This window comes from Alkalihalobacterium sp. TH-98, assembly GCF_057473385.1.
In genome coordinates this window covers 230,686-288,356 of the sequence record NZ_JBYCKM010000045.1, presented here as the reverse complement: position 1 = coordinate 288,356, position 57,671 = coordinate 230,686, and the positions used below count along the sequence as shown (strand labels likewise).

Below are 57,671 nucleotides of genomic sequence, written 5' to 3'. Positions count from 1 at the left end.
GGTGATAATATTCAATCTAGTATCCTTTGTACACTCATTCTTAAAGAGTTGGGAGTGTCTAATGTTTGGGTGAAGGCTCAGAATTATTATCACCACCGTGTATTGGAGAAAATTGGAGCAGACCGGATCGTTCATCCTGAGCAAGATATGGGCATTCGGATTGCCCAACATCTCGTTTCGGAAAAAATAGTCGACTATATCGAATTATCAGACGAATACAGTATCATCGAAGTAATTGCTACAGAGAAAGTTTCGAATAAGTCACTAGATCAATTAAATGTCCGAGCAAAGTATGGCTGTACTATTCTTGCCATCAAGCGAGGTAATGATATAAATATTTCACCTTTTCCTTCAGAAATAATCGAATTAAATGATATATTAATTGTCATCGGTCATAAAAATGACTTGAAACGATTTGAAGAAGAAGGAATGTAATCTTTTCAAGAAAGTTGTTCACAATGTATGTATTTCGTATATACGAATGAAAATTAACAAACTTTACGACCAATGTTTTACCAGTCGAATAATCATTTTCGGCAAATAGGATAGAGCTTCTAGAAATATTTCAAATAAGTAATACGACCATCCACTTTTCTTTTTGTCTTTTGCCATTACCTTCACTCCTTAACTACTACTTACTCATTATATACGGACAAAGAAATGTTTGGTTTCATCGAATTAGGTGGTTTTTGGGGGATGTACGTAACGTAGGCATTATCTTTGTTTTTCTTTTCATTTTGTTTGTATACTACATACATAAAAGGTTTCTTTGAAGGAGGTATCATTTTGGTAAATAATACATTCGAAGTCGCAACATTTGCAGGTGGTTGTTTCTGGTGCATGGTTACACCATTTGACGAATTACCTGGTATAGAAAAGGTTGTCTCGGGATATACAGGAGGGCATAAAGAAAACCCTACGTATGAAGAAGTTTGTAGTGAAACAACGGGACATTATGAAGCCGTACAAATCACATATGACCCAGCGATTTTTCCATACGAAAAATTAGTTAATATCTTTTGGCAACAAATTGATCCTACTGATCCAGGCGGCCAATTTCATGATCGAGGTCACTCCTATAAGACGGTGATTTTTTATCACACTGAAGAGCAAAAGAAGATTGCGGAAAAATCAAAAAAGACTCTTGAAGAAAGCGATCGTTTTTCAAAGCCAATTGTTACTGAAATTCAAGCCGCTCTACCATTTTATCCAGCAGAAGATTATCACCAAGACTTTTATAAGAAAAATCCGTTTAGATACATGACGTACAGAAAAGGCTCTGGTCGTGACCACTTTATTAAAGAGTATTGGTCGGTTAAAAAAGACACAGAAACACTTAAGAAAACATTAACGCCGATGCAATACGAGGTAACCCAAAATAACGGCACAGAACCTCCTTTTCATAACGAATACTGGAATAATGAAGAAGAAGGTATTTATATAGACATCATTTCAGGTGAACCATTATTTAGTTCATTTGATAAATTTGATGCAGGCTGTGGCTGGCCTAGCTTTTCAAAACCTCTTCATCAAAACAAACTAGCTGAAGAGATGGATACTAGTCATGGAATGAGACGTATCGAAGTAAGAAGTAAAAATTCTGATTCCCACCTCGGTCATGTTTTCGATGACGGACCAAAACCGACTGGATTACGCTATTGCATAAATTCTGCAGCATTAAGATTTATTCATAAAAACGACCTAGAAAAAGAAGGTTACGGGGAATATAAAAGTCTATTTAAATAATGTACAATAACGAAGCTGACAAGAAACTTGTCAGCTTTTGACCTTTTCTACTCCTTATTAACAAAAACGCATTTCCCAACGAGAGGAAATACATACGATTAAGTATAAAAACCTACCATCTTAAGATGGTAGGTTCATATTTTCAATATATACGAAACAAAAAGCTAGGAAAAAAAGCAACACAATATACAACCAAAAAACTCTCTTCATCTTTTCTCACCTTTTTATTTATTCTTAACTGTAACGTTCATTGAAAATAACCTTGTCGTTAATCTATAAGACAGGTAAGCAAATACGAGAAACCCAATCCAATAGAACACGATAGTCAGTATATTACCATTCGTGTATGGCGTCAAGCTAGAAATTAACATTCCGCCCAGTAAAGAAAAACAAACGATAATTCCCACCTTAAAAATCGGCTGTAACCCCTTAAAAATAAGGAATTCACCATTATGTTCGGCTTTATTTACCATATATAACCGTGTTGCAATAATTGTGAAGATGATTGTTGCGACAACAGGAAAAAGTAATGGCTTGTGAGAATAGGTGTCGATACTATAAATCGGCCATACAAGGTAAGTTAGTGTTTCTGGCTCTAGTAAATACCCATTCGTATGAACCATCCAAAATCCTTGTAGTAAGAAGTAGAAACCAAACGGAAAGAACGTAAAGATGAAAGTCAATGCCATTTGTGAAATCATTTCTCCAGCAATTGTTCCAATTAACATAGCAAAGCTAAACAACGTAATAAAACCTAACAGTGGTGTAATAAAAAGTTGAACATGAGAAAACTGCTCTAAAAAGTGACTATAATTTGAAGTTGCTACTAAGAAATAAGCCGCAAAATAATTGATTGTATAAAAAGTTGTGATCGTCACAAATCCAATTAACCATTTAGTTAAAAACATGTCACTTCGTTTATATGGAAGAGCAAATGAAAAGTCGTTCTTGCGCGTATTTCGTTCGGATCCAATCATAATTCCAGCTAGTAATACAATTAATATTAATCCTAAAAACGTTGCAAATCCTCCAAAAAACAATGAACGAACCATATAATCATTTACAATCGCATGCCCATACATGTCTGGATTGAGTGCAGCCTGTTCCTCTAAGGTTTTCCAACTTTCTAAGCTAAGTGAAACTCGAATAGGAAAATCAAAAAAGAAGAGTAACAGTAAACCGAAAATCAATGCCTTTGTTTGTTTAAATTCTTTCATCCATAACGCTTTATTCAGCAAAATCCTCACCTCCGAGCTTCACTACGAAAATATCTTCTAAAACAACAGACAATTCTTCGTATAACAACGGTTCATACTTTTTGATTTCCGCTTCTTTTTCCACCAGATCTCCGTCAATTAATAACGTGTAAACTCTTCCCGTTTGACTGAGTACATTCACGTAATTTTTCAATTCATCTGGTAAGTATTCTTTAAACACGACTTGAACTTTTCGATAAGCTTGTTTCATTGCATCAAGATCATAGTTGGATTCAATTGTACCGTCTTTAATAACGATAATTTGATCGGCCATAAACTCCAGTTCATCTAAGCGATGTGATGAAATGATGACGGAAACTTGTTGTTCGGCCACTTCTTCAATTATATAGCGCAGGATTTTCTTTTTAATAATGACATCAAGACCATCGGTAGGTTCATCTAATAAGATATATTTTGCTCGCGTAGAAAAAGCTAAGACCAGTGCGAAAAGTGCCTTCATTCCTTTGGAGTAATTACCAACTCTTCTCGACTTCGGTAAAGAAAAGCGGTCTAGTAACTCATAAAAATATGTTTCATCAAAATTGGGATATATTTGTTTATACAACTTTACAATTTCCTGAGTCGAATAACTCTTTAACGCTTCAGGAGAATCTGGAACGAATACAATTTCCTTTTTAACTTCCGGAAACTGATAAATACTTTTCCCTTCTAGTAGTACATCCCCTCTCGAAGGTAAAAGGATCCCAACTAAAAGGCGTAAAAGAGTTGTTTTTCCAGCACCATTTCGACCAATCAATCCAATAATATTTCCAGGCTTTAATTCAAAGTTAATATCCGATAAAACTTGATGATTATGAATGGATTTTGATAACTGTTTAATTTCTATCATCTAAGTCACCACCTAAATCTTCAAATAATTCATCTATCCACTGCTGCAGTTCTTCTTTCTTTATCCCTAAATACACACTATCTATAACTAGCTGTTCTAGAGATTTCTTCATTTTTTCTCTCTCCTTTTCAGACGCTTCAATTACTTCTCCTTCTGCTATAAACGTTCCTTTTCCCCGGATCGTTACAATAATCCCTTGTCTCTCAAGTTCTTTATAGGCTTTGCTGACAGTGTTCGGGTTAATAACGATCTGTGAACTTAATTCTCGTACCGACGGAAGCTTTTCATTCGCATGAATGATTCCCTTTGCCCGTAGTTCCTTAATTTGCATAATGATTTGTTCATACAATGGAACATTACTTTTTGGATCAATTCGTAAAAGCATGCATTCACCACCTTATAGGTTGCATTAATTGTCTTATGTGTACTACTTAGTGTATTACACTTAATACAATATAAAAAATTCCAGCATGTGTCAATAGATTTATTGAAAGTGATTTAGTTTTTATACAATGTTAAGACTTGCAATTAAAAAAGTCCTCTTCATCTGTTGAAGAGGACCTTACCTTATCCAATTAAAATAACATTCCAGCTACTGCACCGCTTAATAACGAGGCCAACATACCCGCAGCTACTGCACGTAAACCTAATTTTGCAATATCACTTCGCCTGTCAGGAGCTAAGTTACCGAGCCCGCCTAATAAAATCGCTAATGAGGAAAAGTTTGCAAAACCACAAAGCGCAAAGCTGACAACTGCCACTGTTTTTTCCGATAAGTTCTCAATTTGCGGTGCGAATGAAAGGTACGCCACAAATTCATTGACTACTAGCTTTTGACCAATAAAGCCTCCAGCTGTAACGGCTTCATGCCACGGTACACCAATCGCAAATGCTAAAGGTGCAAAAAGAAATCCTAAAATTCCTTCCAAGGTAAGCGCTGTTACTCCGAAAAGCCCACCAATCGCACCAAGAATTCCATTAATTAGAGCAATTAAGGCAACAAAGGCTAGTAACATTGCTGCGATATTTAGAGCTAAAGTTAACCCAACACTTGCACCTCTAGCAGCAGCATCAATCACATTTGCAGACTCTTTATCTTTTTCCATCGTAAATTCACCTGTTATATCTTCTGGGTGCGTCTCCGGCACAATCATTTTAGCCATCACTAGACCAGCAGGAGCTGCCATAAAACTGGCGGCTAACAAATATTCCAGTGGAACACCGAGCAACGCATAACCGACGAGTACAGATCCAGCAACAGAAGCCAAACCACCTGTCATAACAGCAAATAACTCAGACTGAGTCATTTTGGATATGTAAGGTCGAATAACAAGTGGTGCTTCGGTTTGTCCAACAAAAATATTAGCTGCAGCACTCATCGATTCAGACTTACTAGTACCTAACAGTTTCGATAAAGCACCACCAATTATTTTAATGACCCACTGCATAATATTTAAATAATACAGAACCGATATTAGGGATGAAAAGAAAATAATAACGGAAAGAACATTAATCGCAAACATAAAAATGCCGTTTTCTTCAACAAACATTTCACCAAACACAAAGCCAATGCCCGCATTAGCATAATCAATAATACTTCCGACTCCTTGCGTCAGCCAATTTAATACTTCTCTTCCTACAGGAACTTTAAGTACGAGAATGGCAAATAAAAGCTGGATAGCAAATCCACCTAGAACTGTCCTTAAGTTGATTGCTTTTCTTTTTGCTGAGAGTAAAAACGCGATAGCAAATATTACAATCACTCCAAAAATTCCCCAAAGTATATTCATTACCTACACACCTCATTAATTAGATCCCAGAATAAACAGCTTTTTTACAATGAAGTTATTATTTGCATAGCTAGAAATATCATTCAATACTAGGTGGGGAAATTTAAAACGATATTCGTTATGCGCTGTCTGTCTATATTTCTTCCTCTTATGGTCTCCTGATTTTAAGGTCCAACTTCTCCTATTTTCTTCCTCTTTTGGGCGCGTATTTCTTTTTACGATCTATCCCTAAACATCCTCCTCTAGTAGTAGGATCATGCCTTCTTCACGTTCCCGTGGACATATATTAGATACACTATCTGTATACAAGTCCCGTCGTGTTGTCAGACCTTTTATTGTTTTAAAGAAGTAGAAAGATACATATTATAGCGAGTATTAGGTATTTATTAACAGGAAATATATAAAGCTAAGAAGATAAAGATGTTTGGAGGAATGAACAATGTCGTTTCGAATTGAAAAAGATACGTTAGGAGAAGTACCAGTACCGAATGATAAATCATGGGGAGCACAAACACAAAGAAGTTTAGAGAACTTCAAAATCGGTAACGAAAAAATGCCACTTCAAGTAATGCATGCTTTTGCCATTCTAAAAAAATCTGCTGCAATCGTTAACCATGAAATCAATAATCTTGAGGCAGAAAAAAAAGATGCAATTGTTGCTGTAGCTGATCAAATCATTGAAGGTAAATTTGATACACATTTTCCATTAGCCGTTTGGCAAACAGGAAGCGGAACACAATCTAATATGAACATAAACGAAGTGATTGCTCATGAAGCCAATCAATTACTAGCCCAAAAAGGCAGTAAAGAACGAGTTCATCCCAATGATGATGTGAACAGGTCCCAAAGTTCCAATGATACTTTTCCAACAGCTATGCATATTGCAGCAGTTGATGAAGTAAATAAATTGCTACTCCCAGCAGTTGAGAAAATGAAAATAACAACAGAAAGAAAAATGAAAGAATTCGATAATATTATCAAGATTGGACGGACGCATTTACAGGATGCAACTCCTTTAACATTAGGTCAAGAAGTGAGCGGATGGCTGCGAATGCTTGAGAAGTCAGAGCGAATGATCATCGAAAGTTTAGAACATATGAAAGAATTAGCCATTGGCGGAACTGCTGTTGGTACGGGAATTAACGCTCACCCTGATTTTGGAGATAAAGTAGCAAACGAAATCAGTAAGATAACCAACATTTCATTTACTTCTGCTAAGAATAAATTCCACTCCTTAACGAGTCATGACGAACTCGTTTATGCCCATGGTGCATTAAAGGCACTTGCAGCGGATTTGATGAAAATTGCAAATGATATCCGCTGGTTGGCAAGCGGCCCTCGGTCTGGAATTGGGGAGATTACCATTCCTGCGAATGAACCAGGGAGTTCTATTATGCCTGGGAAAGTAAATCCAACTCAAAGTGAAGCTTTAACAATGGTTGTTGCACAAGTGATGGGAAATGACGCAACAATTGGCTTTGCTGCTAGTCAAGGTAATTTTGAATTGAATGTTTTTAAGCCTGTCATTATTTATAACTATTTACAATCTGTTAAACTGCTAGCCGATGCTATACTTTCGTTTAACGATAAATGTCTTGTTGGAATTGAAGCGAATACTGACGTAATTGAAAACCTGCTTACTAGGTCACTCATGCTCGTCACTGCTTTGAACCCACATATCGGCTATGAAAACGCGGCTAAGATTGCGAAAAAAGCACATGAAGAAGGATCTACTCTTCGTGAAGCTGCTATCGCAAGCGGGTTATTATCAGGGGAAAAGTTTGATGAGATTGTTCGTCCTGAAAAAATGATTGGGAATAAGTAAGTTATATGCTGACCTATTGGTACATTGCTAACGGAATATACGCTAGAAATCATAAGATGAAAAATAGTTGCTATCATGTAACTATATTTTCTAACTAAATATTTTGTTTTGGTATTTTTCCAACATGTTTTTATCGAAATTAAAATACAAAAGAGATGTCAGGATCCTTCTGACATCTCATCATAAGTGTATCGAACAACATACTTATTTGTTTTCAACTTTTTTATTTCCACACATGGTCCAATTTCATAGCCATTGTGCCAGTTATCTTCAAGCTTTGCTTTTAAACATCCTGCTTGAAATTTAGATTGAAATGTTTGTTTCCAATAAATCCACCGTGGACTTTTTCCCATACCATTCCCTTGCCTTTCAATGATTTACTTTTATTCTATCCAAAATTCATACGAAAGTTTACCCTTTCATAAAAAAATGGGATTTTCTTTAACAGCTTTTTCCTGCGGCAAGGTCCAACTATTCTATATACACTCTACCCACTTACCCTATTTTATCTTCCATATCTAGTTTTTCCAATTCCTGTCGGCTTCGATTTTCATCTCGGTCACGCAGCCTGTGAGCCAATCTCGCAGCAGCACTAGCTGCGATACTTGCAACGAGGTCATCTAGAAAAGTATGGGTCTGTGCTTTAATTTCATCTAAGTCTTTAATAATACCCATTTTTGCTTTATCTAAATAACCGAATGTTGTCACAGCAATACTGCCAAAACCGAAGACAGATCCGAGTGCAATTGTTTCATCTACGCCAAAAAGTCCTTCATCTGACTGAATGATGGACAGCAAAGGTTCCGATAACTGACCTCTTTCTGCTAATTCGTCTAATTCGATCCCCACAAGGATTGCATGTTGTATTTCACGCTTATATAATACAGCATCAACACTTTCTAAACAGTCTTCCATTGTTAAACCGCTATAAAATTTAACTTGGAGATCGTACACGATTTGAGCAATATCCTCTATCGACACGCCTCGTTCTGTTAATTTTGTTCTTGCAGCTTGTTCAACAACATTTGATGGAACTGGTACTTTCATTTTAGCTTCCCCCTCAGTTACTAATGATCTAGCTATACTAAACATATCAAGTACATATGCTTTTCACGCAAAAGATCTTTTTTTCTAACTACTGTAAATATTTTAACACATGTTATGAAAGGGAGCACTTGGGGTTAACAATTACGTCACTAAACGAGGGCTTGCGCGTTTCATATAAAAATCTACACGTTTCGTAAAATAGTTCGTTTTGAAACCGAATTTTCTGCATATATGTTAGAATAATAACATCATCACGATGAAAATCTGGACAATGTGAAAGGTTGAAAAAGTAATGAGTAAACAATTATTCGGAACAATTAAAGAAGATCAAATTTACAGTAAATATTTAAAAAAAGAACTTCCCATTATAATCTATTTACCTCCTAACTACTCACCTTTATACAGCTATCATTTGCTCATAGCTCAGGACGGTAAAGATTACTTTCAACTCGGTCGAATCGCTCGCCAAGCCGAGGAGCTTATTTCTAATAATGAAATTGAAGACGTTATCATTATTGGGGTCCCTTATGAAAGTTTACAGGAACGAAGAGAGATGTATCATCCAGACGGAGTGCAAGCGGATGCCTATATTCGTTTCTTAGCCGAGGAGCTTGTTCCATATGCAGAAGATCATTTTCAAACGTTTTCACTTGCAGCAGGGCGAACACTTATCGGTGACTCATTAGCCGCAACGATTTCTTTAATGACTGCCCTGCATTACCCAAATACATTTGGTCAGGTTATATTACAATCTCCTTATATCAACCAAACCGTTTTGAAAGAACTGTCTTCATTAAAAGCACCCCATTTAAAAATTTATCACGTGATAGGCAGTGAAGAAACTAACGTAGAAACAACCAACGGAAAGCAAAAAGATTTTCTTACACCTAACCGCGAAATGAATAAATTACTAGTTAATTTGGGAATTACTTATCATTATCACGAATTTGAAGGCAACCATCGTTGGACGTTTTGGCAGCCCAATATTAAATCTGCGCTACTCTATATGTTTCATAAATAAACTTTGAAATAGGAGGACGATTTTATGAAATATGGAATTGCGGTGTTTCCATCAAAAGATTTACAGGACCAGGCCAATTCTTACCGAAAAAGGTATGATTCACATTATTCATTAATCCCTCCCCATATCACGATAAAAAATTCGTTTGAAATTGTGGATGAAAAATTGGATAGCTGTATTCAATATATAAGAAGTGTTACATCAACGATTTCACCATTTACTATTCATGTTTATAAAATTGACTCGTTTTTTCCTAAAACGAACAAAATCTTTTATAAAATTCGTTCTAATCCTTCATTAGAGCAGTTACATCGGTTATTACATCAAGGTATTATTAAAGAAGAGTTCACTCAAAAGTTCATACCACATGTAACGATTGCGCAAAACTTAACGAATCAAGAGCATTTTGATGTTCTTGGACAACTAAAAATGTATTCAATTAACCATGAAGAAACAGTTGATCGCGTCCAGCTGCTTTATCAGTTAGAAAACGGATCTTGGACCGTACATGAAACATTTCACTTAGGAAAGGATTGTTGAATTTGAAAGTAATCGTCGTAAACAATGAAGCCCAATTACAGGATGCCTATTCTGTACGAACTACTGTATTTGTTGAAGAACAAAAAGTACCTGAAGAAGAAGAAATCGATCAATTTGAAAAAGAAGCTACACATTTTGTCGTTTATGACGAAAATAAACCGGTCGGTGCCGGAAGATTAAGAATCGTTGATGGGTATGGAAAAGTAGAAAGAATTTGCATTCTGAAAAGTTATCGTAGTAAAGGAGTTGGTAAGTTTTTAATGGAAGAGATTGAAGCCCTCGGACGTAAAGATGGACTGACAAAGTTTAAGCTAAATGCACAAACACAAGCAGAAAAATTTTATAAATCCCTTGGTTATGAAACGGTTTCTGGTGAATTTCTCGATGCTGGAATCCCCCATGTAACGATGACAAAATCTTAAACACTTTTAAAATAAAAACAACTATCAAAAGCAGCTGATATAAGGAAACGTCAGTTGCTTTTTTCATATCTCTATTACGCGATAAGCTAACCACAAGCGTAGAATAATTTTTATTCTATAAACAATTGTCTATATCGTCATTCTTACAAAATTCATTGCATAACATTCTCATAAAGACAACCTTCTGAGGTGGGAGCGTAAATGAAAATCTTTACTGAATTTAAAGAGTTTGCAATGAGAGGAAATGTAATTGATATGAGTGTTGGTGTCATTATTGGTACAACATTCGCGAAGATTGTTCAATCGTTTGTGGATGATGTTTTAATGCCGCCTTTTGGATTATTAATCGGAAAAGTGGATTTCTCAAACCTATATATTAATCTTACATCTAACCATTACAATAATCTTTCAGAAGCTAGGGAAGCCGGTGTTCCGACGATTAATTACGGGGTGTTCTTGAATCATGCAATACATTTTATGATTGTTGCTTTCGTATTATTTTTGTTCGTCAGGCAAGTCAATCGTATTCGACGTCCATCTGGTGATCCACTAGATCATATGAAACAGAAAATGTGCCCTTTTTGTTTTTCAAATATTCCATTTAAAGCAACGAAGTGTCCGAATTGTACATCAGAATTAACAATTGATGAAAATAGTGAACCGCGAAAGCCGACCAAAATTACAATAAAAAAACGAACAGGTTAACGTCTTTTTCTCGTTTTGCGTACAGGTACGGATTTAGAGGCTGGTTGTTTCTTTATGTATTTTAAATATTTCTTAATTTCCTCATCATCCTTTAGCTTTTCAATCGTATTTAATCTAATCGCCATCTCTCGATTAGAATACAGGACATGAATTTGTCGATGGCATGGAAGACAAAGAAGCGCCGTTGGCAAATTCACTCCACCTTCCTCTCTTGGCGTTAAGTGATGCACAGTTCGTTCCAGCGCTTCTCGTTCACATAATTCACACGTTCCTACAGTAGCTTTACCCATGTCTTCTCCTCATTTTCTTTTATAAGAAAGATAGTTATTATTTAATATCATTTGCACTTGTCCTTCTTCAACTACTTTTTTTAAATAAGCACAGATAGCTGTTCGAAACAACGCCCACGACGTCATATTATTTATCTTCACTCCACGGAATTGACACAATTCAGCAATGACCGTCTCTAATGTTGTCGACTTTTCTCGGGAAATAATCTTTAACAAGTCCGCTTCAACCTTTTGATGATACAAAATGTTTTTTTGAACTGTATCTTTAAAACTCTCTTCATATTCACCGTGTCCCGGAACAGCACCTTTAACGTCCATACTTAATAATTTTTGCAGTGAACGAATGGTTTCTGTACCATCGACAATATATGGGATATTGTGTTTAAGTAGCGTCTCCTCCTCAAAATAGCTGTCTGCTGCATATAGAACATCATCCACTTGTAAAGCTAACATATGATAACTATGTCCAGATACATTATGTAAAGTTACGTTAAGTGATCCAATCGCAATAGTACCTTCCGAACACGTTTCATCAATTTTGACCGGTTTTCCTTCAACAAATTTATTTCTCAATTCTTTAAAGGGATAATTCCCATTTTGTAAATAAATCGGTTCCAAAACCGGAAAGTTGAGAATTGCTGACTCTAATTCAGGCGCATAAGTCAGGACGTCTTTTTTCTTTTTTAAGTAAGCCGCCCCTCCAAAATGATCAGCATGAGCATGTGTAATAAACAAATGAGTTAAGGGCCACCCTTTTTCATCTATTTGCTTAATTACTTTTTTTACAGCTGAGTCATCGAGTCCAGCATCAATTAAAATACCGTCTTCTCCATTTTTTATATAACCGATATTAACTGCTCCTTTAAAATAGAAGCATCGTTCATTAATTTGTTCTAGTTCCATCTTCTTGTCTCCTCTTTATTTGGTACATTCGTACAATCGCCATAAAAATAAAATTTATCCCAACAATTAAACTAATAAAAGGGCCGAATAGAAATTGATTTTCAACTGATAAACCTATGTAAAAAATAACACCTGATCCTATTGTAACAAGTATTCCAAGAATTAGAAAAGACACCATATTAATGCCTCCTGTTCTGTTTTTCAATGTAGTGTTTGCAAAATCGCCTTCTTCAACCCCAAAAAACAGGTCTTTCTTTAGACCTGTTGATCGAATAATAAACCTTTTTGGAATAATTGGTTTTCAATACGTCTTGAATTCGTATAGAGAGTAAGATGACCGCTCTCAAAATCCTTCTCTTTCTTATAATGCTCCATTAAGTCTAGCAGCTTTACCTTATGTACTTTTTCTTTCCTTCTAATTAATGCTAGTCTTACTGTCATTCGATTTCCATAATGAACAGCTACAATATTATGATGTGGAGGTACATATCCCAAAGCGTCTCCTCCTTACTTTTATGCAGAATATTCTAAATATTATATGTAACTGCTACTGAAAATATTCCAATTTTTTTATATAGTTGTTGTGAAAATTTCCTTTTGATTTTATTGAAACTTCATTGTGAAACTTCATTGATTTTGAATTTATCAGTTCCTATTATGTTGTTTTCCTTTATTATGTTTTGTGCTACAATGCTATTTTAGTTATTGTCCGTTCATTTTAAGGAGGAACCTGGAGTGGAAGTCGCATTTTGGAATGAACGCCTTGTTCAGTTAGCAAATATAGATGCCAGTCAATATCAACAACTTTATCGGGATAGTAAACATGGAAGACTAACATGTCCTCACTGTGGTAAGAAAATGTCTTTTTCAGTAAGCATTCAACACCCACCTCACTTTGTTCATGAAACTGATGACACAGAATGTGAAAAAGCAGTTTCGACCCTATTAGATAAACAACAAGAAGAACAAAACTCTAGTAGCCCTAATAAAACAAAAGTTGGATTCCGGTTACCAGAACGACGAACCATTACAAGTCATTCTTCAACTAAACCAGACGAAATCAATTGGAAAAAGCCTGAAATTGTCTGCCGTAACTCAAATTTTCAGGAGCAGAATGATACCACTAATGAAATTAGTCACACATATTATAAGGAGTTGTCACAAGAAGGATTCAAATTAGATCCCTATCAATGGGAAGCTGTGACGACAACTGAAGGACCACTACTTATTTTAGCTGGTGCAGGAAGTGGAAAAACAAGAGTACTAACCGCAAGAGCGGCTTATATGATGACCGAAAAACAAATTCCTTCTAATCGAATGTTGCTCGTTACATTTACTGCAAAAGCTGCGCGAGAAATGAAGGAAAGGATGCTCCAATACCCAAACCTTAAACCATCAGAGATTAGACAACTTCTTGTCGGAACTTTTCACAGTATTTTCTATAAAATGCTCATGCACCATGATCCTAACCGCTGGCATCAAGACCGTTTATTAAAATGGGAATGGCAGAAAGAAAGAATTGCAAAACAAGTCGGTCGTGAATTAGGTCTTGAAGAAAAAGAATTTGCTTACGATCAAGCTCTCACACAAATTGGGTGGTGGAAAAACAACTTAATTGTTCCTGATCACGTTGAACCGAAAGACCTCTTTGAAGAGCGAACGTTACATATTTACAAACAGTACGAAGACATAAAAGGAAAAGAACAATTATTTGATTTTGATGATATGCTCATTGGCTGTTATTATTTTTTATCAGAAAATCGTAATCTCCTAGAAAAATATCAAGAACGATTTTCCTATATTTCAGTCGATGAATTTCAGGATATTAATAAAGTGCAATACAAAATCGTTCAGATGTTAGCAGAGCCACAAAATAATTTATGTGTAGTCGGTGATGATGACCAATCGATTTACTCCTTTCGTGGAAGTAACCCTGCCTACATTTTAAATTTCAAAAAAGAGTATCCCGGAACCAAGACGGTGATTCTTGCTAAAAATTATCGCTCAGTTCATTCAATCGTAAGTACAGCTAGTTATGTCATTTCAAAAAATAAACATCGCTATGATAAACAACTTTCAGCGTTGACTAACAGTGATTTCACGCCGCTCGTCTTCTTTCCATTTGACGAAGAACTAGAGGCGACAATCATTGTAGAGGATTTAAAAAAACGCATAGCTCAAGGTGCAAGTCCATCCGATTTTGCTATTCTTTATCGAACCAACGTATCGACTCGTGCCTTATTCGAGCGCCTGGTTCATACAAGTTTACCTTTTATCGTTGAACAAGAAGGAGATTCTTTCTATCAACGTAAAACCGTTAGAAAAATTTTAGCATATATGCAATTATCGATTAATCCAAATCATACCGATGCGATGAGTGACTTGATCGGCGCTTTATTTTTAAAGCAAGATGTACTGCGGGAATTAAAAGCTTTAAGTATAATCGAGGATTGTTCTTTAGTTGAAGCTCTTACGAAATTAACACAGCTGCCGGCATTTCAATCAAAGAAACTAAAAACGATTGTTCCTCTATTTTCAAAAATTTCTTCGTTAAAACCTGTTGATGCTATTGATTTTATTGAAAAAGAAATGGGGTTAACCGATTACTTGAAAAAGCAAGGTAATGAGGGAAATACAATGGATAAAGGATCAGATGACGTAAGAGACTTACGAGTCGCAGCTCAATCCCATCAGTCTGTATCTGAATTTCTTGAGTACGTTGACCATATCATTCATAAGCATAAAGAAATGGTTTCTAATAAAAATACGATGACCGGTGAAGCGATTCAGTTAATGACCGTTCATCGTTCCAAAGGTTTGGAATTTAAGCAAGTATATGTTATTGGTGCTGTGGATGGCGGACTCCCCCACGACTATGCACTTGATGCTTGGCGTGACGGCAACGATGAACCGATGGAAGAAGAACGAAGGCTGATGTATGTAGCCATGACACGTGCTAAAGAAGCACTTTATATTTCAGCCCCTTCCATGCGCCGCGGTAAAAAAGCCATCCGATCAAGGTTTTTACGATAAAATAAATAAGTGCAATAAGAAATGGTAGCAGTTTACCTTTAATTAACTAAAGGTAACTGCTACCACAATGTTTCTTAGTCTTCACTTTCTATTTTAATTTCTACTTCTGTTCCGTCTATAAATGTTACTTCGATATCTAATTCAACGAATGACTTTTTCGATAATCCAGCGAGAATCTGTTGTGTTATATCACCCTTAGACATGCCGGATGTAATGGAAAGCTCATCCATGAAGTTTTTGTTGAAAACTTTTCCGTCGTTACTTACAACCTCTTCACTTCCGCCCTTTTTCTTATGAATGGTTAATTCACCTGCTTCACCGTCGTATTCTAACTCATAAAACAGATCACCTTTTAATTCCATTTCGATTGTAAGTTCATGAATTTCCTTTTTCATATTAATTAGTTCCTCCCTGATATAAATATTTTTAGTGCTTATATAAAATATGGATTTGCTTCTGTTGTGGTATAGGTGTTTTGCTATAAATTTTCATTTCGTAAGAATCAAAAGAACACCTAAATTAGGTGTTCTTTAAAGTACTTTATTTCTTTTTAGCTTTATTTCCACAATTACATCCTGAAATCGGTTTTGCTGTGTTAGCTTTATTCGTTGGAATAGGCCGAGCTACGAGTGGCTTCTTAGCTTTTGGCTTAGTTCCAAACGATGTATATGGCTTTGCTTGTGAAGAAATTTTCCTTTTGATCATGTCTCATTCCTCCAGTGCCTGTTTCTACTTGTATCATATGTTAAAAAACAAATAGAAGTGTCCTGAAGGAACGAATTTAGTCATTAACCCTTATCTTTATGCTCCGCATAAAGTATTAGTGACCACTTAAACTTATTCATTATCCTTTTGCTTCTTTTTTAACATATTGCTTCTAAGAAAAACTGATTCTGCGTCTACCTTTTGGGTCTCATGGTTAGAGATCTCAAAACGACGTTCAAAATTTGTACTCTGCGAAATGTTCATTCCTCTTTCACTTTGCCCACTATTCATGAGTTTGTTAAGTGTAAGATAACTTGGATTAGTTGATGGTGTTGATGCTGTCGTTGTTTGTTGTTCTTCAAGTACACTTTCTAATTGCTTTATTTTTTCTAGAGACTGTAAAATATCATTATCCTTTTCCACTAATTTTGCTTCTAATTCATTAATAACTGTATTCAACTTTTTTGTTTCTTCTATATAACTGTTTAACTTATCACCCTGAGCCTTTTCTTCATCAATAAACCGTTGTATCTTTTTATGAAGTGAAGAGTTCTCTTCTAATTTATAAGCGATCTCTCGTTCCAAATCATTACTCTTTGTACTAAGTTTATTAATGGTCCTGCTTAACGTTTCCTTCTCTTCAATAAAGTTTTGTTTTTCCTTATTATAATATTTTGATTTATCATCTAGCTCAATCTTTAGTTGTTCCAAATGATTTTTTAAGAGTTCATTCTCCTTCTTCAGTTCTTCAAGTTGCTGGTAATGGTAATTTTCTTGATAATCTTTTACCTTTTGTTTATAAATAGAAAGTTCCGATTGAACGTAGATTAATTTTTGTTTAATGACTTCTGGGTCATTGCGGTCATATCTTCTCTTAGAAATTGTCATCGTTAACTTCCCTCCTTCTTATAATAGCTGTGTTAATTTTTTATGATTTGATTTTATAAAGAATTCAACTAACAAAGCCTTTAAATCAGTACAATAAAAAGAGGTCTTCTTTTCACATTTCTTCCTATATAAACGTCACTCCATTTTATGCTAGCTAACGCTATTTCATAACATAAATTACTAACAGTTAAACCGCCCAATTAAAATTTTTACTCGCACACATCTAGACGAAATACATAATATACATTAGTCCTAATACCCAATTGGTTTTTTCAAAAAACAAAGAATCAAGGGGTAAATATTAAGAGGAGGGTAAACCATGAGTAAAACAGTGAGTGAAGAAGTTTGTATTAAAGTTCCTAAAGTCTTTGACTGGGTTACTCGTCAAGTTGAAATTCCACTAATGAGTTTTAATGGTGATGAGTTAGATGATTTGTTCGAATGTAAAGATAATGGGTTTAAACCTGAACAGGATTTGTGTGAATTCTTAAAGGACTTCCCAGGTTATACAGTTGAATGTAACTTAAGACCAAAGTCTATCCTTTGTCAGGAAATCCCCCAACATCCAGTTCGTCAAGCTGTTGAAGTGACTTTACCTAGCGGAGATACAGTAACATTACAAAAAGTTAAAGTATTAGTAAAAGGGTTAGTTGACGTAGCCATTTTAGATGCAACAGGCGACGTAGTCTGCAGAACAGTGGAGCCTATTCCATTCGCAACAGCACAAACTTTCTTCCTTTGTGCACCAGAAGGAACACAGTTACATTGTAAAGTTACGTATTTCCAATGTGATGCTGACGTAATCTGCAATGATGACTTCCAGCAACTTGATATCTCAATCTTAATCTGCTTAGATGTTCAAATGGAAGCAATCGTTAAGCTAGAAGTTAAAGCTAAACATTGCCAGCCTCGTGAGGAGTTACCAATTGCTGATATCGTATGTCCAATTGATCGCTTCCCACCACAATGCCCTGAGATTTTCCCAGGTCATTAATTGAAAAATAAAAAGAGGGGTCTCCCCTCTTTTTATTTTTTTTAAACTTTAACTAATTCTCTATAAAAACTGAACATACATATTTTTATATAGTGTTTTTTTAGGAGGGGAATAACTCATGAGTGGAAAAAGTAACCGTTCCTTTAACAAAGAGAACAATATTCAGCTCCAACAGAAGTTAATTCATTATCGATCAGAGGCATCTAAGTATAAACAACAATTAAATGATACAGAGAAAAAATTGGAAAGCGAGAAACAGAAGTTTGAAGACTTTGTTAGGAGAGTTAATGAAGATAAAAATACAACCAATGCGCAAGCTGTAGTAGATGACCGCACGGAAACAACGACCTATTTTTCATATTCAACCATACTTCCTGATCTTAAACAAGATGAAAAGGAAATTATGATTAATGGAAACTTTATCATCAAAAATACAGGGACAACTTTTCTTTCGACTCCGATTGTATGTATTAAAGTACGACCTGCTGGCTCAGCAACCCTTTCTGGAAAGATCAAGTTAACCGAAGCAGATGTAACCGAAAAGATTTTTGACATCTCTCCAGACAAAGAGTGGGAGTTTGTACACAAAGATTGGCGTACAAAAGTTAGAGAAACAGGAGAATATTGGATACGTCCGACACAACAAGAACTTGCTCCAAATGATGTACTAGTTTTTCCGAATTTTGAAATTGTCTTACATCAACCAGAAGACCAGAATCATGTAATCATTGATGGTTTTGTTTACTTTAAAGAACTTCCAACCGGAATTCCATCTTTAAACAAAATCATCATGAACTTTTAACACTTGATAATTGAGGACCTAGAGGCTGAAATCACTGGTTTCAGCCTCTTCTTTCTTTATTTCTAATCACAATATCCATATTTCCATTATCTAAATGAATGGCCCCTATAAGAAGTACATTTCAACCAAATTCCTACACCTTCTTCCATTCTTAAAAATACTATAACTATAAGTATCTATCACCAAATGTAGGAGGTTGCACTAGATGAACATATGCGTCATGGGGGCCGGTTATGTTGGACTAACAACAGCTGCAATCTTTGCCGAACAGGGACACAACGTTTCTTGCATTGATATTGATGAACAAAAGGTGGATCAATTAAAAAGAGGTAAAATTCCTATCTATGAGCCTGGGTTAGAGGAATTAGTGATAAAAAATCAAAACAATGGAACCCTTTCTTTCTCAACTGCATCAAAACAAGCTATTACTCATAGTGATGTAATTATGATTGCTGTTGGAACTCCTTCCTTACCAGACGGTAGTACTAATATGTCCTATATCAAAAGTGTAATTGAGACGATTTCTACACAGATTAATTCATATAAGATTATTATGACCAAAAGTACGGTTCCACCTGGTACGAATGAATGGATTAACCAGAAACTATTAAAAAAGGGTATTAACAGCGATTTATTTGATGTCGTTTCTAATCCTGAATTTTTAAAAGAAGGTTCTGCTATTCATGACTTTTTACATCCTGATAAGACAGTGATTGGCGTGAAACGAGAAAAACCTCTCGATAAAGTAAAGCAGCTTTATGAAGGAATACATGGAGAATTTATTATTACTAGTTTAACAGGTGCAGAGCTAATTAAATACGCCTCCAATGCCTTTCTAGCAACGAAAATCTCTTTTATTAATGAGATGTCAAGGATATGTGATGTATTTGGAGTGAATGTAGAAGATATTGCTAAAGGAATTGGAACAGATCCACGCATTGGCCCACTCTTTTTAAAACCTGGACTCGGATATGGAGGGTCTTGTTTTCCTAAAGATGTAACATCTTTAATTCATACAGCTAAAGTTCAAAAGATTGATGTGCCATTACTTGAGGCTACTAAGAAAGTAAACCAAACACAAATAGATATATATATTAATAAACTAAAAGCAGTTTTACAGAGCTTTCATAACAAAAAGATTACCGTTTGGGGACTATCGTTTAAACCGAATACTGATGATACTCGAGAATCACCAGCTGTAACAATGATTAATAGGTTGACTTCACTTGGTAGTTACATCCATGTTTTTGATCCGCTCGTTAACTCAGTAGGAGAAAAGGTCATTTTTCACGATAACATGTATGAAGCTCTTCGTAATTCCGATGCATTAATTGTTGCGACGGATTGGGATGTTTTTAAATCTCCAGAATGGAAAATGATGAAACAATTCATGAACCGTCCTATCATTTTAGATGGAAGAAACTTGTATGATCCAATTAAGTTACAAAAACTTGGCTTTGACTATATTGGAGTAGGTCGTGGTTAATCTATTTTTTCTTAGACAGCCATCCATTCCTAATCCTACTAGTTAACAAGGAGGTAAAATGTATGAAAGAAGTAAAACGAAATGTATTGCTTAACCCTGGTCCTGCAACTACTACAGATACCGTTAAATATGCTCAAGTCGTACCCGATATCTGCCCACGTGAGAAGGAATTTTGCGATGTAATGCGCTATATTTGTAAAGAATTAACTAGTTTAGTTGCTAATACTAGCGATTATTCTACTGTATTGTTTGGTGGTTCTGGTACAGCTGCGGTCGAGTCTATATTAAATTCTATTATTTCAGAAGATAATACACTTCTCATTATCAATAACGGTGCTTACGGACAACGAATGTGTGAGATTGCTAGTGCCTATCAGTTAAATTGGCTAGAATATAAAAGTGAACTAGATCAACCGATTGATATAAAGAACTTACAATCTTTTATTGAAGGATCTTCAAAAAAGATTACTCATCTAGCAGTCGTTCATAACGAAACAACGACAGGTCTATTAAATGATATTCAATTAATAGGAGAAATTTGCAAAAACCTTAAGATTTGTTTAATTGTAGATGCGATGAGTTCATTTGCCGCTATTCCTATTGATATGGAAAAGATGAATATCCATTTTCTTGCAGCAAGCTCGAATAAAAACTTGCAAGGAATGGCTGGTGTATCATTTGTAATAGCCAAAACCAGTGACCTTAGGAAAGATAAAAATAAACAACCGAAAAGTTACTATTTAAACCTTTTTGCACAATATGAATACATGTCAAAGACAGGTCAAATGCGTTTTACACCCCCAGTACAAACTTTATATGCACTAAAACAAGCGATTATTGAACTCAAAGACGAAGGAATTGAAAATCGATATAGGCGGTACTCTACATTATGGGAAGCATTAATTGAAGGGCTTTCCCGCCTCGGATTAAAACACCTTGTTCCTCTTGAACATCAATCAAAGATTATTACAGCGATATTAGAGCCTTCTTGTAAAAAGTATGACTTTAACGAAATGCACGATTTCTTTTATGAGAAAGGATTTACTATCTATCCAGGTAAAGTGAAAAATCTTAATTCCTTTCGTATTGCAAATATTGGTGACCTGACAATAGAAGATATGAATGCATTTTTGTTGCTTATGGAAGAGTATTTACAAAAAATTAAATATAAAATCTAATTAAAAAAATATGTCGTGCTACAAATGCTAGTTTTCGTAGTCACGACATATTTTCATTATACTAAAAACACTTATAGATAACCTTATTCAAACTTTTTTTTGAGTATCTTACCGTATATATTATAATCAAACTTCTTCGTCACTTCATATTCCTGACAAATACGCTTTAACTCTTTATAAGGGTGGGTTGAGATATCTTTATATAATGTCCCACCTTTTACAGGCCGAGTATGTTTTACTGGTGTTTGGTCAATAATTGCGATTTTATCAGTCGGATAATCTAATAGTTTAGGCCAAATAGAATCAAGTCCCCAACCTGATTGACTTTTTTGGAACGATTCCCAGCATAATTGTAGAGCTTTTCTTGAAAAGATCGGTACCATTACCTCAACAAAACGTGTATACCTAAGAATGTATTTAAGCCTAACCAAAGTGATTTTATGAGAATAATAAGAATCTCTTGTTAATGCAGGCTGTGCCAATAATAGATTGTACTGCATAAAGGTCCTAAACATTTTATTGATGGTTTTGCAATCTGTTTTAATATCATCGTCTGGTATCCATATGGCATCATATTTAAATATTTCTTCTCCAAATTCCTTTATCACTTCATACATTCTTGGCCATTTTGTATCTTTGGCAATTGCATAGAAATCACAATCATTGCTATAATCCCGACTCCCGTCACCATAATACTCAAGATACAGATCAAAGTTTTTATATTCTGATGATTTTAACCACTTTTTATGAAGAGAGGAGTCGCTCACTCTTGCTATAATTAAAAATCTATTTTTGCCGGAGTACCTTATGGGTTTGATCGTTTTCACTTCTGAAGTCATCCACATCCTCCTTTCTAATCATACATATATCGATAATCAAAAACGTTCTTTTCTTTAATTAACTCCTCATTTGTTTGAAATTCGTCCCAAGCCGTTAAAACGACGACATGGTCAACTTTTGAAAGTAAAGATTTTAAACTATTAGCATACTGAATCGGTAAATGGTAAGCCTCTTTAAATGATTTAGTTGCCATCGGATCATAGGCAATAATATGATTAAAGCCCTGGTTTATTAATGAAGAGATAATTGTTTGGGCAGGGGTATCCCTAACATCATCCGATTGAGGTTTAAATGCTAATCCTAAGATCCCGATATTATCTTCTTTTTCTACTCTCTGATTAATCTCCTCAACAACAAAGTTCTTCATTTTTTCATTTACATTTAAGGTACTTTGGAGCAGGGTTGGCTTATACCCATTTTTCAAAGCTTCGCTCATAATGCTTTTGTATCTTTCGGAAGACAATACCCACCGAAGCCACACCCCGGAAAAACATAGGAGGTCATCTTGGCAGGTGTCCCTGACCACCTTTTATCAAGATGTAACACATGAAAAGCTTCTTTTAAATTGATGTTGCCTATTGACCTAGCAATTAACGACTGTTCATTTGAAAAACTAATTAACGTTGCCAGTAAAGTATTAGACAGATATTTAATAAATTCTGCTGTATTCAACGACACTTTATATAGGGGAGCATTAAATGGGTGATAGATCTTTTCAAGTAGGTCCCCGCTTTGCTTATCCTCACAACCTATCACAATGCGATCGGGGTTCATAAAGTCCTCCCATGCATACCCTTCTCGCAAAAACTCCGGATTATTAGTTAATCCAATATCTTCCCCTATTTTAAATCCCATACTTTCCAAGTAAGGCCACACCGTTTCTCTTGTTGAGGATGGAGGAACTGTTGATTTTATAACTATTACTTTAAACTGTGGCTTCCGCTTTATACATTCAGCTACATTCTTTACTGCGTCCAAAATAAATGTAAGATCAGCGGTACCATCATCGGACTTACTTGGAGTACCTACGCATAGGAATATAACTTTACTTTCATCGATTGCTTCCTGCAAATGATTAACTACTACAAATTTTTCATTTAAATGTTGATTTAATTTTTGATCCAACATCGGTTCATAGAATGGCAGTTTTCCTTTACTAAAGTTTTTTGTCTTTTTATCATCAATATCGTATCCATACACTTTGTAGCCTTTTTCACTAAATCCTAGCGCTGTCGCGAGACCAACAAAGCCTAAGCCAATTACTGTAATCAATGAATGTTTCCTCCTTCCTTTAAAAACGTCAAAAATCTCTCTACTCCTTTGTTAACTAATATGGTAGGTGAATAGTCTAATAATGTTCTGGCCTTTGTAATATCAGGACATCTTCTTGACGGATTATCGGTTAAATAGTTTTTCTCATCTGATTGCATAAATACAATGGCTGGAGTATATCCAAAAATGGTGGAAGCCGCCTTTTGATAAAGTTCAGCTAATGCTTTAATCGATATTTCTGGTTGATCAATACCAATATTAAAATAATCAAACGGTTCATATAGTAATGCTTTAAGGTAACCCGTAACAGCATCAGTTACATAACAAAAAGTACGTGTTGGTTTACCGTCCGAATGAATGATGAGATCGCCCTTATTAAGAATGGCTTGAGCAAAATCAGCTGGTACGCGTTTATCATTAAGCCTCATGCCAGGTCCATAATTATTAAACGGTCTGACGATTGATATAGGCATTTGATAATTTTCAGCATACAAATAACATAATGTTTCACCAAACCGTTTTGCCTCATCATAACAAGCTCTTGGACCAATCATTGCCACATTTCCTCGATACTCCTCAGATGTAGGAATGAATTGAGACAGGGGATCGCCATAAACTTCACTACTAGAAAAGAATAGAAACCCTTTTATGTTTTTATCTTTATAGAAGTGCAGCAATTCTCTCAATCCCTGTACATTAGCATCAACGGTTTCAAGTGGGAATTTTCGATAATAGGTTGGTGAAGCAATAGAGGCCATGTGAATAATAAAATCAACATCATTAAATTTTTCCATATTAAACGTTGAGAATTGGGTGATGTCAAAGTGAGCTATTTCGATCTTTTGATTATATTGGGCTAACTCTAAGATCCACTTCGGTTTTCCTAATTTAAAATTATCGATTCCGATTACTTTGCGAATGCCAAGTTGGTCTGAAAATTGAGCTAAAAAGGACATAAAATAAAAGCCAAGAAATCCTGCACAGCCTGTTACCAAGACCGTAGAATTTTTCAGCTTTTCTTTTTCAAGTGATCCAAGCTTGTTATACATATAATCAAGGTCTTCGTGAAACACCGATTTTAAGTTTTGTTTACCCATTTCAAGTCACCTCACTTGTTCTTATAGTGGTTAAGAATTCACATTCCTGAGTTCATCTGTAATTGTTTGTTCAATTCCTTTTTCTAAACTTATTTGACTCTGCCACCCTAGTTTTTGAAGGGGAGCTATGTTAGCTGCAGACTCCATGATTTCATTATTGCGGTGTGGAAGCCCTCCAAAATTCAGCCTTGTTTTAGACTTTGATTTTTGGTGAACGAGTTCTACAAAGTCTCTCACCGATACTCCAGTTCCAGTTCCGATTTCATATTCTTTAAATCCACTAGGTTGATCCAACGTTTTTTCTAATAGAAAAGAATAAGCAGAAACTACATCATCAACATGAATAAAATCCCTCTTTTGATCCCCTGGAGTTAGTAACAATGTAGGTACATTCTTTAAACAACTTTGAATAATATGAGTCGAGAATTTATTTTCACTGTCCATTGATCCGTATATATGTTCTAAACGAAGATTAAGAAACGCGACCTTCTTAGCTAACCCAAAATGTTTTCCCCACTCCAGAAACTGTTTTTTAGTTAAAGCATACCCGGCCAAATGTTGGTAACCCTCATTACTCTTATTAATAAAAGAATCCGTATTGATAAATAGTTTTGTCTGATGATCAGCAGCTGCTTCTAAAAGTTTTAATGGAAAAGTAATGTTTGCTTCAACTAAATTTGATGATTTTTCTTGATTGCGGTCATATTTTGTAGCTGTATGGATGATAACTTCTATTGGACCTACCTCTTTAAATAGTTGCTCTATTGAATTTTGATCAATATCAAAGACCATTACTTTTCCTATCACATCTCTTATTCTCCAAGTGTTTGAAAAACTTCTTTTAAGAATGATAACTTCATGGCCATCACTAACTAAAGCTCTTGTTAAATGACTACCTAAAAAACCAGTCGCCCCAGTCACTGCTATTTTCATATTGCCCTCCGATAATTATAGAACTCAGTCTTTATCTAACAAATCGACATTACTCCAAGGAGCTTTACCAGAGGCCCAGACCTCTTCTAAATATTTCTTATCTCGTAACGTATCCATTGGATGCCAAAAACCATTATGTTTATAGGCCATTAACTGTCCGTCTCGAGCTAAATTTTCCAACGGATCTTTTTCAAAAATCGTCTGATCTCCATTTTTTATATAGTTAAAGACTTCTGGCTGTAATACGAAGAAGCCAGCATTAATCCAGCCACCATCTCCTTGAATTTTCTCTTGAAACTTATCAACCCTTTGATCATTTGTTAAGGATAAAACGCCAAACCTACCTTGGGGTTGCGTTGTCGTTACAGTAGCTAACTTTCCATGACCTTTGTGAAACTCAACTAGTTTTTGAATGCTTACATTCCCAACACCATCCCCATAGGTAAGCATAAAGGGCTCTCCCCCAACGTATTTTTCAACTTTTTTTACCCGTCCACCTGTAAGTGTATTTAAACCGGTTTCTACTAAAGTTACCTTCCACGGTTCCGTGAAATTTTTGTGGACCGTCAGCTTATTTTTTTCTTTAAAGTCAAAGGTGACATCAGAATTGTATAGATAGTAGTTCGAAAAATACTCTTTTATAATCTGACTTTTGTAACCTAAACAAATGATAAAGTCATTAAATCCGTAATTAGAATAATGTTGCATAATGTGTAATAAAATCGGCCTATCACCTATCTCAATCATTGGCTTTGGCTTTAAATGAGTTTCTTCACTTATTCTTGTACCAAAGCCTCCAGCAAGAATGACAACTTTCATACGATTCCCTCCTTACCAAACAGTATATGATTATCTACTGATTATGCTTAGACTTCAGCCGTGGAACTGAAATTTGATTACCCCTATAAACTATATATCGATTTATATAATCGTTCTCCACTTCATAAATGCCATCAAAGGACTTTAAGAAAATGAGTAAGTTACTCGGTGAAATGTTAGTTTGGTTAATTTTTATTTTGGAAATTAAAGAGGAAGGTAATATGGTTGAAAGCTTATCGTCTAGATCAAAATCTTTATAATATAAAGACGGTATCCAAAGGTGCAGTCTATCATTGCTACTTAAATGTTGAATTGAGTTTACTAGTGTTTTCTCCCACTTTGAAGAACTGTGAGTCCAGTCAGCGACCAACAACAGTTGGCGACCTTTTTTTCTTCCTTGTTTTTTTGCAGTGGGGGGAATTGGATTGTAATCTTTTAAACTTGCTGGAAAATAATGAAGTTCTCTAGAAAAGGGTATCTTCTTTAATACTTTCTTTAAGGGCTTCTTTTTCGAATACCCCCATTTGTTATACATTTTTCGTTTATTGGCACGATATGCTCTCTTTTTAACTTTAGATTGCTGTTTATAAGTGACTGAACATAGATGATGTACAAAAGATTTCCTTACAATGGCAATTTTATATCCGGCCACAATAGTTCTTGCACACCAATCATCATCATCAAATTGACCTAATCCGAACCATATATCGTTCCCGCCAATGAGATCGATAACTTCCCTCTTAAACACCATACATGCACCTATGACCCGATGAGTGACTGTTATCCCTTCTCTTTCTTTCATAAAGTCAGCTGCAAAAGCATTCATTTCTTTTATTGAATCGAACCGCTTATTTACATTTTGTTTACCGCTGCTTTGCGATAAGTAGGGAGCAACTAAACCAATTCTATTGTTGTTTTCTAAAACTTCGGCTAAAGGATTAAACCAATTAGGTGGAAAAATGAGATCATTGTTTAAGATAGAAATGACTTTTCCTTTACAGTTGGATAAGCCCTCATTTATTCCGGGTGTATAACCCATGTTTTGTTGTAAACAAATATTCTTTACCTTCATACACTCACTACCATACTTTGCTTTTAATCGTTCAATCCCATGTGGAGTCTCATCTGTTGAGCCATTATCAACAACGATAATTTCTACTCCTTTATTTAAATGCTTTCCGTCTAATGAATGAATTAATGTCTTCAATGCCTCTTCCGTCATCTCCCAATTGTTGTAACATAACATGACGAAACTATAGTAAGGTTTCATGCCATCACCTCTGTAAAAAAGTCTGATTTTAACACTGATCTATTTAAAAACAGAAGAAAAAACAGACTCAAAAGAACAGATTTCACCTTTTGAGTCTATAATTATTAAGGTGCATAGTCCTTTATACACTGTTTATAGATCGTAATTATTTGTTCACAAACTATTAAACTATTAAAGTGTTCTTCTACTAACCTTCTACTTTTTTGTCCAATCCAATTTCTACTATCCCCTAAATCTAATACATCCGCGAGTGATTTAGCTAATAGCAATGCAGTACATCTTTTCAACGAACTATGAGGATGATCACCGAGGTTACTGGCCAACGCAGCTTCAAAATTATTAGTTCTAACTAAGCCTAAATATCCAGACCGTCCTACTGCAATCACGGGACGTTCACATGCCATCGCTTCCCATCCTGAACGACCAGTTCCTACGACAACTGTACTGCTAGAATGGAGCTCTGGCATATTAAAACATCTACCTATAACATGAATGAATGGCCTTTTTTCTCTTTTATTTATCTTTTTCGCTCTTTTTTTAATTTCCTTCAATTTGGAACCATGTCCAGCAATGATAAGATCAAAATTCTTCAATTGACACTCTCCCCGAAGGGTCTGACAAGCTTCAATCACTTTGAGGGCAATTCTTCCTTTTGAACCCGATAGTCTTGCAGGATAGAGAATGACTGGTGTACTTCGGGGAATACCTAGTTTTGTTCGTAAATCTAATTTAGGTTGGTAGTAAAAATCATCTAGGCGAATTCCATTTGGAATAAGAAAAGATGGAGTATTAACTTTATTTAGGTATGATTGTACTCCTTTGCTTACACTTATAAACGTAGTATTTGGATTTGATAAAAAGTAAGAAATTTGCTGTTCACTATAGTAAGTCCCATGAATCGTTGCAACTAAAGGGATATGATACTTTTGTGAAATAATACTGGCATATCTAGCTGCTTGTGGTTGGTGAACATGCATCACCGTAATCTTTTCTTTTTTTAAAATATCTAAGAGCTGTTTTTCAACAATAGGTTCAGGCTCCTTATAGTTAACATAATAAGTTGGAAATCCTGCTTGAGCGAAAACTTTTGAGTAAGGTCCCTTTCTCCCAACAACTGCAACTTTTATACCTTTACTTGAAAGGTCTTTCATTAGGCTATATACATGGGTTTTTGATCCACTTATATTCATAAAATCTACTAACATTAAAACTCGTGTTTCCTCTTGTTCGAACACTACCCCCACCTCAAAATCTATAATCTTTATCTTTAAATCTATCTTTTCGTTCGTTATTAATTAATTCACAAATTGTATGGTAACTGCTTTGGTCTTCTAACTTCTTAAACCCTTTGTATCCTGGAAAAGGATTAGCTTCAATAAACCAAATCTTTCCATTATTGTCGATGGCAATATCAATTCCCCATTTATTATGATCCTCAAATGTTTCGCTTAATTTTTGTGCAATTCTTATCGCATAACCATCTATCATTGCTAAAAAATCTTTTGTCAATGTATCAGCATTAATATTTGCTTTTTTTATAGCTTCCTCTACTTCCACCACTTGTGCCTTATGTCTTAAGTTTGTTAATAGACGTCCTGGTTTTGCTATTTTTGCATACTTACCTGTTACGAACCAATCGCATTCTTTTTTACGTTGGACCATAACTCTAATATCAAACGGTCTGTCATCAGTTTGAGCTAAGTTAATATATGATTGGATAATAAATTCTTTTTTGAGAGTTACTTTGTTTGTAAACCCTATTAACTGATCTATATTTTGAAAATCGAATTTATTTTTAGAACTTTCTACTTCATAGTAATCTCCCAAATTAGTAATTTTACGAATTCCTTTACCTCTTGCACCAAAGGAAGGCTTAATAAAAACTACTGGATATCTTTCCAAAAACTCTTTAATGGTTTCTTCCGTTAACTTTTTCGTTTCTGGCAATAGATGCTCCAAATCTTCTTCCTCAGATAATAACTGATAACAAATAAATTTACTTGCGTGCCAAATTTCCATAACCATTCCCCTCTCAGCTGTCGGAAATTATGATTACTAAAGTTAGTATTTCCTTTTATTTTATGAGGGCTATCACAAATGGTGTTTAACTATGGAAGTTTGTCATCACTGATTATTTATCAAAGTAAACTCTATTTTCCGCGTTTAAATTCTTTAATTCTTTGATAATACGATTGATCATCTAACTTGCTGAAATGTGACATCATTGGATCTAAATTAGCTTCAATAATCCAAACATGACCATTCGGATCTACCCCCATATCAAATCCAAAGATCCGTTGATTAGGATAAGATCTTGCTAACTTCTTTGCTGCTTTTAGTGTAATATCTTCAAGTGATCCCATGATCTCTTGAGATGAAATTGAATCGATGTTAGACCTTTCAACGGCATCTTCAACATACAATATATCACCGCCACTTCTAGCTATATTTGTTACCACATAGCCTTTTCCAGCTACTTTTACGACCATTGCTGTGACTTCCCAAGGGTCCTCATACGTTTTACGTTGAACGATGACTCTAAAATCAATAATGCGATCCTCAATTTGAGCAAGTTGAATTCTTTCTTGTATGAGGTATGCTTGGTCACCGACATGTTTTGAGACATATTGTAGCAACTTTTCTTTATTGAGTTTTTCTTTTGTATTTTCAAATTGAATTTCATACTTTCCTTTTTTTACAGTTGCTACCTTAATAACTCCTTTACCTCTACGACCGTTATTAGGCTTTACCATAACCTCACCGTATTTTTCTATCATGTCCAAAAGATCTTCTTCACTATAAATTCTTGTCTCAGGTAGATGCGGAGCTAAAGTACTTACTTTTTTTAAAAGTTTATACCTTCTCCATTTTTTTCTATTAAATTTCGGCAATTTAATTCCACCTTTCATTTGCATTTGTTTAATAAAGATTTGCGTTTTTAAACGAGAAATGTCTTTACCTAATAAAGGATTGAAATCTTTTTTTTACTTCATGCGGTTTTAAGGTCGGTCGTCCTAATTTCTCTTTTGAGCCTTTTGCAATTTTCATATAAAGGAATGTTAACCCTCTCGTTTTTTTCCAATGTTCCATTGCATTTTTCAATTCTTCTAGATTACTAATGTACATCGATTTTTCATACCCACAAGATGAGGCGATATCTACAAAGTTCATATTGTTAGAAACTGTACTCTGTCCTCCAGTCGAATCATGAGAGTTATTATCCAATAATATATGAAGCATATTCTCTGGTTGATAGTAACCGTTTGTTGCTAAACTTCCCATTCTCATTAATAATGAGCCATCCCCATCAATCACAACACAGTCTAGTTCTTTCTTAGCCAATGCCAAACCTAATCCAAGTGAACTGATGCAACCCATTGACCCAACCATGTATAAGTTATGATTAGCATCTTCAATTTCAAATAGTTCACGACCGGTTTTTCCAGTTGTCGCCAATTGAACTGTCTGTTTGTCCTTAAAAGTATTAATAGTAGATAAAACTTCATAACGCGAAGGTAACTCATCTTCTTTAGTTTTTTCGATTTTTTCTCTACCAATACTTTTCAAAGGTTCTTGCTTTTGAAGTAATTCTCTATGAAAAGTTCCTTTTTTAACCACAAAAAAGAAAGATTGATTGTTTCCGACCGACTCATTTGCTCGTTGTAACTGTTCATATGCCTTTTCCATATCATCGGAAAGAAACTCCCACTTAATTTGCATTAAATCTAATAAGTCTGTTGTAATTTTTCCTGTCAATTCATGCTGTGGTTCATCAAATATCCCTGGTTCCCCTCTAAGACTAACAAATCCTAGTAATGGAATTTGAAATGGTGCATTAAGTGATACTAGCGGTGATACGGCATTCATTAGGCCTGAGTTTTGCATCAGAACAACCGATTTCTTTCCTCCTAAATAACTGCCAGAAGCAATGGCAATTGCATCTCCTTCATTCGCTGCATGTATATAGTGACATTTATTAATGGCATAGTTTATTAAGCTCTTTAAGAATGAACAAGGTACGCCACTGTAGAAGTCGTATCCTAATGCTTTTAGCTTTTCACCAAAATGAGCTGTATTTAGCATGATAAATCACCTGTATCTTCATCCCCAGTTTGTTTTCCTTTTCTTTGTGGTAAATACTTTTTCTCAGCCTCTTTTAGTTCCGCTGCTCCTTGAAGCCTAAAAATTTCATCTACTCCTACAACTTGTGGTTCTACTGAAGTAAGTGCCTGATTTTTATAAATTTCTTCTGATATACTTTTCATCATTTTAATAGCTGCCCGTATATTGTGGTTTGCCCATATGGCTACACTCACTCCAAGCTCCCTAAATATATCAGTTGGCGTTTGATAATATTTCGTTGGGACAATAACGACTGGGTGCCTATCTCCCCACTCCTTCATAAATACTTCAATTTCATTACTATCTGCTCTTTTACTGTGTACAAGTATTGCATCTGCCCCTGCTTTCCTATAAGCTTCTGCTCTTTGCAGAACTTCTTTTAATCCATGCCCTGCAATAAATCCTTCTAACCTTGCAACAACATTAAAATCGTCATCCTTTTGAATGTCCTTCATTGCCTTAATCTTTCCACTGAATTCCTCAATATCAGCAAGCGGTTGTAAATTTCCATCAATAAAGGAATTCGTTTTAGGAAATAGCTTATCTTCTATACATACTCCAGCTATCTCACGTTGTTCTAATTTCTGAACTAAGCGTCTTGCATTATTAAAGTTCCCATACCCTGTGTCACCATCTAATAAGATCGGGATAGACGTGCCATCGCTCATAAATTCAAGTGTATCTAACACTTGTGTCCATGATGCTTCATTATTATCTCTTACTCCTAAACTGGCTGACATTGATAAACCACTGGCCCATATCCCATCGAAGCCAACCTCTTCCACAATTTTTGCAGATAGCCCGTTATGTGCCTCCATTAAAAATTCTAGATTCGGAGAGTTGATTAGTTGCTTTAACTTTGTCGTCTTTTTCATTCGACTACTCCTTTCCTGTGGGATATAACTACTGGTAACTATTACATATTAGCTATTTTATTAATTGGTCAACTTTTTGAAAGGTACAGGTGACTAGATGGAGCTAGAAAATTTAGTGAATGAGACCATTTCGGTGATATAAATTAGCAGTTAGCTTCCCATCTATAGAAACTTTCATAAAAAGGGCTAATGACCGTGCCCTTTATAACGAGACTACATATTTTAGTAAATAAAGAGAAAGGGAGTGAGCCTATTAGTAATCTAGCTATTAATCGACCATTAGTTGGAGTTTTTGTAACAAATAGAGCGGTAAGAAAGCTAAAAAAAGGGGATTATACTATACAAAGCTACGGAAGGATGGTTCAACTTTCTAAAGCGAGTAAAGTTGCTAACGTTACCCTTTATTTTTTTTCGGCACGAAATGTTTATTTTTTTTCAAAAACAGTTAAAGGGATGGTGTATGACACAGAAACGGAATCTTGGGAAGAAAAACTATTCCCCTTTCCGGACGTGCTTTATGATCGATTGGCTACACGAGATAAAAAAAGCCTTTCAGAAAAAGTAAGAAGAGTATTTAACAAACACAAAATAAAAAAGATCAATTCCATTTCTTATTTTAATAAAGCTGAAATAAATTCGAAGCTTTGCAAAAATGAGAACGTAAAACAATACCTACCCGAAACCATCCTATTTAAAAGTGAAAGAGACATTTTGAAATTTTTAAAACGCCATTCAAAGTTTTACTTAAAAGCCGTAAGAAGTGGGAGAGGGAGAAGCGTTTTGTGTGTAGAAAGTTTAGCCTCTGGAGGATATGAGTATCGGTATTTTAGAGACGATGTTTTACATGTAGGTAAAGCATATAACTTTACAGAGTTATATGACTTTATTCAATTTTTCTTTGAAAATCGAACGTTCATCATCCAAAAGGCCATTGACCTACTAAAAGTGAATAATCGTAATATTGATTTCCGATCCGAAATTCAAAGAAATGGAAATGGAGACTTAGTCATTATCGGAATATCTGCTAGGACTGGTGTCCCCGATTCACCTATAACCACACATTCTTCCGCATATACAATGGAAGAATTTTTTGAGAAAGTATTAAATTATAGTTCAGATGAAATTCAGAAAGTTAGAGAACGCTTCGAAAGTTTTTTATTTGCTATGTATCAAGCCATAGAGAAAGAATGCGGTCCATTTGGGGAAATAGGTATTGATTTTAGCCTAGACAATAATGGAGATATTTGGTTTATTGAGCCTAATGCAAAGTCTGCTAAAGTTTCATTGCTAAAAGCATACGATAAAGAAACATATTTTCAATCATTCTTAAATCCATTAGAATATGCAAAATTTATATACAGGAAAGAGTAAACCCCTAAAATATTTAGACCGCCCTAATAACAGGACGGTCTAAGTTTCTTTCATAAATACATATTAATTTTTGATCCAACTTTGGACTTTGAGTAGACTTTATACCATCATCCCCGCCGAAGGAGTTATTTTTGATTATCTATAATACTTTAGATCTTATTATTAGAAAACTTTAGAATAAGTTCAAGGTAATCACTTTCTTTTCCAATGTCGTAGCGTTCTCCAATTAATTTCTTGCCATTGCATTTCTTATATTTAATCATTTCCTTAATCGCGTCAGTTAGCTGTATTTCTCCTCCTAGCCCAGGTTCTATCTCTCTCAAGCACTCAAATATTTCAGGTTCTAAAATATACCGTCCGCATACAACTAAGTTAGATGGTGGATCAATTTTTGGTTTTTCTATAATATCTGTTATGTTGTATATTTTTTCCCCTATTTTTTTTCCTTTAACTACGCCATAACTATGGACAAGCTCTTGCTTTACTTTTTGTAGTCCTAGTACATTTCCTTGATGTCTATTATAGACATCAACCAGTTGCGCAAGTGCAGGACACTCATTACTAATAAAGATGTCATCTGGAAGCAGAACAGCAAAAGGCTCCTTTCCAACAAAGCGCTCACCTAGATGAATAGCAGCTCCTAAACCCTCAGCAAAAGGTTGTCTGACATATTGAATATGAACATTGGGGAGTTGTGTTTTCTTCAAAAGGTGTAATTTATTTTCTCTTTCTAAGAATGCCTCTAATTCAAGTGAATGGTCAAAGTAATCTATGATTAAACTTTTGTTACGGGAGACTACAATAAGTATCTCTTCTATTCCAGAAGCTGCAGCTTCTTCAACAACATAATGAATTGCAGGTCGCGAATTAATAGGAAACATTTCTTTTGGAATAACTTTTGTAATTGGGAGGCTTCTCGTTCCATATCCTGCCGCGGGTATGATTGCTTTTTTTATCATAGTGATTGCTTCCATCCTTTATAATATTTTTTACATTTTATTCCTTGATTACATTGAAAGGAAGTTGTCCTATGTGATTAAAAGCTACCTAGATGCCCAAAATCTACTCCCTTTACTCTATTCAAAACACATAAAAAATTGGGTGAAATCGAAATAGATCCTAAACCTTTTACTGTCACGTTCTGTCCTACGAGTAATAGGATATAACATCTATATACTCAAGGAGGAAACTAAAATGAAGCACTTCAATGCAACCTTTTCACAGGGGAACAAACAATGAACATTCTTGTAACTGGAGCAGCCGGCTTTATTGGCTCACATCTATGTGAGTACCTTTTACAAGACAAGCAACATAAAGTCATTGGGATTGATGGTTTTATTGATACGACCACAAAACCATATAAACAAAATAACTTGAAGGATTTACTTAAACAAAACCATTTCACATTCATTGAAGACGATTTATTACGAATAAATTGGGCAACGTTGTTAAAAGATGTTGATATTGTTTATCATCTTGCCGGAATGCCTGGGGTACGAACCAGCTGGGGAAATGATTTTGATCGCTACATTACCAATAACATTTTAGTAACCCAAAAGTTATTGGAAGCTTGCACTCATTTTCCAATAAAAAGATTTATCTACGTTTCGACATCTTCTGTTTATGGAGAAAAAAATGGAAAAGTTTCTGAAGATGCTAAACTAACGCCTCTCTCCCCTTATGGTGTATCAAAACTAACAGGAGAGCACTTATGTCACGTATATTATCAAAATGATAAACTCCCTATAACGATCCTTCGCTATTTCACAGTATATGGACCAAGACAACGTCCTGATATGGCATTTCATCGCTTTATTAAAAGTTTTATAGAACAAAAGCCTATTTCTATCTATGGAGATGGTACACAAACGAGGGACTTTACTTATGTGACCGATTGTGTAAAAGCAACAGCATCTGTTGTTTATACTAGTGAAGACGTGATTGGAGAGACGATCAACATCGGTGGTAAAGAACGTTCGTCTGTATTAGCAACAATTACCATTTTAGAGAGGTTATTTAATCGTCAAGCGATTTTATCATTTACTGGAGAGACACGCGGTGAACCCAAACATACATGGGCTGATATTTCAAAAGCTCAGAAATTACTCAATTATTATCCCCAAGTTACATTAGAGGAAGGATTGAAAAAAGAAGTTGATTATTTTAAAAAACTATATAGTAAAGAAGGCTGACTCCTATAGTGATTTATAGGGGTCTGCCTTTTTTATGGCGACTATTTCTTTTTTAATCTTCTAAACATTGTTGTCACTTTATCAGCCATCCTTCGATACGAGATACCTTTTTGACTTGGTCTAGACTTAGAAGATGGTTTAAGTTTTCTAAAGGTGTTCGGTTTTGTTTCATAAGCTTTATCTTCAGTTGGTTTAACTTCTTCTGCTTTGTCCTCTTCATTTTTTTCCTCTTCGGTTGGCTGTTCGAGTTTTTCTCCTTCCCCTCTATCTATTATTTCTATGATTTCTTCTCCTTCCTCTTTATCAATTACTTCTATTATTTCTTCTATATGATCACTGACAATCTCTTTAACTTGTTGGTCTTGTTTAACTTGTTTATCTAGTGATAAAGGATCTAATGGTATACTACTTTCACTCTCAGTTGGGAGGTGATTTTTAATTTTATATTCTATTTCATTCCATACTTCGAGAATATCATTGACAACCCGATCCCAATTATAGTTTTTTTCTGCTAACTGGCGACCATATTGTCCCATCTCTTTACAGAGAGCCGGTCTTGAAAGCAAATAGGTTAAATGCTCAACAAATGCTTTAGGATTTTCCGGGTCCTCAACAATTAATCCATTTTTATTGGGCTCAATGACTTCTGTATTTCCACCACGGGCTGTCGTAATAATAGGCAGGCCAGATGCCATCGCTTCATAGTGCACACGTGCCAAAGGTTCTTGCCATTGAGATGGACATACAAATACGTCTGAAGCAGCAAACCAGTTTTGGATTTTATCAGGAGCAACAAAGCCAGTCGTAACAACAGGGATTGGTGAACGAGCAGCTAAAGCACGAACATAAGCAATATAGTCCGTTATCCCGTCATCGCTAAACCATTTTCCTCCCATAAGAACTAATGCAATATTAGGATGCTTACCTGCTAACTCCGGCATTGCCCGAACTAATACATCGGCGCCTTTATTAGGAGATAGTCTTCCTGCGAACAAGATAATTTTCTTATTCTCAAGGTTATGTTCTTTACGCAAGGATTGACTAACTGCTTTAGCTTTAGACGAATACGATGGAATGAATCGATCTAAATCTACTCCGGAGTAAATAGTTCGAAGTTTCGGGGCAGCATGTGGAAATAATTCTATAATCGCTTCACCAATATAATTACTAATTGTAATTATTTTATCAACCTGTTGAATCGCTTTTGACCCTTCTTCTGGATCTATTTTTTCACGTTTGAACATATCATTATGCATACTTAGTATAATACGTGATTTGGGGGCATATTGCCGTACAGCATTGACCAGCCGCGGACGGTTAAAAATATGAATTAAATCAAATGAAGGATTCGAGCTTAGAAACTCTATAATTCCTTCACGGTAAGTCTCAACTAACCCTCCTTTATATCGAACATAACGTATACCATCTCTTATCTCATCCATAGGTAATGAGGGGTCCGTTGTTCCTAAGATGGTGATATTATGTTTTTTGCTTAAATACGGAACTGCTCCTGCAATATAGGTTTGTATCGCTCCACCGCGTACAGGAGGAACTGGTAGTTTTTCTGTACAAATAATTAAGATCTTCACTATGATTTTCCTCCTCCTAGCCAACTATTATCCTCTAACTCTTTTAGAACTGGCCATTTCGATTTATCAATTTCTACAATTCTTTCAACTAACATTTTTAATTCCTCATCCATAAAGATGGTAGGTTCATAAATGATCTCTTTTACATTTTTATAAAATAAGTTCGGTAAAGCCATATCGGTAATTAACATCTCATATAAGCCATCTTCAATTGGATTTGCAGCATGATATGCTCTAATCATTTCTTTAACCCATGTAATATCCCAACCACCTAAATCATCCATTGTTCCTGTTATTAGTTTACGAAGATCCCGAATAGGAAGATCGTAGGCGACACCATCTAAATCAATAATCCACATACCGCCTTCGCCTTTTTGCCCATTGGACCAACCATAATCTTGGTGGACTAGACCCCACTCTCGGTTACCTCTGGAGACTAAATCATAGTAGGCTGATTTCTCTAGCTTTTCAAACGCTTTGGTGGCTTGTTCTTCAAACATATCTACAACGGATAATATTGCTGAACTGGCAGGCATTTCACTATAGAGCCTAGCAATATCCCTCATCCAATTCATTTTTTTTATGATTTTCTTATACGTCTTCGGCCACCGGTACAGACGTGATGCTAGTTCAGCTCCTTCTGGTGGAACGTATCCTTTAGATAACCGGTGGAATTCTCCAATGGCATAGCAAAGGTCTTTTGCTCCTTCCAAGTCTTTTGACACTTGAAAGAGTGAATCAATCCATTCTGCGACAAACCATAGCTTTCCACCCATCTCCACATATAGCTTTCCGTTCTTTGTAGGGATGATGGCTGGAACTCTTGCTTTCTTCTCCTTTACTAAATATTCTTGAGCCCCCAAACTAAATAAACTTCTAGTCGGCCGTCGATGTAGTAGCTTTAAACTTCTTGGTCCTTTATCGGTCTCAATCTTCCATATAAGTCCACCTTTGTCAGACTTTGTTGTTATGACTTCCATATGATGGACCTTCATATCGTAATGATTATTCACTTCATAAGCCATATCGATAATATATTGGGGAACGTAAAATGTATCTTGGTACTGCTCCTCTTCTAAATCCCAAGGGGTAATCATAATCTCCTCAGCCATAAGCTACCTCCTTTTTATATTTACTGTATTCTTTACATGACATTTAGGAACTTACATCTACCTAGACAATAAAAAAAAGTGAAAGGCTCTTGTTTATGAACTCTTTCACTTTTGCCCAGTTATTCTTTTTACCAATATCAATTATTGGGTTTGAAGGTGTTCGCTTGAATACCAGTCTACTGTTTGAATTAGCCCGTCATAAAAAGCGGTTTCAGGTTTCCAATTTAATGAAAGGTGAACTTTTTCCCAATTCAAGGCATAGCGTCTGCCACTCTGTTCTTGGTCCGCTACATGACGAATTAACTGATGATCTATATTCATATAATCAAGAATGAGTTTTACGACATCCATTATTGAGCGCTCGCGACCACCACTGATGTTATAAACTTCACCTAAGTTTCCATTCTCGAGGATGGTTTGAAGTGCTTTACAATGATCTTTTACAAATATCCAATCTCTAACCTGCTGGCCGTCACCGTAGATTGGAACATCTCTTCCCTCTAATGCATTCCAAATTACGGTTGGAATTAATTTTTGATTTTGTTGGTAAGGTCCGTAATTATTGCTACAACGTGTGATAATGGCAGGTATTTCAAATCTTTTGATATAAGAACGAACCAGCATTTCTCCACTTACTTTACTTTCTACGTACTTATTGTTCGGATTGAGTAGACTCTCTTCGGAATTTGGTCGATCTTTTTCACCTAATGTGCCGTATACTTTTCCTGTTGAAACGTAAATAAATTTTTGAGCGTGACCACTCCTTACCTTCTCGAGTAAGTGTAATGTACCTAATACATTTACCTCAAAAAAATCAATAGAGGAATACTTTTTTTCTTCTCTATCAGTCAATGCAGCAAGATGAATAATGGCATCGTACTCTCGATCGAACACTCTATTTAACTGCACCTGATTCCGAATATCTACCTGAAAAAAACGATAACGAGGTGATTGAGTAAACTGATTTAGAACTACCGGATTGGTTGGATGTGTGAGAGAGTCAATATTCGTTATGTGGTAGGATGTATTGTCAAGAAGGTGTTCGATGAAGTTAATTCCTATAAAACCTGCACCACCTGTTACTAATACTTCCTTTCTCACTTTCAATCCCTCCAAGGATTCTGACATTTTATTCTTACTATTTAAATTAAACTTGGTTGAGTTGTAATACTAGCGAGAATATACAAACTAGGAGTGGATGATCTTTTGCACAATAGCTTCAATAACTGAGCCGCAGCCTGCAATTGCAAAGATAATAACGACTGGAACAAAAACGAGGGGATAAAAGATAAAACCAATATAGAGAAGGGCTGCACTCCAAATTCCTGAACACCAATAACACGCAATTAATTCGCCGATAAACTTTCGTATCCCGCTTCCTTTTACCTCAAAATAGGATGCCTGTGTCCCATCAGACATAGTTTCAGTAGTAATTTTATGAAATGGCTTTCTTAATGGACTTATTATTTCATCAAATACGATCAAATGCGCCAAGCGAAAAGAGGCTAACAATAACAAAATAAATTCAAAAGGACTTATCATTTTCATCCATCCTTGTAGTTAATCTGCTAACAAAATATGTACTAAATCTAAATATGTGCCTAGCCACATTGTGTTTTTGTATGTAAATATCCGTGTCTCACACGATGACCGAGGGTTTTATTCAGCACCGTCCCTAGTTATTTCCACAAATTTACCTTAACTCCATTACAAATTGGAGTAAGAGGAACGTTTAAGCAGTATTAGAAGTAGCCTCTTCCGCCTAAGAAGAGGCTACTTCTAATTGTATCGGGTTCATTCTGCGCTTTTGCTTAACGATTTCTCCTATTTTTTCCCTCTACCCCTCACCATTCCACGCTTTTCGTTCACGCTTCCTCCTAGTTTTTCCCTCTTCCGCACACCATTCCACACTTTTCGTTCACGCTTCCTCCCAATTTTTCCCTCTACTGCTCACCATTCCACGCTTTTCATTCACGCTTTCTCCTAGTTTTCCCCTCTACTACTCACCATTCCACGCTTTTCGTTCACGCTTCCTCCTAGTTTTTCCCTCTTCCGCACACCATTCCACGCTTTTCGTTCACACTTCCTCCTAATTTTTCCCTCTTCCGCACACCATTCTGCGCTTTTCGTTCACGCTTCCTCTAGTTTTTCCCTCTTCCGCACACCATTCCACGCTTTTCATTCACGCTTTCTCCTAATTTTTTCCTCTACTGCTCACGATCCACGGCTTTTCGTTCACGCTTTCTCCTAATTTTCCCCTCTACTGCTAGCGTTTCACGGCTTTTCGTTCACGCTTCCTCCTAATTTTTCCCTCTACTGCTCACGATTCACGGCTTTTTGTTCCTGTTTTCTCCTAATATTTCCTCTACTGCAAACCATTCTCCGCTTTTGCTTAATCTCCCTTCTAATTTTTACCTACACCACTAACCCATCGATAAAACACAAAAGGCTGACTCGAACAGGTCACCTAAATGTAACCTTACGAGTCAGCCAAAAAATTGCCTAACGACAAATTAGAAAAAAAGAGAAGAGGAACTTCAACTAAGTTCCTCTCCTTCCTTTATGATAACGCTAAGATATTATATCCGCAGTCTACGTGGATCATCTCACCAGTAATCCCACGGGCTAAGTCACTCATTAAGAATAGTGCAGTATCTCCAACTTCTTCTTGTGTTGTTGTACGGCGAAGCGGTGCACGTTCTTCAATTTCTTTTAGAACATCATTAAAGCCAGAAATTCCTTTGGCTGCTAGTGTACGAATTGGGCCTGCAGAAATCGAGTTAACCCGAATACCGTCTTTCCCTAAGTCATTGGCTAAATATTTTACACTTGCATCCAATGACGCTTTGGCAACGCCCATCACATTATAGTTCTTCACGACACGTTCTCCACCTAAGTAAGTAAGAGTTACAATACTTCCGCCTTCTGTCATTAATGGACGCGCTGCTTTTGCAACGGCTGTTAAAGAATACGAGCTAATATTTTGAGCCAGTAAAAATCCGTCACGAGTTGTATTTAAATATTCACCGTCTAGTTCTTCTTTATTTGCAAATCCGATACAATGAGCCAGTCCATGGATGACTCCTACTTGTTCCTTAATGCTGGCAAACGTTTTATCAATTTCCTCATCATTTGTTACGTCACAAGGGAGAACTAAATAATCATCGCGTTCTAACGTCGCTGCTAAATCACGAACGTTCTTTTCCAAGCGTTCTCCAGCGTAAGTAAAAATTAAACGGGCTCCAGCTTTTGATAGCGATTGAGAAATCCCCCAAGCGATACTTCGTTTATTCGCAACCCCCATAATGACGTATGTACGACCTTCTAATGATAAATTCATATTTTCCAATCCCCTCCTACTATATTAGAACTATTTAATAGTATCTTCCTCAAAGAATGTATACTTACTATTAGTACTAGGTACCAATAGTATAAGTATATCACGTTTTTCAGATGTTGGTACAGGTTTCCCTGTTAATATTCTTCATCAATCGGTATTACCCTTTTTTTGTCATAATATTCCGTTTAATAAAATGACAGTTTTCACATTCAAAAATGACATTTTGGTTCGATTGGGCTGTTAATAAGTGATTTAATGGTTTTTCAAGTTTACATTTAGGACAAATAACGGTTGGTTCCATCTCCATTTGATTTTCCCTCTTTTCTGTAAATGTTTGGTATTATTATCACCAACAAAAAACCTCCTAATAATAGGAGGTTTAAAATTAATCATCAAATTCTCTTCTCGGAAGCAGAGTTCTCGGTACATCTGTTCCTCTTGAACCACGTAAATCTACTTTATCTCGTTCTGGCGGGAATAAAATAATAAAGCTTTCAGGGATAGACTTCGCCAGGATCCTTGGGAGTTCCTCTAACTTTGGATGCCAAGCAATCGTCCCTCTTCTAGCACTTAATACAACAACTAAATCATCCTTTTTAAGCATTAATAGGTAATTATCAATCAACTCATTCCAAGTCTTTACGTTCGCAAATTTCATTGAAACATCCGGTTTCATTTGCTCAAATGACTTTTTATAGTACTTACTATCATCTTTAATAATTAGGACCGATAATTTGGCACCGATGTTATTGGCCATTTCTTTGATTGTCTTTACACCCTCATAATAGCCTGATTTATGATCGACACCCGATGGCAGAATAAGTACGATGCGTTTCGTCGTGTTTAATGGTTGGCCAAGCATAGATACTAAAATCATCTCATTTGTCCGATTGAGTAACTGATCGAGTACCCCACCAAAGATTTTCTGAGGCGTTGATAATTTACCATTCCATCCGATAACAACTTTCGTAATTCTCGTTTCTTCTATTGCTCTAATTATTCCTGAAGATACGTTTGGATCAACACGTGTTAATAAATGGACAGGAATGTTGGCTCCCGACGCATAAGTAAGTGCCTTCCCTAACATTTTTTCAGCTTCCGCTACTTTTTCTGCCGATCGACCATTTTGTTCCCTTGCGACTGTTAACGGATAAATTGGTTCTGAGCTATTTCCTCTTAAACTAAATGATAAATTTAATAAATTTTCTACTGAATTTGGATTGGCCAATGGAACTAAGATACGATCTGGTGCATTACTCGGTTCATACGGTTGTTGTTCTTCTAATAATGCAAGTTTCCTTCCATACTTTTCAACAGTATATGGACCTACCATACAAGTCACAAGGATCATCACAATAACACCATTGACTGTTGCTTGATCAAATAAGCCTAAGTCAAAACCGACTAGTGTCGCTGCAAGCGTTGCTGCCGCTTGTGGGACAGATAACCCGAACATCAGTCGGATTTCTTCTTTTGAGTACTTGTAAAGTTTTCCACTTATCCATGCTGCTAAAAACTTTCCAAGTTGTACAAACAAGACAATGGCAGCTGCCAAGATCCAAGCGCTAGGTTCACTCAATAATATTCTTATATCCATCAGCATACCGACAGATAATAAGAAGAAAGGAATAAAGATCGCGTTACCAACAAATTTAATCCGGTTCATTAACGGACTATGTTCTAATATAAAACGGTTCAAGGCTAATCCAGCTAAGAACGCACCAATGATTGGCTCTAACCCGGCTACCGTCGCAAAAAAAGCAGTCACAAACAAGACAGCCATAACAAAAATATAATCCAACGTGCCTTCACTGCTCATTGAACGGAAAAAGTAACGTGCCAGCGTTGGGATAATGAGGAGCACAATTCCAACATATAGGACTAAGGATAAAATCATCGTAAACCAGAAGGCTAGATTTAAATCCCCTTCCATCGACGCTGCTATGATTGCGAGAATAAGTAACGCTAACGTATCAGTCATAATCGTTCCACCGACAGTCGTTGTTACACTTTTATTTTTCGATATCCCTAAGCGACTAGCAATCGGGTATGCGAGTAAGGTGTGCGACCCTAACAAAGAACCTAATAAAATCGCTGCTGGAACTGAGTATTGAAGAAGCAACCCTAGAGACGTCCCAAAAATAAATGGTATAGTGAACGAGAGCGAGCCAAACACAATACTACGTTGACGATATTTTTTAAAGCCTTCTAAATCAATTTCTAGTCCTGCGATAAAAATAATATATAAAAGTCCAACAGTTCCTAATAATATAATTGTCGGGTCACGATCAAGAATGCCCAAACCTTTAGGTCCAATAATGACACCTGCAAAGATTAATCCAATAAGACCAGGTACTTTTATTCTCGCCATTATTATGGGAGCTAACAGGAATAGTACCATAGCAATTGCAAAAATTAAGACTGGATTTGATATTGGATTTTCTAAAATATTCATGGCTCCCTCCTTTTTAATCATATGTAATGTTCCATGTTCAATCAATGGTACAAAAACCAACTAATATAGGACACCATATTCCCCTCATTTTATGGGGATTTGGCTTGTACTATGCAGAAGAACAAGTTTTTATAATACTATACTTTTACATTGGAGGAAACTATTATGTCTATAGATATTATTGGTGATATTCATGGTTGTTATGATGAATTCGTCCAACTAACTGAAAAGCTTGGCTATGAGTGGCAAGAGGGCATTCCGCTTCATCCAAATGGGAGAAAACTTGCTTTTGTTGGCGATTTAACAGATCGAGGACCTTATTCTATTAAAGTCATAGAAGTCGTTTATGAGCTCGTTAACCGGCAACTTGGTCATTATGTACCAGGCAATCACTGTGATAAACTTTACCGGTATTTTCTCGGTCGGAATGTCCAAACGACTCACGGTTTAGAAACGACAGTCGCAGAACTTGAACAGTTATCTCGCAAAGATTATAATTCAATAAGCTCGAAGTTTCGGAAACTCGTCGAAAACTCTGACTTATATGCTGTATTAGATGAGGGAAGGCTCGTGATTGCTCATGCGGGTATTAGACAGGATTACATAGGCAGACAGGATAAAAAAGTAAAAACCTTTGTCCTATATGGCGATATTACTGGCGAAAAACATCCGGATGGATCACCTGTAAGAAGAGATTGGGCAAAGAAATACTCAGGTGAATCTTGGGTTGTCTACGGTCACACGCCAGTTGCCGAACCACGTTTTATTCATCATACTGTAAATATTGATACCGGTTGTGTTTTCGGTGGAAAACTAACGGCACTGCGTTACCCTGAATTAGAAACCATTTCTGTTCCTTCAACAATGCCTTACGTTGGAGAGAAATTCCGAAAGTTTGACGATACCATTGAGTAATTTTAAGAAGGTGAAAAAAATGCATTTTTTAAAACTAATCCTCCTTTCTTTAACACTTTTTGTCCTTGCGAGTTGTGGTCCCCAATTAGAAATTCAAGGGGATATGGAACAAAGCAGAATCATTATGGATGAGGACAGAAACTTGCTGACTTTCTATGTCCGCCTTGAGAATACGAGTAACTTATCTTCTCCTAATTTATTTGCGAAGTTTGAATTACTAAACGAAGAATTAGTTGAAGAATTTGGTCAAGAAACACTTGTCTTTGTTAATAAAAGTCAAATTCCAGAAACCTTTAAGATTGGTGCAAACAGCGGTTTTTTTATTGGAGAATCATTTGAAGTTGAGCAAACCTTTGCTAAAGAGGTGTTAACAGATGCCGTCGAAGTTGTTATTTTTGATGAAGCCGGCGATGATATCACTAGGTTCCCAATCACCAATGTTGAACTAGAAACAAATTAATTTTTCTAGTAAGTGTTCAAAAAGGAGAACAAAAAGATCCGAGAAGGTCGAGGAAGCGTAGTCTCCGAGCATAAAGCTGGTTGCTCCGTAAGCATAATCCTCGCACACCGGAAAAGTGTTCTTCTTTTCCAAGGACTCGAGCGTATGGTGTTAATACGTGAAGCGCAGAAGAGCAAGCTGACGAGCTACCGCAGGATGTGGTGACTTCGCTTCGATGTTCCCACAGACGTGGGGCTCTTAGTCGAAGGTCTTCTACCGACAGACATTTTTCCCGGACTTTTTGAACATCCTCTATAAAAAAAGCCTCACCTACTCAATAAAATGTACCCTATAGAGTAGACACTTTAAAAAAGTCTCTCTGTAGGGTATTTTTATATTTAAAGATAAAACAGAATTGGGGAAGCACAAAATGAGTAAAAAGATATTTACAGAAAAAGAGAGATCCTTGTTATCAAAGAATCCATATGTAAAAGGTTGTCTTCAACTTGAAACGTATTCGGAGAATTATGAAGAAGTATTGCATCATCTGCCCTATTAGAAAAGCAAATCCCTATAGGCGATTGATGAAAGCAACCAAAGAACATAGGGTCCTCCCAAACCTGTTACAACGGAACTTTAAACAAGATACACCTGGAAAGGTTCTTCTGACTGACATTCCCTATTTATTCTATGGCAAAGGGAAAAAGGCCTATTTGTCAACCGTTAAAGATGGTTCAACCAACGAACTTTTGGCTTATCACATTTCTGAACGTATGACCTTAGATATCGCAACAGATACACTTCTCAAGCTCAAGAATAACAGAAGAGTAAAGTTAGCTCCAAATGCGTTTATACATTCTGATCAAGGCGTCCATTACACTAGCCCTATCTTTCAAAAAATAGTAAAGGGAATGGGGTTACGTCAATCCATGTCTAGACGTGGGAACTGTTGGGATAACGCACCACAAAAATCTTTCTTTGGTCACTTTAAAGATGAGACTTCTAAGCCATGCGAAACACTCGATGAATTTAAAAAAGAAATTAAATCATACATGACATACTATAACCATTATAGATACCAATGGAATATGAAAAAGATGACCCCTGTTCAATACAGAAATCATCTTCTTAAAACTGCTTAGGCTTTTTTAGAATGTCCTTTACAAAGGGTACATTTTACATAGATCATGAGGAAGGTGAGGCTTTTTTATCCGACCCAATTCTTCATATCAGGTGGTACTGGCGCTTCCAAATTAATTTTTTCCAATGTAAGAGGATGTAAAAACGAACAGTGAAAGCTATGTAATGCTTGTCTTTCAATTTTTGTTCGTTCCCCACCGTATAAGTCGTCACCAATTAATGGGTGTCCTAGATAGGAAAAATGAACGCGGATTTGGTGAGTTCTTCCTGTTTCCAGTTTAACTCTTACTACTGTTTCCTCAGCAGTTCTTGAAAGAACTCTGTAATGGGTAGTAGCCGTTTGTCCATCTGAACGCACTTCTCTTTCGATAATACTATCCGTTTTTCTACCAATCGGTGCGTTTATCGTTCCTTTTTGAGTCGTGATGATCCCATGTGTTATAGCTATGTATTCTCTATGGATCCCACCAGCTTGTTGAACTTTTGCCATTAAGTCATGAGCAAAGCGGTGTTTAGCAATCACAACAATCCCCGAGGTATCTTTATCGAGTCGATTGACAGCATGGAACGTTGATGAAATTCCATGTTGATCATAATAATATAAGACCGCATTTGCCAGTGTCCCGCTAACATGATCTCTTGAAGGAATCGTCGGCATACCAGCTGGCTTATTCACGACAAGAAGATGCGTATCTTCAAATAAGATATCGAGACCTATCTTCTCCGGAACAATACTGTCACTTCTCACTTCGGCTGGAAAAATAATTTTTACTTCATCATTCATTTGCAATGTTTTCCGAACGGTAGCAAACTCTCCATTGACAAAAATGGAGCCTCCAGCAAATTTTATATCCGCTAAGGCTCGTTTTGACATTTTTTTTTCTTCTTTTAAAAATTCTCGTAACAGTTTCCCGTCCCAATCGTCTCCAACAATCCATTGAATTTGTAATCCGGTCATTGCTTTTTAGTCTCCAATGAATGATTCTCTTACACGCTTCCAAAATGGAAACGGACGGAACCTTGCAAACTTTATTTTTTCTTCTGCAACACGGCATTGTATTGACTTCACCTTTTGATGGCTCCACGAGAAATGGTCGATTGTAATTTGCAATTTCACATCGTTTTGAGGTTTTAAAAGACACGTATGGTGCTGTGGTAAAACTAGCGGCGATCCCACCGTCCGATAGACTCTATTATTTATAGAAGCCATTTCAGCTAATTGGATGCATGCAAGTGAGGGATGCAAAATTGCCCCACCTAGTGCTTTATTGTATGCGGTACTGCCAGATGGTGTAGAAATGCATAGTCCATCCCCGCGAAACGTTTCAAACTTTTCACCTTTAATTTCTACGTTACAAACGAGCGACTCTTCTGGACTTTTCACAGTACATTCATTGAGCGCAAGTAAACGCTCAGATTTATTCTCTCCATAATGCCTTAAAACAACTTCTAACAGAGGGTACTCCACAATTTGAAAAGGGGTTTTAGCAATATGGATAACTAATTTTTCTACTTCTTCCGGCATCCAATCCGCATAAAAGCCTAAGTGCCCCGTATGAATTCCAACAAAGGATGTTTCTTCTAAACGATGTTTATATGTATGGAAAGCATGAAGTAAGGTACCGTCCCCGCCGACCGTAATTACAATCTCTGGGTTTTCATCATCAAAAGTTAATCCAAACTCTACTAGATAGGTTTTAATTCTTTGTTGGAGCGCATTAGATACGTTATCCCCTCTAGAAGTCACGGTAAATTTCATAACATCAGACTCCATCTTTAATTGATTTATTAATTACTAACTCGGTCATGTTTCTTAGAAAAAATTCGCTGTGCTTCTTGAACCTCTTCACGAATTTCGGACATTTCTTCATCTAATAAAAATGCGGCTTCGGCTGCACGTTGTAATCTTTGTTTAATGTCTTCTGGTATTTCTCCACTGTATTTATAATTTAATGAGTGTTCAATTGTAGCCCAGAAGTTCATTGCAAGTGTCCTGATTTGTAATTCGACATAGATCTGTTTTTTTCCTGCGATCGTTTCTACCGGATACTTTAATACCATATGAAAGGATCTATAGCCGCTATCTTTTTTCTGATTAATGTAATCACGTTCTTCTACGATTTCAAAATCTGTCCGACGTCGAATAAATTCAATGATAGTATTAATATCTTCTACAAACTGACAAACAATACGAATTCCGGCTAAGTCTTGCATGTCTTCTTCAATCCGCGTAAGGGGTATATTTTTACGTTTTGCTTTATCAATAATACTTGCAACAGGCTTTACCCTGCCAGTTACAAATTCAATCGGTGTATGTTTAGATGATTTTTGATATTGTTCACGTATCCCTTTAAATTTTATCTTTAATTCTTCAACGGCTTGCTTATATGGGATCAAAAACGTGTCCCAATTATACATGCAACCACCAACCTATCTTCAAATAATCAACTACTTAATAAAGCTATGTAGATTATTTTGTAATAATTCTCCCAACAGCTTCTACCATTTTATCGCCATAATTACTGTTGTCTTGAATATTTTCCAACAGGTAATGCAATTCATCTTTAAAGGAAGTACAGTGCAGCTCCTCGTCAGGAAGTAATTCAATATACACGTTTTCTTTGTCCATAAGTTCTGAATATAACTCAGACCATAAAAATTCTGGAATACTTACATGACGATATCGTTCATCATCTTCTAAAAGGTAAATGAATGACAATTGGTCTGAATCTGCTAACATCCTTCCCGCAGCCTTTAATGTTGATGCTTCTTCTTTTAATAAAGGTTGCGAGGTATGTAAAATTAATTTATCCTCTTTTATTGAAATTTCGTTTATTTCTATATGTTTCATGCTCTTGACCTCCTAATACCACTTATTGTTACGTAACTATTCTACCATAAGTTACACATTGACAAGAATATAAATCCTTTACGACAACTCATTGTTCGTAATTACCATCTATGACATAATGAGGGTTGTGGATATCAATTAAATTTTTTTTTACTGCAACCTAATATATAAAACTTGAATAGTAAGGAGTACCGATTGATGACTCGTGAAATAGAAATTGAAGCCAAAAATCTCTTAACTAAAGATGAGCTGTATCGTTTACAACACTATTTTTCAATAAAGGACACTCAATTTGTCTCCCAAACCAATCATTATTTTGAAACAAGTGATTTCTCTTTAAAGGAAAAAAAATCTGCTTTGCGTATTCGTGAAAAAAAAGGGCAATTTGTTATGACATTAAAGCAACCAAACGAAGTAGGGTTAATCGAAACCAATCAAAGTATTTCGAAAGAAGAAGCCCAGCGAATTATTGAAACAGGGAAGCTTCCTGAAGGTGAGGTGAAAGAGGATATTAAGGCGTTAAATGTTCCCCTAGATCAATTTACTTGTTTAGGGGCACTCACTACTTCTCGAGCTGAGGTCACTTATAAAAATCAATTAGTTGTTCTAGATATTAGTAAATATTTCGATATCGTCGATTATGAACTTGAAATTGAAGGTACTAGTATAGATGCCGTCAATTCTTTGTTTAAAACTATACTGCAACAACACGATATTCCAAAGAGACCGACGAAAAATAAAATTGTACGATTTTTTGAAAGAAAACAGCAACTACAAAGCTTTTAATTAAATGACACCCAAAAATCGGATATTGTCTATTTATGTTGTGTACTATAAACTAGAATATAGTATTCTATTCAGTCCGAGGTGCCATACATGAACATGATGATGTTCCAGCAAATTGCAGAAATGAATGCAATTAGACAATTTAGAGGTCCAAGTTCCGCAACTGGTCATTCTCCTTTTCAATCTTTATTTTCAGATTTCATACAGGAGGAAATGGGGAAAATGAACGTCAAATTAAACCAAAATCAACGGAATATGGATTTGTTTTTACATCCGATTGCCAAATTAGACATGCCAAAGTTCGAACCACAACAATCCGTTTCAATTGAAGCTGTTAAACCGTTACAGGAAACTGGAAATTCCCGTGTTGATAATTATAAAAAATGGATTAACGAAGCTGCGCAAAAGTATAACTTAGACCCTAAGCTCATTGTTGCTGTCATTAAGCATGAGTCTAACTTTAACCCAAATGCAACGAGTCGTGCTGGAGCTGGTGGACTTATGCAACTTATGCCTGCAACAGCAAGGTCATTAGGTGTTACCAACGTTTTTGATCCGCAGCAAAATATCGAGGGCGGTGCGAAATATTTACGGCAAATGCTTAACCGCTATAATGGAGATACTCGTTTAGCGTTAGCTGCATATAATGCTGGCCCTGGAAACGTAGATAAATACGGAGGTATTCCACCATTTAGAGAAACACAAAATTATGTACCAAAAGTAATGAATACTTTTATTAATACTTAAATGAATAAGTAAGAATCTTAAATTGACTAGGAATTAATTTCCAGTCAATTTTTATTTATATAGCGGTTATTAACCCCATATTTACAACATAAGGAAATTCCAAATCAGATTATTTGATGTTCGTACACACCATTGCTAAAATGGGTTTAAGTAATTTGTTACTAAAACAGCCTTTTAAAGGAGATAATTATGTCAGAACATCAAACACCATATGACGCAATAGGTGGAGCTGAGCTTTTAAGCAAACTAGTGGATACCTTTTATGATAAAGTAAGCCGACACCCTGTGCTTGCACCAATTTTTCCAGATGATTTAACAGAAACGGCAAGAAAACAAAAACAGTTTTTAACCCAGTTTCTTGGTGGACCCACGTTATACTCTGACGAACATGGCCACCCTATGTTAAGAGCCAGACATATGCCTTTTAAAATTACTCCAACTGGTGCTTCCGCTTGGTTAGCTTGCATGAAAGAAGCAATGGATGAAGTTGGTTTAGATGGACCCGTACGAGAGCAAATCTTTAGTCGTCTTACCTTTACAGCACATCATATGGTTAATCATCCGCACGATACGGAATAGGAAGGGAGGACTCTCAATGACTTCAAAAGAAAATCAGACTATCTGTGATCATATTCGAGGCTTTTGTGGTCCTATTGAAGAACCATCCGTATCCCAAAAAACAAACCCTTGCAAGAAAAAGCCGTTAGAAATCTATATATTTATTGATCCCTTATGTCCTCAATGTTGGGCTTTTGAACCGCTTTTAAAAAAGATGCAAGTTGAATATGGAAAGTACTTTAAAATACGGTACTTTGTCGCTGGCTCACTTGAACTTTGGAATAAGAAACAATCAAAAATAGAGGAAACAAAAAAATTAGAGGAAATTGCAAGTACTTGGGAAAAAACAGCTAGCCGTACAGGTATGAGTTGTGATGGAGATGTGTGGTTTGAAGACCCAATCACTTCCCCTTACACGGCTTCGATTGCAATAAAAGCTGCAGAAATGCAAGGTCAATTTGCAGGGCTCAAATTCCTACGAAAATTAAGAGAATATCTATTTTTAAGTAAACGAAACATTACTAAAGAAGACGTCTTGATTGAATGCGCTAAGTCGGCTGGATTAGATGTTGATGAGTTTATTCGCGATCTACACTCAGAAGGCGCTATAAAAGCTCTTCAATGTGATGTAAAAATGACGAAAGAGCTTGGGGTGGATTACTCTCCTACCTTTGTCTTTTTTAATGACAATATTGAGGAAGAAGGATTAAAAGTAACGGGGTTTTACCCTTATGAAGTCTATGTTGAAATTATTGAACAGCTGCTTGGCTTTTCACCAGAACCCTCTACATTGACAACATTAGAAGATTTCTTATCTTGCTATAATTTTGTTGCAACTAAAGAAGTAGCCGTTGTCTTTAATATTTCCATTCAAGAAGCTGAAAAGCAGCTAAAACGATTAATGTTAAAACAGCAGGTCGAACGAGTGCCTGTAAAGTACGGTACTTTCTGGAGATACACTGCGAATTAGATCTCGCAGACAATAGCAACTGATCATGAGAATGAGAGCGAAGTTTGCTTGAAGTTGAACATTCGAATAAAAATAAAGAGGCCGACATCAAATGTCAGCCTCTTTTTTAATAGGGGGAGAAAATGTTTAACACTAATTATTTTACAATAATTAATTTAACATATTCGGCACCTGAATAAAACCCTTTGATCTATCGTTCGCAACATCGTCACATTTTTTCTAGTATTTGTTTATTGTTCTTAACCAAGTTTCATATAAATAGCATGTCTAACAGTACGCTCACATACTATCTTATAGAAAGGTTGATAACAGTTGAGGTGAGTTTCATGAGAAAAATCTTGCTTATAATCGGTATTCTCTTCATTATTGTTAGTTTCTATTTAATGGTGTTAGGTTTAATGAATGTGTTTCCGGTGTTTCTTGCAGCACCAGCTTTATTTATATCGGTTGTATTTACAGTATCTGTTTATAATGAACGAAATCGATTTCGCGGATTTCGTTAACAAAAAACACTTGGATCGTTGTGTTAATTTGCGATAAATTGTTGCTCTACTAATTTCTTATATAACGGGTGACTCCCCATTAATTCTTCATGAGTACCCGTTCCTGTTACTTTGCCGTGCTCAAGAAATACAATTTGATCAGCTTTCACTACCGTTGAAAGTCGATGGGCAATCACGATCGTTGTCCTTCCATTCATCGCATATTTTAATGCTTTCTGCACTTCAAATTCCGAATTACTATCTAAGCTAGATGTTGCTTCATCCAACATTAAAATCGGTGCTTTCCTTAATAGCGCTCGGGCTATCGCAATCCTTTGACGTTGTCCCCCTGACAATTTAATCCCTCGTTCCCCGACTTCTGTATTCATTCCTTCTGGTAACTCCATAATAAACTCCTTGGAATTTGCGAGTTCTAATGCATTAATTAGATCTTCTTCCGTTACTTCGTGTTCGATACCTAACATCAAATTTTCTTTAATCGTACCTGGCATAAGTGGACTTTCCTGAGAAACATAGGCTAATTGTCTTCTCCAGTCACTTAATGAGATCGTTTCGATGTTTTCTTCTTCAAATGATATCGTACCCTTACTCGGCTTATAGAACCGTTCAATCATCGAAAAGATTGTTGTTTTTCCACTTCCACTCGGGCCAACAATAGCTGTGATCTTTCCTGGAGAAATCGTCAATGATACCCCTTTTAATACACCCTCTTTAGTTTCATATGAAAAATGGACTTCATCAAAAGTAATGGCTTTCTTTCCTGCATCAAGTTCCATCCCGATCGTTAGCTCCTCACAATCGTGCTTTAAAATCCCTTGAATTCTTTCAGTTGCCCCCATTGCTTTTTGCAATTCGGCAAAGAAACTAGCAAACTGACTGACAGGAATAATGATTAAAAATAGGTACAGGATAAAAGCAACTAAATCGCCAGCGGATAATGCACCGCTAGCAACTCTTACCCCACCGTAACCAATAATCACTACTAACATTCCCATTAAAGCTAACATGATCAAAGGACTTAGAAGAGCCTGTATTTTGGCTTCTTTAATACCGAATTGAAAAAGACCTTTTATCCGCTCTTCTCCTTTTTTCTCCTCCCCTTCTTCTGCTCGGTATGCTTTGATTAAACGAATATCTGCCAGTACTTCAGACAGGACATTTGTGAAGTTAGCCATTTCTTTTTGAGTCCCTTTTGCAATCTTATACATCTTATTCCCAATCGGAATAATAACGAGCAGCATAACAGGTACAGCTGACAACATCACTACCGTCATTCGCCAATCTAGTAATAATAAGATAATAACGGCCCCAATAATTGAAATAAAGCCAGAGATCGCAGTTACGACATGTCTCGTAATTAAGCTCATGACTACATTGGTATCATTCGTTATTCGACTGATCGTTTCACCTGTTCGATGGTTATCATAGTACGGTATAGGTAGATGAAGCATATGTTTCCAGAGCCGCCGACGTAAATTAGCGACAATCGTTTGTCCTGAATATGCTAACAAATAGTAAGATACACCACCAGCAATGGCTTGCAAAAAGAAAGCCCCCACTAATAATGCGATCATCGTACCTTCAAGGTTACCCACTGAAAATTGATCCACAAAATCTCGAGTAAATAACGGAACAATTAGACTTGCTGCCGTTTCAATAAGACTAATGATGATTGCAAACGTCAATAGAAGGGTCGGTGGATTACTTTTTTTCAGAAGATTATAAAATGATGCAAAATCTAATTTTGATTCTCTCTTTTTCATATGTACCTACCTTATTTAATGGTCGTTTTTTGCAATGCATTCTAAAATCTATTCTGTCCACATCAATAAAAGGAAAGCTGACTCCCATGTGAAATCAGCTTCCCCCATTTCATTATTCGTTTTCAAGCAGTTTTTCCATTTCTGTTAATGTTTGTTCGAAGACTGCACAAGCTTGTTTAATTGGCTCTGCAGAAGTCATATCTACTCCCGCTTTTTGCAGCACTTGAATTGGATAATCAGAACTTCCAGCTTTCAAGAATTCCAAATAGCGGTCTACGGCTGGCTGTCCTTCTTCTAAAATCTGTTTAGATAACGCAGTTGCTGCGCTGTAACCTGTTGCATATTGGTACACATAGAAATTGTAATAGAAGTGCGGGATGCGTGCCCACTCTAGGCCAATTTCTTCGTCAATTATAATTTCATTACCGAAGTACTTAACGTTCAAATCATAGTAGGTCTTTGTTAATAATTCTGGTGTTAATGCCTCACCCGCTGCGGATTTCTCGTGAATTAATTGCTCAAATTCTGCGAACATCGTTTGTCTGAACACAGTACCTCTAAAGCCTTCTAAGAAATGATTTAACAGATACAGCTTTTTCTTCTTATCATCTGTCGTTTTTAATAAATAGTCGTTTAGTAACGCTTCATTTAATGTAGAGGCTACTTCCGCAACAAAAATCGTATAATCTCCATAAGGATATGGTTGATTTTCTCTTGTGTAGTGGCTGTGACAAGAATGTCCAATTTCATGGGCCAATGTAAATAAATTGTTCACATTATCTTGCCAGTTCATTAAGATGTACGGCATTGTCCCGTATGCACCTGAAGAATAAGCACCACTCCGCTTACCAACATTCTCTTCTACGTCAATCCATCGTTTCTCGTAGCCTTCTTTTATGATGTTTACGTATTCTTCTCCAAGAGGAGCAACGCCTTTTAGAACAAGTTCTTTAGCTTCTTCATAAGGAATTTCCATCTTTACGTCTTTGACGAGTGGTGTATACAGGTCATACATATGAAGCTCTTCTACACCTAACACCTTTTTACGTAATGCTACGTATCGATGTAGTAAATGTAGGTGATCATTGATTGTTGACACTAACTGATCATACACGACTTCGGGAATATGGTTTTTACTAAGAGCCGCTTGTCTGGCAGATTCATATTTACGTACGTTTGCGTAAAAAATATCTTTCTTTACTTGCCCGCTTAACGTACTTGCAAATGTGTTTTTAAATTTATCATACGTTTCATATACAGCTTTAAAAGCATCTCTTCTAACTCTTTGATCAGGTGACTCTAAAAAGCGGATGAAGCGTCCATGAGTTACTTCAATTTCTTCACCTTTTTCGTCCGTAACTGTCGGGAACTTAAGGTCTGCATTGTTTAAGCTACCAAACGTAGAACTTGGTGTTTTAAGTGCTTCTGCTGCTTGAGCCAGAATAGCTTCTTCTGCCTCTGTTAATACGTGCGGACGGCTTTTATTTAATTCTTCTAATGCTTGCTTATATAGTCTTAACCCTTCATGTTCTTCTACAAATTGATTAAGCGTTTCTTCTGGGATTGACATAATCTCTGGCGTCATAAATGATGCCGTTTGACCTGCTTTTGCAGCTAACCCTTGCGCACGATCATTTAGCCCTTGATAAAAAGAGTTGGTCGTATCTTGGTCATAACGCATATGTGCATATGTATATAGCTGATGCAATCTCATTGAAATGTCATCTTGTTGTTTCAATGCCTGATACAATTGTTCTGCTGTATCTCCTAATTTTCCTTTGTATTGAGCTAACCTTGGTAAGTCACTGTTTACTCTTGCAAATTCTGTTTCCCAGTCTCCATCTGTTGCAAAAATGGCTTCTAAATCCCAAGTTAACTCTTTTGCAATTTCCTCACGTTTTGGCAGTGATTTTGTCGCTTTTGCCATAATCGTATACCTCCAGTATCTCTCTATTTCCTTTTTAAAAAGGCGGACCTACTATAAAAGGATAATTTACATTCTTCTTAATATACGTTCTATATAGATAATAACATTCCTTTATTTACACATTAATATTTAATTAATTTAGGAAACGGTTTGCAAATGCTTCATCTCTACCGATTGCTTCATCGATTGAATGCGGATATTGGACATCTTTCACTCTAAAAAATTCTTTCGTGTTTGTTCTATTAATCACACCACACTGAATTAATAATTGCAAATAAGACATAATCGCATACGAATAATGCCC

The 57,671-nt window shown here is 36.0% G+C and carries 62 protein-coding genes and 1 pseudogene (2 of these 63 only partly in view); 23 read left to right on the top strand and 40 right to left on the bottom strand.

Annotation, left to right across the window (positions count from 1 at the left end; all coding sequences use genetic code 11):
* Together AC2VNP_RS17055 and msrB are read left to right on the top strand one after the other, a co-directional pair.
* Positions 1-435 carry the 3' portion of a potassium channel family protein gene (locus AC2VNP_RS17055; protein ID WP_486918489.1) on the top strand. Its footprint begins 222 nt before the window's first position, so the window shows 435 of its 657 coding nt (coding positions 223-657); the start codon falls outside the window, past its left edge; the stop codon is at positions 433-435.
* A 351-nt stretch (positions 436-786) separates the two neighbouring features.
* Positions 787-1,746, top strand: coding sequence for a peptide-methionine (R)-S-oxide reductase MsrB (gene msrB, locus AC2VNP_RS17050; protein WP_486918488.1), 960 nt, complete (start codon positions 787-789; stop codon positions 1,744-1,746).
* A 224-nt stretch (positions 1,747-1,970) separates the two neighbouring features.
* Here msrB and AC2VNP_RS17045 read toward each other — a convergent pair whose 3' ends face one another.
* The 4 genes from AC2VNP_RS17045 to AC2VNP_RS17030 form a co-directional block, all read right to left on the bottom strand.
* Complete coding sequence (locus AC2VNP_RS17045) at positions 1,971-2,984, bottom strand: hypothetical protein (RefSeq protein WP_486918487.1); 1,014 nt, start codon at positions 2,982-2,984, stop codon at positions 1,971-1,973.
* On the bottom strand, positions 2,974-3,852 hold the full coding sequence (locus tag AC2VNP_RS17040) for an ABC transporter ATP-binding protein (protein ID WP_486918486.1): 879 nt from the start codon (positions 3,850-3,852) through the stop codon (positions 2,974-2,976). Before AC2VNP_RS17040 ends, AC2VNP_RS17045 begins: the two co-directional genes overlap by 11 nt.
* A complete protein-coding gene (locus AC2VNP_RS17035; protein ID WP_486918485.1) occupies positions 3,839-4,237 on the bottom strand; it encodes a GntR family transcriptional regulator in 399 nt (132 codons plus the stop codon). The genes AC2VNP_RS17040 and AC2VNP_RS17035 overlap by 14 nt, the downstream gene beginning before the upstream one ends.
* 190 nt (positions 4,238-4,427) lie before the next feature.
* Entirely contained in the window at positions 4,428-5,642 is a 1,215-nt protein-coding gene (locus AC2VNP_RS17030) for a NupC/NupG family nucleoside CNT transporter (protein WP_486918484.1), read from the bottom strand.
* 439 nt (positions 5,643-6,081) lie between these two features.
* Between AC2VNP_RS17030 and fumC the strand changes: the two genes are divergently transcribed.
* The gene (gene fumC, locus AC2VNP_RS17025; protein ID WP_486918483.1) at positions 6,082-7,467 is read left to right on the top strand and encodes a class II fumarate hydratase; all 1,386 of its coding nucleotides are present in this window, start codon (positions 6,082-6,084) and stop codon (positions 7,465-7,467) included.
* Positions 7,468-7,625: 158 nt separating this feature from the next.
* On the opposite strand, the gene AC2VNP_RS17020 is transcribed toward fumC, so the two are convergent.
* Positions 7,626-7,820, bottom strand: a complete 195-nt coding sequence (locus AC2VNP_RS17020; RefSeq protein WP_275117340.1) for a hypothetical protein — start codon at positions 7,818-7,820, stop codon at positions 7,626-7,628.
* Positions 7,821-7,962: 142 nt separating this feature from the next.
* Entirely contained in the window at positions 7,963-8,514 is a 552-nt protein-coding gene (locus tag AC2VNP_RS17015) for a phosphatidylglycerophosphatase A family protein (RefSeq protein WP_486918482.1), read from the bottom strand.
* Between the two features lie 292 nt (positions 8,515-8,806).
* Here AC2VNP_RS17015 and AC2VNP_RS17010 point away from each other — a divergent pair, with 292 nt between their 5' ends.
* The 4 genes from AC2VNP_RS17010 to mscL all read left to right on the top strand — a co-directional run bounded on the left by AC2VNP_RS17010 (position 8,807) and on the right by mscL (position 11,202).
* Positions 8,807-9,535, top strand: coding sequence for an alpha/beta hydrolase (locus AC2VNP_RS17010; RefSeq protein WP_486918481.1), 729 nt, complete (start codon positions 8,807-8,809; stop codon positions 9,533-9,535).
* A 24-nt stretch (positions 9,536-9,559) separates the two neighbouring features.
* Positions 9,560-10,075, top strand: coding sequence for a YjcG family protein (locus AC2VNP_RS17005; RefSeq protein ID WP_486918480.1), 516 nt, complete (start codon positions 9,560-9,562; stop codon positions 10,073-10,075).
* A 2-nt stretch (positions 10,076-10,077) separates the two neighbouring features.
* Positions 10,078-10,497: a GNAT family N-acetyltransferase gene (locus tag AC2VNP_RS17000; protein WP_486918876.1), complete on the top strand. Its 420-nt coding sequence runs from the start codon at positions 10,078-10,080 to the stop codon at positions 10,495-10,497.
* Positions 10,498-10,698: 201 nt separating this feature from the next.
* Complete coding sequence (gene mscL, locus AC2VNP_RS16995; protein WP_486918479.1) at positions 10,699-11,202, top strand: large conductance mechanosensitive channel protein MscL; 504 nt, start codon at positions 10,699-10,701, stop codon at positions 11,200-11,202.
* On the opposite strand, the gene AC2VNP_RS16990 is transcribed toward mscL, so the two are convergent.
* The 4 genes from AC2VNP_RS16990 to AC2VNP_RS16975 form a co-directional block, all read right to left on the bottom strand.
* Entirely contained in the window at positions 11,199-11,492 is a 294-nt protein-coding gene (locus tag AC2VNP_RS16990; protein WP_486918478.1) for an HNH endonuclease, read from the bottom strand. The two genes, mscL and AC2VNP_RS16990, sit on opposite strands and share 4 nt — an antisense overlap.
* Before the next feature lie 9 nt (positions 11,493-11,501).
* The gene (locus tag AC2VNP_RS16985; RefSeq protein WP_486918477.1) at positions 11,502-12,395 is read right to left on the bottom strand and encodes an MBL fold metallo-hydrolase; all 894 of its coding nucleotides are present in this window, start codon (positions 12,393-12,395) and stop codon (positions 11,502-11,504) included.
* On the bottom strand, positions 12,376-12,573 hold the full coding sequence (locus tag AC2VNP_RS16980; protein ID WP_486918476.1) for a hypothetical protein: 198 nt from the start codon (positions 12,571-12,573) through the stop codon (positions 12,376-12,378). Before AC2VNP_RS16980 ends, AC2VNP_RS16985 begins: the two co-directional genes overlap by 20 nt.
* A gap of 77 nt (positions 12,574-12,650) precedes the next feature.
* Positions 12,651-12,890, bottom strand: coding sequence for a hypothetical protein (locus AC2VNP_RS16975; RefSeq protein WP_486918475.1), 240 nt, complete (start codon positions 12,888-12,890; stop codon positions 12,651-12,653).
* Between the two features lie 240 nt (positions 12,891-13,130).
* Here AC2VNP_RS16975 and AC2VNP_RS16970 point away from each other — a divergent pair, with 240 nt between their 5' ends.
* Positions 13,131-15,428 (top strand): ATP-dependent helicase, encoded by a 2,298-nt coding sequence (locus tag AC2VNP_RS16970; RefSeq protein ID WP_486918474.1) that lies wholly within the window; start codon positions 13,131-13,133, stop codon positions 15,426-15,428.
* A gap of 74 nt (positions 15,429-15,502) precedes the next feature.
* Here AC2VNP_RS16970 and AC2VNP_RS16965 read toward each other — a convergent pair whose 3' ends face one another.
* The 3 genes from AC2VNP_RS16965 to AC2VNP_RS16955 all read right to left on the bottom strand — a co-directional run bounded on the left by AC2VNP_RS16965 (position 15,503) and on the right by AC2VNP_RS16955 (position 17,021).
* Positions 15,503-15,823 carry a hypothetical protein gene (locus AC2VNP_RS16965; RefSeq protein ID WP_486918473.1) on the bottom strand — a complete coding sequence of 107 codons (321 nt, stop codon included), beginning with the start codon at positions 15,821-15,823 and terminating at the stop codon, positions 15,503-15,505.
* A 145-nt stretch (positions 15,824-15,968) separates the two neighbouring features.
* Positions 15,969-16,133 (bottom strand): hypothetical protein, encoded by a 165-nt coding sequence (locus tag AC2VNP_RS16960; protein WP_486918472.1) that lies wholly within the window; start codon positions 16,131-16,133, stop codon positions 15,969-15,971.
* A gap of 132 nt (positions 16,134-16,265) precedes the next feature.
* The gene (locus tag AC2VNP_RS16955; protein WP_486918471.1) at positions 16,266-17,021 is read right to left on the bottom strand and encodes a hypothetical protein; all 756 of its coding nucleotides are present in this window, start codon (positions 17,019-17,021) and stop codon (positions 16,266-16,268) included.
* Positions 17,022-17,340: 319 nt separating this feature from the next.
* Between AC2VNP_RS16955 and AC2VNP_RS16950 the strand changes: the two genes are divergently transcribed.
* From AC2VNP_RS16950 to AC2VNP_RS16935, 4 genes are all read left to right on the top strand, one after another.
* On the top strand, positions 17,341-18,015 hold the full coding sequence (locus AC2VNP_RS16950) for a BMQ_0737 family morphogenetic spore coat protein (RefSeq protein WP_486918470.1): 675 nt from the start codon (positions 17,341-17,343) through the stop codon (positions 18,013-18,015).
* 118 nt (positions 18,016-18,133) lie between these two features.
* Positions 18,134-18,817 (top strand): hypothetical protein, encoded by a 684-nt coding sequence (locus tag AC2VNP_RS16945; RefSeq protein WP_486918469.1) that lies wholly within the window; start codon positions 18,134-18,136, stop codon positions 18,815-18,817.
* Positions 18,818-19,022: 205 nt separating this feature from the next.
* Entirely contained in the window at positions 19,023-20,303 is a 1,281-nt protein-coding gene (locus tag AC2VNP_RS16940) for a UDP-glucose dehydrogenase family protein (protein ID WP_486918468.1), read from the top strand.
* A 62-nt stretch (positions 20,304-20,365) separates the two neighbouring features.
* A complete protein-coding gene (locus tag AC2VNP_RS16935; RefSeq protein ID WP_486918467.1) occupies positions 20,366-21,481 on the top strand; it encodes a 2-aminoethylphosphonate aminotransferase in 1,116 nt (371 codons plus the stop codon).
* 83 nt (positions 21,482-21,564) lie between these two features.
* Here AC2VNP_RS16935 and AC2VNP_RS16930 read toward each other — a convergent pair whose 3' ends face one another.
* The 12 genes from AC2VNP_RS16930 to aepX all read right to left on the bottom strand — a co-directional run bounded on the left by AC2VNP_RS16930 (position 21,565) and on the right by aepX (position 32,709).
* Entirely contained in the window at positions 21,565-22,320 is a 756-nt protein-coding gene (locus AC2VNP_RS16930; protein ID WP_486918466.1) for a DUF707 domain-containing protein, read from the bottom strand.
* Between the two features lie 14 nt (positions 22,321-22,334).
* Positions 22,335-22,757: a UDP binding domain-containing protein gene (locus AC2VNP_RS16925; RefSeq protein WP_486918465.1), complete on the bottom strand. Its 423-nt coding sequence runs from the start codon at positions 22,755-22,757 to the stop codon at positions 22,335-22,337.
* A complete protein-coding gene (locus AC2VNP_RS16920; protein ID WP_486918464.1) occupies positions 22,754-23,593 on the bottom strand; it encodes a nucleotide sugar dehydrogenase in 840 nt (279 codons plus the stop codon). The genes AC2VNP_RS16925 and AC2VNP_RS16920 overlap by 4 nt, the downstream gene beginning before the upstream one ends.
* Positions 23,590-24,690, bottom strand: coding sequence for an NAD-dependent epimerase/dehydratase family protein (locus AC2VNP_RS16915; RefSeq protein WP_486918463.1), 1,101 nt, complete (start codon positions 24,688-24,690; stop codon positions 23,590-23,592). The genes AC2VNP_RS16920 and AC2VNP_RS16915 overlap by 4 nt, the downstream gene beginning before the upstream one ends.
* A gap of 30 nt (positions 24,691-24,720) precedes the next feature.
* Positions 24,721-25,623, bottom strand: coding sequence for an NAD-dependent epimerase/dehydratase family protein (locus AC2VNP_RS16910; protein WP_486918462.1), 903 nt, complete (start codon positions 25,621-25,623; stop codon positions 24,721-24,723).
* A 24-nt stretch (positions 25,624-25,647) separates the two neighbouring features.
* Positions 25,648-26,442, bottom strand: a complete 795-nt coding sequence (rfbF, locus tag AC2VNP_RS16905) for a glucose-1-phosphate cytidylyltransferase (RefSeq protein ID WP_486918461.1) — start codon at positions 26,440-26,442, stop codon at positions 25,648-25,650.
* A 34-nt stretch (positions 26,443-26,476) separates the two neighbouring features.
* Entirely contained in the window at positions 26,477-27,712 is a 1,236-nt protein-coding gene (locus AC2VNP_RS16900) for a glycosyltransferase family 2 protein (RefSeq protein ID WP_486918460.1), read from the bottom strand.
* Between the two features lie 104 nt (positions 27,713-27,816).
* The gene (locus AC2VNP_RS16895; RefSeq protein ID WP_486918459.1) at positions 27,817-28,947 is read right to left on the bottom strand and encodes a glycosyltransferase; all 1,131 of its coding nucleotides are present in this window, start codon (positions 28,945-28,947) and stop codon (positions 27,817-27,819) included.
* A 10-nt stretch (positions 28,948-28,957) separates the two neighbouring features.
* On the bottom strand, positions 28,958-29,731 hold the full coding sequence (locus tag AC2VNP_RS16890) for a YheC/YheD family protein (protein WP_486918458.1): 774 nt from the start codon (positions 29,729-29,731) through the stop codon (positions 28,958-28,960).
* 131 nt (positions 29,732-29,862) lie between these two features.
* Complete coding sequence (locus AC2VNP_RS16885) at positions 29,863-30,603, bottom strand: YheC/YheD family protein (RefSeq protein WP_486918457.1); 741 nt, start codon at positions 30,601-30,603, stop codon at positions 29,863-29,865.
* A 64-nt stretch (positions 30,604-30,667) separates the two neighbouring features.
* Complete coding sequence (gene aepY / locus AC2VNP_RS16880) at positions 30,668-31,795, bottom strand: phosphonopyruvate decarboxylase (protein WP_486918456.1); 1,128 nt, start codon at positions 31,793-31,795, stop codon at positions 30,668-30,670.
* A complete protein-coding gene (aepX, locus tag AC2VNP_RS16875) occupies positions 31,789-32,709 on the bottom strand; it encodes a phosphoenolpyruvate mutase (protein WP_486918455.1) in 921 nt (306 codons plus the stop codon). Before aepX ends, aepY begins: the two co-directional genes overlap by 7 nt.
* 510 nt (positions 32,710-33,219) lie before the next feature.
* Between aepX and AC2VNP_RS16870 the strand changes: the two genes are divergently transcribed.
* The gene (locus AC2VNP_RS16870; protein WP_486918454.1) at positions 33,220-34,080 is read left to right on the top strand and encodes a YheC/YheD family protein; all 861 of its coding nucleotides are present in this window, start codon (positions 33,220-33,222) and stop codon (positions 34,078-34,080) included.
* Positions 34,081-34,229: 149 nt separating this feature from the next.
* Here AC2VNP_RS16870 and AC2VNP_RS16865 read toward each other — a convergent pair whose 3' ends face one another.
* A complete protein-coding gene (locus tag AC2VNP_RS16865) occupies positions 34,230-35,039 on the bottom strand; it encodes a UTP--glucose-1-phosphate uridylyltransferase (RefSeq protein ID WP_486918453.1) in 810 nt (269 codons plus the stop codon).
* Between the two features lie 276 nt (positions 35,040-35,315).
* On the opposite strand from AC2VNP_RS16865, the gene AC2VNP_RS16860 reads away from it, so the two are divergent.
* Positions 35,316-36,272 carry an NAD-dependent epimerase/dehydratase family protein gene (locus AC2VNP_RS16860; RefSeq protein WP_486918452.1) on the top strand — a complete coding sequence of 319 codons (957 nt, stop codon included), beginning with the start codon at positions 35,316-35,318 and terminating at the stop codon, positions 36,270-36,272.
* 41 nt (positions 36,273-36,313) lie between these two features.
* Here AC2VNP_RS16860 and AC2VNP_RS16855 read toward each other — a convergent pair whose 3' ends face one another.
* The 7 genes from AC2VNP_RS16855 to AC2VNP_RS16825 all read right to left on the bottom strand — a co-directional run bounded on the left by AC2VNP_RS16855 (position 36,314) and on the right by AC2VNP_RS16825 (position 44,768).
* Positions 36,314-37,861: a glycosyltransferase family 4 protein gene (locus AC2VNP_RS16855; RefSeq protein ID WP_486918451.1), complete on the bottom strand. Its 1,548-nt coding sequence runs from the start codon at positions 37,859-37,861 to the stop codon at positions 36,314-36,316.
* The gene (locus AC2VNP_RS16850) at positions 37,861-38,973 is read right to left on the bottom strand and encodes a CotS family spore coat protein (protein WP_486918450.1); all 1,113 of its coding nucleotides are present in this window, start codon (positions 38,971-38,973) and stop codon (positions 37,861-37,863) included. Before AC2VNP_RS16850 ends, AC2VNP_RS16855 begins: the two co-directional genes overlap by 1 nt.
* Positions 38,974-39,114: 141 nt before the next feature.
* Positions 39,115-40,074: a dTDP-glucose 4,6-dehydratase gene (locus tag AC2VNP_RS16845; protein WP_486918449.1), complete on the bottom strand. Its 960-nt coding sequence runs from the start codon at positions 40,072-40,074 to the stop codon at positions 39,115-39,117.
* Positions 40,075-40,161: 87 nt separating this feature from the next.
* Positions 40,162-40,515, bottom strand: coding sequence for a DUF1360 domain-containing protein (locus AC2VNP_RS16840; protein WP_486918448.1), 354 nt, complete (start codon positions 40,513-40,515; stop codon positions 40,162-40,164).
* A 1,018-nt stretch (positions 40,516-41,533) separates the two neighbouring features.
* Positions 41,534-42,313 carry an enoyl-ACP reductase FabI gene (gene fabI, locus AC2VNP_RS16835; RefSeq protein ID WP_486918447.1) on the bottom strand — a complete coding sequence of 260 codons (780 nt, stop codon included), beginning with the start codon at positions 42,311-42,313 and terminating at the stop codon, positions 41,534-41,536.
* A 157-nt stretch (positions 42,314-42,470) separates the two neighbouring features.
* The gene (locus tag AC2VNP_RS16830; RefSeq protein WP_275117285.1) at positions 42,471-42,620 is read right to left on the bottom strand and encodes a hypothetical protein; all 150 of its coding nucleotides are present in this window, start codon (positions 42,618-42,620) and stop codon (positions 42,471-42,473) included.
* A gap of 78 nt (positions 42,621-42,698) precedes the next feature.
* A complete protein-coding gene (locus tag AC2VNP_RS16825; protein WP_486918446.1) occupies positions 42,699-44,768 on the bottom strand; it encodes a cation:proton antiporter domain-containing protein in 2,070 nt (689 codons plus the stop codon).
* 165 nt (positions 44,769-44,933) lie between these two features.
* Between AC2VNP_RS16825 and prpE the strand changes: the two genes are divergently transcribed.
* The 4 genes and pseudogenes from prpE to AC2VNP_RS16805 form a co-directional block, all read left to right on the top strand.
* A complete protein-coding gene (gene prpE, locus AC2VNP_RS16820; protein WP_486918445.1) occupies positions 44,934-45,683 on the top strand; it encodes a bis(5'-nucleosyl)-tetraphosphatase PrpE in 750 nt (249 codons plus the stop codon).
* A 19-nt stretch (positions 45,684-45,702) separates the two neighbouring features.
* Complete coding sequence (locus tag AC2VNP_RS16815; protein WP_486918444.1) at positions 45,703-46,143, top strand: hypothetical protein; 441 nt, start codon at positions 45,703-45,705, stop codon at positions 46,141-46,143.
* A gap of 409 nt (positions 46,144-46,552) precedes the next feature.
* On the top strand, positions 46,553-46,681 hold the full coding sequence (locus tag AC2VNP_RS16810) for a hypothetical protein (RefSeq protein ID WP_486918443.1): 129 nt from the start codon (positions 46,553-46,555) through the stop codon (positions 46,679-46,681).
* Positions 46,623-47,264: pseudogene (locus AC2VNP_RS16805) on the top strand (IS3 family transposase); the annotation flags it as partial. The gene AC2VNP_RS16810 and the pseudogene AC2VNP_RS16805, both read left to right, overlap by 59 nt.
* Positions 47,265-47,329: 65 nt before the next feature.
* On the opposite strand, the gene AC2VNP_RS16800 reads toward AC2VNP_RS16805, so the two are convergent.
* The 4 genes from AC2VNP_RS16800 to AC2VNP_RS16785 are packed head-to-tail and all read right to left on the bottom strand — an operon-like array spanning position 47,330 to position 50,113.
* A complete protein-coding gene (locus AC2VNP_RS16800) occupies positions 47,330-48,220 on the bottom strand; it encodes an RluA family pseudouridine synthase (protein WP_486918442.1) in 891 nt (296 codons plus the stop codon).
* A 6-nt stretch (positions 48,221-48,226) separates the two neighbouring features.
* Entirely contained in the window at positions 48,227-49,021 is a 795-nt protein-coding gene (locus AC2VNP_RS16795; protein ID WP_486918441.1) for an NAD kinase, read from the bottom strand.
* A 29-nt stretch (positions 49,022-49,050) separates the two neighbouring features.
* Positions 49,051-49,680 (bottom strand): GTP diphosphokinase, encoded by a 630-nt coding sequence (gene yjbM, locus AC2VNP_RS16790; RefSeq protein ID WP_486918440.1) that lies wholly within the window; start codon positions 49,678-49,680, stop codon positions 49,051-49,053.
* Between the two features lie 52 nt (positions 49,681-49,732).
* Entirely contained in the window at positions 49,733-50,113 is a 381-nt protein-coding gene (locus tag AC2VNP_RS16785; protein ID WP_486918439.1) for a UPF0738 family protein, read from the bottom strand.
* A gap of 198 nt (positions 50,114-50,311) precedes the next feature.
* Here AC2VNP_RS16785 and AC2VNP_RS16780 point away from each other — a divergent pair, with 198 nt between their 5' ends.
* The 5 genes from AC2VNP_RS16780 (at position 50,312) to AC2VNP_RS16760 (ending at position 53,677) form a co-directional block, all read left to right on the top strand.
* Positions 50,312-50,899 (top strand): CYTH domain-containing protein, encoded by a 588-nt coding sequence (locus tag AC2VNP_RS16780; RefSeq protein WP_486918438.1) that lies wholly within the window; start codon positions 50,312-50,314, stop codon positions 50,897-50,899.
* Positions 50,900-50,989: 90 nt separating this feature from the next.
* Positions 50,990-51,646: a lytic transglycosylase domain-containing protein gene (locus AC2VNP_RS16775; RefSeq protein ID WP_486918437.1), complete on the top strand. Its 657-nt coding sequence runs from the start codon at positions 50,990-50,992 to the stop codon at positions 51,644-51,646.
* A 189-nt stretch (positions 51,647-51,835) separates the two neighbouring features.
* Positions 51,836-52,225 (top strand): globin domain-containing protein, encoded by a 390-nt coding sequence (locus tag AC2VNP_RS16770; RefSeq protein WP_486918436.1) that lies wholly within the window; start codon positions 51,836-51,838, stop codon positions 52,223-52,225.
* Between the two features lie 16 nt (positions 52,226-52,241).
* Positions 52,242-53,174 carry a ClpXP adapter SpxH family protein gene (locus AC2VNP_RS16765; protein ID WP_486918435.1) on the top strand — a complete coding sequence of 311 codons (933 nt, stop codon included), beginning with the start codon at positions 52,242-52,244 and terminating at the stop codon, positions 53,172-53,174.
* A gap of 326 nt (positions 53,175-53,500) precedes the next feature.
* The gene (locus AC2VNP_RS16760; protein ID WP_486918434.1) at positions 53,501-53,677 is read left to right on the top strand and encodes a hypothetical protein; all 177 of its coding nucleotides are present in this window, start codon (positions 53,501-53,503) and stop codon (positions 53,675-53,677) included.
* 23 nt (positions 53,678-53,700) lie between these two features.
* Here the strand turns inward: AC2VNP_RS16760 and AC2VNP_RS16755 are convergent, their stop codons facing one another.
* The 3 genes from AC2VNP_RS16755 to AC2VNP_RS16745 form a co-directional block, all read right to left on the bottom strand.
* The gene (locus AC2VNP_RS16755) at positions 53,701-55,440 is read right to left on the bottom strand and encodes an ABC transporter ATP-binding protein (protein ID WP_486918433.1); all 1,740 of its coding nucleotides are present in this window, start codon (positions 55,438-55,440) and stop codon (positions 53,701-53,703) included.
* Between the two features lie 112 nt (positions 55,441-55,552).
* On the bottom strand, positions 55,553-57,367 hold the full coding sequence (pepF, locus tag AC2VNP_RS16750) for an oligoendopeptidase F (protein ID WP_486918432.1): 1,815 nt from the start codon (positions 57,365-57,367) through the stop codon (positions 55,553-55,555).
* Between the two features lie 133 nt (positions 57,368-57,500).
* A protein-coding gene (locus AC2VNP_RS16745; protein ID WP_486918431.1) for a competence protein CoiA crosses the window boundary here: on the bottom strand, positions 57,501-57,671 show its end. It continues 1,008 nt past the right edge of the window; 171 of the gene's 1,179 nt are visible here — the last part of the coding sequence; the start codon falls outside the window, past its right edge; its stop codon occupies positions 57,501-57,503.

Coding starts and splice junctions, on each gene's coding strand:
- AC2VNP_RS16865 (WP_486918453.1), bottom strand. CDS start 35,039: ATGATAAAAAAAGCAATCATACCCGCGGCAGGATATGGAACGAGAAGC.
- AC2VNP_RS16755 (WP_486918433.1), bottom strand. CDS start 55,440: ATGAAAAAGAGAGAATCAAAATTAGATTTTGCATCATTTTATAATCTT.
- AC2VNP_RS16830 (WP_275117285.1), bottom strand. CDS start 42,620: ATGGAGATGGAACCAACCGTTATTTGTCCTAAATGTAAACTTGAAAAA.
- AC2VNP_RS16780 (WP_486918438.1), top strand. CDS start 50,312: ATGACTCGTGAAATAGAAATTGAAGCCAAAAATCTCTTAACTAAAGAT.
- AC2VNP_RS16825 (WP_486918446.1), bottom strand. CDS start 44,768: ATGAATATTTTAGAAAATCCAATATCAAATCCAGTCTTAATTTTTGCA.
- AC2VNP_RS16985 (WP_486918477.1), bottom strand. CDS start 12,395: ATGGAACTAGAACAAATTAATGAACGATGCTTCTATTTTAAAGGAGCA.
- fabI (WP_486918447.1), bottom strand. CDS start 42,313: ATGAATTTATCATTAGAAGGTCGTACATACGTCATTATGGGGGTTGCG.
- AC2VNP_RS16950 (WP_486918470.1), top strand. CDS start 17,341: ATGAGTAAAACAGTGAGTGAAGAAGTTTGTATTAAAGTTCCTAAAGTC.
- AC2VNP_RS16795 (WP_486918441.1), bottom strand. CDS start 49,021: ATGAAATTTACCGTGACTTCTAGAGGGGATAACGTATCTAATGCGCTC.
- AC2VNP_RS17035 (WP_486918485.1), bottom strand. CDS start 4,237: ATGCTTTTACGAATTGATCCAAAAAGTAATGTTCCATTGTATGAACAA.
- AC2VNP_RS16990 (WP_486918478.1), bottom strand. CDS start 11,492: ATGGGTAAAGCTACTGTAGGAACGTGTGAATTATGTGAACGAGAAGCG.
- AC2VNP_RS16775 (WP_486918437.1), top strand. CDS start 50,990: ATGAACATGATGATGTTCCAGCAAATTGCAGAAATGAATGCAATTAGA.
- aepY (WP_486918456.1), bottom strand. CDS start 31,795: ATGCTAAATACAGCTCATTTTGGTGAAAAGCTAAAAGCATTAGGATAC.
- AC2VNP_RS16965 (WP_486918473.1), bottom strand. CDS start 15,823: ATGAAAAAGGAAATTCATGAACTTACAATCGAAATGGAATTAAAAGGT.
- AC2VNP_RS16810 (WP_486918443.1), top strand. CDS start 46,553: ATGAGTAAAAAGATATTTACAGAAAAAGAGAGATCCTTGTTATCAAAG.
- AC2VNP_RS16815 (WP_486918444.1), top strand. CDS start 45,703: ATGCATTTTTTAAAACTAATCCTCCTTTCTTTAACACTTTTTGTCCTT.
- aepX (WP_486918455.1), bottom strand. CDS start 32,709: ATGAAAAAGACGACAAAGTTAAAGCAACTAATCAACTCTCCGAATCTA.
- AC2VNP_RS16860 (WP_486918452.1), top strand. CDS start 35,316: ATGAACATTCTTGTAACTGGAGCAGCCGGCTTTATTGGCTCACATCTA.
- AC2VNP_RS16910 (WP_486918462.1), bottom strand. CDS start 25,623: ATGAAAATAGCAGTGACTGGGGCGACTGGTTTTTTAGGTAGTCATTTA.
- AC2VNP_RS17040 (WP_486918486.1), bottom strand. CDS start 3,852: ATGATAGAAATTAAACAGTTATCAAAATCCATTCATAATCATCAAGTT.
- AC2VNP_RS16890 (WP_486918458.1), bottom strand. CDS start 29,731: ATGGAAATTTGGCACGCAAGTAAATTTATTTGTTATCAGTTATTATCT.
- pepF (WP_486918432.1), bottom strand. CDS start 57,367: ATGGCAAAAGCGACAAAATCACTGCCAAAACGTGAGGAAATTGCAAAA.
- AC2VNP_RS16980 (WP_486918476.1), bottom strand. CDS start 12,573: ATGGTGTCTTTTCTAATTCTTGGAATACTTGTTACAATAGGATCAGGT.
- AC2VNP_RS16925 (WP_486918465.1), bottom strand. CDS start 22,757: ATGAGCGAAGCTTTGAAAAATGGGTATAAGCCAACCCTGCTCCAAAGT.
- AC2VNP_RS16930 (WP_486918466.1), bottom strand. CDS start 22,320: ATGACTTCAGAAGTGAAAACGATCAAACCCATAAGGTACTCCGGCAAA.
- prpE (WP_486918445.1), top strand. CDS start 44,934: ATGTCTATAGATATTATTGGTGATATTCATGGTTGTTATGATGAATTC.
- AC2VNP_RS16770 (WP_486918436.1), top strand. CDS start 51,836: ATGTCAGAACATCAAACACCATATGACGCAATAGGTGGAGCTGAGCTT.
- AC2VNP_RS16800 (WP_486918442.1), bottom strand. CDS start 48,220: ATGACCGGATTACAAATTCAATGGATTGTTGGAGACGATTGGGACGGG.
- yjbM (WP_486918440.1), bottom strand. CDS start 49,680: ATGTATAATTGGGACACGTTTTTGATCCCATATAAGCAAGCCGTTGAA.
- AC2VNP_RS17020 (WP_275117340.1), bottom strand. CDS start 7,820: ATGGGAAAAAGTCCACGGTGGATTTATTGGAAACAAACATTTCAATCT.
- AC2VNP_RS17010 (WP_486918481.1), top strand. CDS start 8,807: ATGAGTAAACAATTATTCGGAACAATTAAAGAAGATCAAATTTACAGT.
- AC2VNP_RS16940 (WP_486918468.1), top strand. CDS start 19,023: ATGAACATATGCGTCATGGGGGCCGGTTATGTTGGACTAACAACAGCT.
- AC2VNP_RS16960 (WP_486918472.1), bottom strand. CDS start 16,133: ATGATCAAAAGGAAAATTTCTTCACAAGCAAAGCCATATACATCGTTT.
- AC2VNP_RS16850 (WP_486918450.1), bottom strand. CDS start 38,973: ATGGCTGAGGAGATTATGATTACCCCTTGGGATTTAGAAGAGGAGCAG.
- mscL (WP_486918479.1), top strand. CDS start 10,699: ATGAAAATCTTTACTGAATTTAAAGAGTTTGCAATGAGAGGAAATGTA.
- AC2VNP_RS16900 (WP_486918460.1), bottom strand. CDS start 27,712: ATGAAACCTTACTATAGTTTCGTCATGTTATGTTACAACAATTGGGAG.
- AC2VNP_RS16760 (WP_486918434.1), top strand. CDS start 53,501: ATGAGAAAAATCTTGCTTATAATCGGTATTCTCTTCATTATTGTTAGT.
- AC2VNP_RS16955 (WP_486918471.1), bottom strand. CDS start 17,021: ATGACAATTTCTAAGAGAAGATATGACCGCAATGACCCAGAAGTCATT.
- AC2VNP_RS17030 (WP_486918484.1), bottom strand. CDS start 5,642: ATGAATATACTTTGGGGAATTTTTGGAGTGATTGTAATATTTGCTATC.
- AC2VNP_RS16785 (WP_486918439.1), bottom strand. CDS start 50,113: ATGAAACATATAGAAATAAACGAAATTTCAATAAAAGAGGATAAATTA.
- AC2VNP_RS16915 (WP_486918463.1), bottom strand. CDS start 24,690: ATGGGTAAACAAAACTTAAAATCGGTGTTTCACGAAGACCTTGATTAT.
- AC2VNP_RS17005 (WP_486918480.1), top strand. CDS start 9,560: ATGAAATATGGAATTGCGGTGTTTCCATCAAAAGATTTACAGGACCAG.
- AC2VNP_RS17015 (WP_486918482.1), bottom strand. CDS start 8,514: ATGAAAGTACCAGTTCCATCAAATGTTGTTGAACAAGCTGCAAGAACA.
- AC2VNP_RS16765 (WP_486918435.1), top strand. CDS start 52,242: ATGACTTCAAAAGAAAATCAGACTATCTGTGATCATATTCGAGGCTTT.
- AC2VNP_RS16840 (WP_486918448.1), bottom strand. CDS start 40,515: ATGATAAGTCCTTTTGAATTTATTTTGTTATTGTTAGCCTCTTTTCGC.
- rfbF (WP_486918461.1), bottom strand. CDS start 26,442: ATGAAAGTTGTCATTCTTGCTGGAGGCTTTGGTACAAGAATAAGTGAA.
- AC2VNP_RS16935 (WP_486918467.1), top strand. CDS start 20,366: ATGAAAGAAGTAAAACGAAATGTATTGCTTAACCCTGGTCCTGCAACT.
- AC2VNP_RS16945 (WP_486918469.1), top strand. CDS start 18,134: ATGAGTGGAAAAAGTAACCGTTCCTTTAACAAAGAGAACAATATTCAG.
- fumC (WP_486918483.1), top strand. CDS start 6,082: ATGTCGTTTCGAATTGAAAAAGATACGTTAGGAGAAGTACCAGTACCG.